Origin of the sequence: Novosphingobium sp., from assembly GCF_049240505.1 — a bacterium.
In the GTDB taxonomy this organism is placed as follows: Bacteria; Pseudomonadota; Alphaproteobacteria; order Sphingomonadales; family Sphingomonadaceae; genus Novosphingobium.
In genome coordinates, this window is record NZ_JBMLSM010000045.1 from 1 (window position 1) to 57,671 (window position 57,671).

Here is a 57,671-nt window from a genome sequence, read left to right on the forward strand (position 1 = left end):
ACACCTCGTAACACTGGGTGTCGCCTTAGCTCGTAAAACTGGGTGTCCATTGACACACGGTGCTGCCACACGCGCCGGGTCAGATCGGAGGTGACGCCAACATACATCCCGCCACGGTAGCGGTTTGCCATGATGTAGACCCAACCGCCCTTTTCCATTTGGCTGTTGTGCCAAACGTGGGGCGGAAAGAAAAGCCAAGCCCCGTGTCAAGCACGGGGCGACGGATGTTTGGTTTAAAGGGTAGTCTGCGATCCAACGAAAAAGGGCAGCCCGGCATCCCGGAACCGCCCCTGTCGCAATCCGAAACTGACCATCTTCGTCGCCCCGTGCTTGACACGGGGCTTGGCTACCTTGCGACGTGGCCTTTCCACACTACCGCCACCGGCATACTCTGGGCGAGGCAGTATAGCTGACGAGAGCACACCAAACCGGACTGGCGGTGAAATAGAAAGCCAAGGCACGGGGCGACGAGGGCAGCGCTTGCCTGCCCCCACTCAATCTCCAGTCAAAATCCGGTCCACCAACTGCTTCACCGATGGCGTGAAGTTGTTGGAATAAAACGGGTCCTGCTTGAACCGATAGGCCGCGTGGCCCGCGAACATCAGGTTCTTGTCGATGTCGCCGCCATGCGCGATGTCCTGCAGGGTCTTCTGGATGCAGAAGCTGCGCGGATCGGCCAGACGGCCGGTGGTGTAATCGTCGTGATCCTTCCACGAAGAGAACCCGCAGTGCGAAAGGCAGCCCATGCAGTCCTTCTGGTCCTGCTGGATTTCGTCGCGTTCCTCTGGCGTCACGAACACCATCGTATCATCCGGCGTGCGCAGCGCATGGACATAGCCTGCGGCGTGCCATTCGCGCGCGTGCGCCAGATCGTTGGGCGTCACCCAGAAATTCTTGCCGCGCACGCCCACATCAAGCTGCACGGTATGGTCGCCCGCCTCAACGCGCGAATAAGGAATCTGCCGTTCAGACCGCGCTTCCAGCGAACGCAGGAACGGATTGCGCACGGCTGACGAATAAAAGCCCGTGGGCGAGAACCGGTGCAGCAGCACATCGCCCGGTTCCAGCTTGCGAAGATGGTCCTTCCAACCCTGCGGAATCGGGCTTTCTTCGGTCAGCAACGGGCGCGTGCCGAACTGGAAGGCAATTGCGCCCAGTTCGGGATTGTCGATCCAGTCGTTCCATTCGCGCAGGAACCACACCCCGCCCGCCATCACGATCGGCACATCGTCCGAAATGCCTTCTGCGCGCATCACATCGCGCAGTGCCTTTACGCGCGGATAGGGATCTTCCGGCTTCTTCGGGTCTTCGGCGTTGGACAAGCCATTGTGCCCGCCCGCCAGCCACGGATCTTCATAGACCACCGCGCCCAGCAATTGCGGAACCTTGTGATAGGCACGCTTCCACAGTGCGCGAAACGCCCGGCCCGAAGACACGATGGGCAGATAGTGGACGTTATAGCGCTCCGCGATTTCCGAAAGCTTGTAGGGCATCCCTGCGCCGCAGGTAACGCCGGTCACCATCCCGCGCGTCTGGTCCAGCACCGCTTCCAGAATCGGCTGCGCGCCGCCCATTTCCCACAACACGTTGATGTTGATCGCTCCGCGTCCGCCCGCGATTTCGTGCGCGCGCTTCACCTGTTCCACCGCGCCATCGATGGCATAGCGCATCAGTTGTTCATGGCGTTCCTTGCGCGTCAGCGCATCATAAACCTGTGGAACAATCTTGCCTTCGGCGTCGTAGCTGTCGGCATTGACCGCGCTGACCGTGCCGATCCCGCCGGCAGCGGCCCATGCGCCGGAACTCATGTGGTTCGTCGCTGCAACACCCTTGCCGCCCTCGACCAGTGGCCAAACTTCACGGCCACCATAGAGAATCGGCTTCAACCCCTTGAACGCAGACATCAATTTCCTTTCAAGGCGCTTGTCGCGCCAGCACCCATCGCCGCCTTCAACCGGCACGGCTTGATTGCGCCCGGTTCGGGCCGCGTCTGCGCCGCCACGAACTGTGCGTAATACCCCGCAAGCTCCGGTTTACGGTGAAATTCATCCAAACGAAAGCCCACCGCCGCCATCTCGCAGATCAGCAGCGCCGGGGGAATGCCGTGGCTATCGGTCGCGCGGTCGATATCGACCACAACCACGCGCCCACCCGGCTTCAACGATGGCCACAACCGCCACAGGAACGCATATGGCTCAGCCACTTCGTGGTACATGTGAACCAGAAACACGCGATCAAAACTGCGTTCGGGCAGCTTTGGATCGTCCTCGCCCCCCGGCTTGATCGAAACATTATCCAGCCTGTCAGCTTCGACGCGCGAACCCAACCGACGCAGCGCATCGCCATCGATATCCTGCGCCAGCACGCGCCCACTGCGTGTCACGCGCTCTGCAAGGCGGACGGTATAATACCCTTCGCCCGCGCCGATATCGGCCACGCTCATGCCCGGTGCCACCCCGGCAAGGTTCATTACGGTATTGGCTTCGTTTCGGTCGTCTCGGTCGCTCTCGTTCGAAACGGAGTTGCTACCCAGTTCCGAAACTGGCCTGTCCGCCTTTGGAAAAGCGCGCGAGGTTTCCGCACGGTCATCCTTCGGCGTCGGCTCACACGCGCCGAGCAGCGCCAGAAGCGCAAGGGGTGCAAGGGCCGAAGCCCGCAGCATCAATCGTCGTCCTCGACGTTCACCTTCTCGCCGGTGACCTTCTGCGAAAGCGCAGCGGCCATGAACGGGTCGAGCGCACCATCGAGCACTTCGGTGGGATTGGTCGAGACGGCACCCGTGCGCAGGTCTTTCACTTGCTGATAGGGCTGCAGCACATAGGACCGGATCTGGTGGCCCCAACCGATTTCGGTCTTGGCCTGATATTCACCGCTGGCAGCCGCTTCGCGCTTGGCCAGTTCGGCTTCATAGATGCGCGCCTTCAACATGCCCATCGCCGTGGCGCGGTTCTTGTGCTGGCTGCGATCGTTCTGGCTGGCAACGATGATGCCGGTCGGCACGTGAGTGATGCGCACTGCCGAATCGGTGGTGTTGACGTGCTGACCGCCCGCGCCCGATGCGCGATAGGTGTCGATCTTCAGGTCAGCGGGGTTGATCTCGACCTCGATATTGTCGTCGATTTCGGGATAGACCCAGACCGAACTGAACGACGTGTGCCGCCGTGCCGAACTGTCATAGGGGCTGATGCGGACCAGACGATGCACGCCGCTTTCGGTCTTGGCATAGCCATAGGCGTTCTCGCCCTTGATCAGCAGGGTCGCACTCTTGATGCCCGCAGCTTCACCCGCGTGGTAATCGACCAGATCGACCTTGTAACCGTGGCGTTCGGCCCAGCGCGTGTACATGCGCTGCAGCATTTCCGCCCAGTCCTGGCTTTCGGTGCCGCCTGCGCCTGCGTGAACTTCAAGGAAGGCGTTGTTGGCATCAGCCTCACCGGCCAGCAGCGCCTGCACCTTGTCGTTGTCGGCACGCTCGGCCAGTGCGGCCAACGTTGCCAGACCTTCGTTCACCGTTGCTTCGTCGTCCTCCATCTCGCCAAGTTCGATGAACTCAACGGCGTCGGCCATTTCCTGACCGATCTGGTTGACGGTGCCAATGGCCGCTTCAAGCCTGCGCCGCTCGCGCATCACCTCTTCGGCCTTCTTGGGATCGTCCCACAGCTTCGGGTCTTCGACGCGGGCGTTCAACTCGTCGAGACGGCGCACGGCGCGGTCCCAGTCGAGGAACTTGCGCACCAGTGCCAGCGCGGCATTGATGCGGTCGATGTGGGCCTGCCCTTCGGCACGCATGGCGGGAAACTCCGGTCAAAAACGCAAAACGAACTGCGCCGCTTAGCGAAGCGGGCAGGCATGTAAAGCCCAAGCGTGAAATGCGTTTCGGTTTGGGCTAGTCCACTTGCGAACGCGGCCGTCGTACGCCCACCCCACCCCCTCCCTCAAGGGAGGGGCGCGAGACTTGGCGAACCGTAGGTGAGCCTAGTCGCAGCGGGGAGGGTTTCCGACCTGTCGTGCCGGAAACTAGTGCGCTCAGCCCTTGCCCTTCAGCTTGCGCACGGCGGCCAGCGTCATCTTCACGTGGTCACGATAATCCATGTCCGAATGCACCATCACCACCCTGCCGTTGCGGCCGATGACATAGCTGGTGCGCTTGGTCAGCCCGGTAGATACGCCATCGGGCTTTTTCAGATCGACGTCATAGGCCTTGATTACCGCAGGGCTGGCGGACGCAACGGCAAATTTGTCGCGGCAGGCCTCGGTCGAAAACTTCTGGAGCGTGGCGATGTCGTCGTTCGACATGCCCACCACAGTCGCGCCCGCAGCGCTGAAATCCGCACTGGCTTCGGCAAAGGCATGGGCTTCCAGCGTGCATCCTTGCGTGAACGCCTTGGGGTAGAAATAGAGAACGACCGGCCCCTTCTTCAACGCCTTGGCCAGCGAGAACGAGAACGGTTTGCCCGCAAGCGCGCCCTTCGCCTCGAAAGCAGGCGCTTTCACGCCATTGGCAAGTTCCGCCGATGCCGGAGCGGACACGAAAGCGAAGGCCGCGATGGCGGCGGGGATCAGGAGCTTGTTCATGGTGTACAAGCTATCAGAACCAGGCTGGCGGCGCCAATGCCTTTGAGGGCATTTGGAAAAATCCAACTCAGTAGATGCCGCCCTGCTCTTCCAGGAAGCCCTGCTCCGCCGGAGTCTCTTCCGCCCCGCCATCGGGAATGCCACGCGCCGCCCGCGCCCGGCGGAGGGCATCGATAACCGCTTGTTTTGCAGTCATTTCGCCCTCGCGCGCCGTCCGCCGAGGCTCGGTATCCGGCTTGAACGCCTCCCAGATCACCGAAGCCTTGGCCACCTCGTTCTCCGGCGTCCCGCCAAACACGCGCTTGCCCGAAACCCGGTCCACCTTCACCATCCGCACACCCTCAGGCACCCGGAACGGAATATCCTTCCACCGCGCACGTGTTTCCTGAACAAGCTGCTTGAACACCGGCGCCGCGATCCGCCCGCCCTGCGCGTAACCGCCGAGGCTGCGGGGTTGGTCGTAGCCGATGTAGACGCCCGCGATGATATCGGGCGAACCGCCGACGAACCAGACGTTGGTGGGGCCGGAGGTCGTGCCGGTCTTGCCGAACAGGGGCAGGCCGAGATCGCGAAGGGTGACCGCCGTGCCGCGCACCACCACGCCTTCGAGCATGTGAACGACCTGATAGGCCGTGCGAGGGTCCATGACCTGTTTGCCGCCGGGCTTGAAGCGCGGCATCGGCTTGCCGTCCCATTGCGGCATCGAGCAGCCATCGCAACGGCGATTGTCGGCACGCAGGATGACCTTGCCGTTGCGGTCCTGCACATAGTCGACCAGCGTCGGCGCGTGCTGTCGGCCCTGATCGGCCAGCGCCGCATAGGCATTGACCATCTTGAGGACCGTGGTGTCGCCCGCGCCCAGTGCCATCGAAAGGTAGGGTTCGTATTCCCCAATGCCTACGTTCTTGATCGTGCGGACCACTTTTTCCATGCCGACATCGTTGGCTACGCGCACGGTCATCAGGTTGCGCGACTGTTCAAGCCCCCAGCGCATGGTGTGGCTGCCCGAACCGCCTTCGTTGCCAAAGTTGCGGAAGCACTTTTCGCCGAGCGCTGCGCCCTGATAGACGCAGAAGGTGCCATCGACGACCATCGACGCAGGCGTCATTCCGTTGTCCAGCGCGGTGGCATAGACGAACGGCTTGATCGTGGAGCCGGGCTGACGATTGGCCTGTGTGGCGCGGTTGAACGAGCCGAGGCGGGAATCGAAGCCGCCCTGCATCGCCAGCACGCGACCGCTCTGCGGATCTTGCACGACCATACCGCCAGATACCTCTGGCACGGTCCGAACCGCATAAGTCCCCGCATTGACCGGAGCCACGGCGGTAATGTCACCGGGACGAATCTTGTCGGGAAGACCGATCAGATCGGCGGTATTGCCGTCCGAAAATCCAACCTTGCCAGTCGATCCGCTGCGGGACAGCAGCACCCCGACGCGCCAGTTCTGATAATTTATCGCAATATTGCTGGTAATCAGTTCCGTCTGCCAACGATCGCCATCAATATCGACACGGGCAATCGGTCCGTGCCATGCCCGCCCCCCGGAATAGCGCAACAACGCAGACCGCAGCGAATTTTGTGCCGCCGTCTGCAATTGCGTGTCGAGCGAGGTCCGCACCCACAGACCGCCGGCATAGACGCTGTTCGGCCCGTTCTCAGCCTTTTCGCCAAACTTTTCGATCAGCTGACGGCGCACTTCTTCAAGGAAATAGCCAGCATCCGCCGTGTAGTTTTCAGCCCGGCGCGGTTTCAGGCCAAGCGGCATGGCCTTGGCAGCATCCGCAGCCTGCTGTGTTGCCCAGCCATTGCGGACCATCTGATCGAGTACCCAGTTGCGGCGTTCAATGGCCATCGATTCATACTTGGCGCGGCCATAGCGTTCTGGTGCCTTCGGCAGAATCGCCAGAAACGCATCTTCGTGAAGCTGCAGTTCGCCCACGTCCTTGTCGAAATAGGCGCGCGCCGCCGCCTGCACACCGAAGCTCTGCCGACCCAGTGGAATTTCGTTGAGATAGAGTTCGAGGATCTGCTGCTTTTCCAGCACGCCTTCGATACGCCGAGCCAGGATCATTTCCTTGAGCTTGCGCGAGATCGAATATTCATCGCCGATCAAGATGTTCTTGGCGACCTGCTGCGTGATCGTGGAACCGCCACGCGCGCGTTCACCCGATCCGAACTTGAGCGCATAATCGGCCACAGCTCCGGCCAAACCGAAAAAGTCGATGCCACCGTGGGTCCAGAACGTCTTGTCCTCAGCCGCCAGGAAAGCGTTGATCATCGGTTCCGGGAAATCGACGAACCGCAACTGAACCCGGCGTTCGCGCGCATAGCTGGACACGATTTCACCATCAGTGCCGCGAACCATCGTGGGCAGTGGCGGCTGATAAGTGAGGAGACTGTCCGCCGATGGCAGGAGGCGAATGACCGCCACCCAAAGGACGAACCAACCGACCAGAACGGCGCCTGCAAGGTAGTTCGCCAGACGGAACCAGCGGCTTGCCCGCCATTTCGTGCGATACCAGTCTGCAAAGGTGTGCCACCGCGCAAGGCCATCCTCGCGCAGGAGCTTGAACCGGGACTGCTGGGACGTGTCTTCAGCCATTATGCAGCGCCTCTAGCATGGCCCTGCGCGTGCAAGCCAGTACCTTAGGATCAAATCGGGTTCAAAATCGGTTCAGGGCGTCTCGGAACCTTGATCCGAGGGTTCCGGCGCAGCCGCGCTTTCGGAAATGGAAGGTGCCTGGCGTTCTGCAAGAAAAATGCCGATCGCCTTTGCAACAGCCCCGGAAAAGCCTTTACGCCAAGCCGGGTCGCGCATGGCCTGAGCGTCTTCATCATTGCTGATATAGCCTGCTTCGATCAGTGCCGAGGGCAGATCAAGCGATTTCAGGACCACAAAAGCAGCCTCACGCTGGGGCGTGGCGTGGAAGCGCAATTTGCCCTCGGCCTCGCGCACGACCAGTTCACCGAAGCGCATGGAACTGCTGCGCATGTCTCGTCGCGCCAGATCAACGAGAATGGAAGAAACGACATCCCCCCTACCGTCCAGCGAAACACCGTTGATCGCATCCGCCGTATTTTCACGGTTCGCCATCGCTTCTGCAACGGCATCCGAAGCCTTATCGGATAACGTATAGACTGTGGCACCCCTTGCAGACGTACTTTGTGCAGCGTCAGCGTGGATTGAAACGAACAGTGCTGCACCCAACCGGCGCGCGATATCGGCACGTTCATCCAGCACAAGGAAACGGTCATCGTCGCGCGTCATGGCAACGCGGACCTGCCCTTCCGCGAGCAGACGGTCGCGCAGCGATCTGGCAAGTGCCAGCGTAAGATCCTTTTCGCGTTCCCCTTTCGCGCCGCTAGCACCCGGATCATGACCGCCATGCCCGGCATCGATCACCACCAATGGACGAGATGTATCGGCCGGCCCCTCAATCGGCGGGAGGCCGATCCTTATGCCGCCCTTCGGCAGATCGATACGCACGACATAGCGCGGTTCGATTGAAGCAATACCCGTGGAAAATGCAGCCCACATTGCGACCGCCGCCAAGACCGGCGCAGCAAATACCGCAACAATGAGCCCCCTGTCTTCCATCCGCCACCGCCTATGCTCTGCCGCCACCATCGCGGTCCAGCGCAAAATGATCGATATGGTTAATGGATTGGCATCACCATTGTTTTAATTGCTGGTTTGCAATTGCAGTGCTAGCACCCATCTACCGGGGCGAGCCAGCAACGGAGCGTTTCACGCCGAAACCGCCAGAAAGCGCAAGTCTGCGCCGCGGTGGGCGAGGAAAACCTTCTGGCGAAGATCCTGTAATCGTGGGAGAAAGAAGCGCAAGCGCTCCTCTGCCACGCCACAAGGTTGATGTAGTGATGATAAGCCGCGTTTCGTTCTTGCCAAGCTGCCCCACGGGGGCAGTTGCGGCTTGGACGATTGGTGGCACGCGCATTTCGCCGCGAATTATCTTTGCTGCAGACACAAACCAACCGCCGCCGGGCGGCGAGCGACAGGGCAAGGCAGCCAATATGCTGCGCGCCGAAACGCTCCGATCCGGCAAACCCGCATTCGCGATCGCCGCCGACACGGAACCATTCCGGTCGCCACGGTGCCGCGCATCCCAAACGATCCGCGCCAGACACGCAGGGGAAACCCGGCGGCGGCGCGGCTGGAGAATTTATAATGACCACGCGCATGTTAATCGATGCGCGCCACCAGGAAGAAACCCGGGTGGCGGTGCTGAAGGGCAATCGGATTGAAGAGTTCGACTTTGAATCTGCTGATCACAAGCAGATCAAGGGCAATATCTACCTCGCAAAGGTAACACGGGTAGAACCATCGTTGCAGGCGGCCTTCGTCGATTTCGGCGGTAACCGGCACGGGTTCCTTGCGTTCAGCGAAATCCATCCCGATTACTATCAGATCCCCAAGGAAGACCGCGAAGCGTTGCTGGCCGAAGAGGCCGCGCACGCTGAGGAAGAAGCAGCGCTGCGTGCTGCCGAAGATGCGGACGATGAAGATTACGCTGATGGCGAAAGCTACGATTCCGAAGATGGCGTGACCGAAGTCGACACGTCGGAAAAGGATCAGGTCGCCACGATCGAAGGCGGCGTTGTTGAAAACGGGTTCGACCATGACGCCGAGGAAGGCGAAGAGGGCGAAACCTCCGACGCTGCTGGCGAAGGTGACGAGGGCGGCGAAGAAGGCGGAGACAACCGCCGTCGCGGACGCCAGGGCCGTCGCCGCCAGGGTGGCCGTTCGCAGGGCAAGGAAGCCGATGAACTGCGCGCCAAGCGCATGGCACTGCGTCGCCGCTACAAGATTCAGGACGTGATCCAGCGCCGTCAGGTTCTGCTGGTCCAGGTCGTCAAGGAAGAACGTGGAAACAAGGGCGCTGCCCTCACCACCTATCTCAGCCTTGCCGGTCGTTATTGCGTGCTCATGCCCAATTCGAGCCACGGTGGCGGGATCAGCCGCAAGATCAGCTCTTCGGCAGATCGCAAGCGGTTGAAGACGATCATTTCCGAACTGGAACTGCCCCGTTCGATGTCGTGCATCGTGCGCACCGCCGGGTTGCAGCGCACCAAGACCGAGATCAAGCGCGACTTCGATTACCTCGCCCGTCTGTGGGACGAGATCCGCGAACGCACGATGCATTCGGTCGCGCCTGCGCTGATCCATTCGGATTCCGATCTGATCAAGCGCGCGATCCGCGACATCTACAATCGCGAGATCGAGGAAGTGGTGGTCGAGGGCGAGTACGGATATCGTGCCGCCAAGGACTTCATGAAGCTGCTGATGCCCAGCCACGCCAAGCGCGTGAAGGCCTATGCCGATCCAGTACCGCTGTTCCAGCGCTATGGTGCGGAAGACCAGCTTACAGCGATGTATGATCCGGTGGTCCAGCTCAAGAGCGGCGGCTATCTGGTGATCAACCCGACCGAAGCGCTTGTCTCGATCGACATCAACTCTGGCCGGTCCACCAAGGAACACGGTATCGAGCAGACCGCCGTTGCCACCAACCTTGAAGCTGCGCGCGAAATCGCCCGCCAGCTTCGTCTGCGCGACATGGCCGGGCTGGTCGTGATCGACTTCATCGACATGGAGTACGGCTCGAACGTCCGCAAGGTCGAGAAGGCGATGAAGGACGCGCTCAAGAACGATCGCGCGCGCATTCAGGTAGGCCGCATTTCGGGCTTTGGCCTGATGGAAATGAGCCGCCAGCGCCTGCGCACCGGCGTGCTTGAAGCCACGACGCGCGGTTGCCCGCACTGCGATGGCACGGGGCTTGTTCGCACGGCGTCTTCCGCTGGCCTTTCGGCGCTGCGTCTGATCGAAGACGAAGCTGCAAAGGGCAAGGGCAACGTCGTTTCGCTTTACGCTTCGCAGGAAGCGGCGATCTATGTGCTCAATGCCAAGCGTACCGATCTTGCCGAGATCGAGGAACGCTATGGCGTTTCGGTCGAAGTCATCCCCGAAGGCGAGAACGAAGGCGCGAAGATGCGCGTTGCCTCGCGCGGGCCGAAGCCGGAATTCGTGCCGCGCTTCGAACCGATCATCGAGCCTGAGGAAGAAGACGATATCGTCGAGGACAACTACGACGATGAAGATGAAGCCGAAGAGCAGACCACGCGCGGCGATGGCGATAGCGAAGAAGGCGATCGGGGCGACAACCGCCGCAAGCGCCGCAAGCGCCGTCGTGGGCGCAATCGCGATCGCCGTGAAGACGGTGGCGAAAGCGCTGCGGAAGCTGGAGCCGAAGGTGAAGCCGGTTCTGACCTCGAAGGCGACGACAGCGATGGCGACGATGCCGCCGCAGAAGGCGTTGAAAGCGGCAGCGAAAGCGCAGACGAGAACGAGCGTGGGCCGCGCAAGCGCCGTCGGCGTGGGCGTCGTCGGCGTGGCGGGCGCGAGAGCAGCGAAGATGCAGGTGAACAGGCCGATGCAGAAGACGGTGCTGAGGCACCGGTCGAAGCTGAGGTAGCAGCGGAACCGGCTCCGGTCGTCGAAGCTGAAGCTGTGGCTGAAGCTGCACCTGCCGAAACACCGGTAAAGCCCAAGCGGACGCGCAAGAAGAAGGTTGAGGCAGCATCTGAAGCCGTTGCCAAGCCTGCTGCTGCCGTTGAAGCAGCGGAACCCGTCGCCGAAGCTGCGGTAGAACCGGCGCCGGTGAAGCCCAAGCGCACACGCAAGAAGAAGGTCGAAACCGAGACCGTGGTTGCGGCTGAAGAAGCGTCGGCTGTTGAGGCCGAAGCTGTCGAAGTGGCTGCGGAACCCGCTCCGGCCAAGCCGAAGCGCACGCGCAAGAAGAAGGTCGACGCGGTGGCTGCAGATGCCGCACCGACCGAAGCTGTCACGGCCGAAGCGCCGACTGCAGATGAGGTTGCCGCACCGGTGGCAGTCGAGAACGCTGACGACGGGGCACCGCGCCGTGGCTGGTGGCAGCGCACCTTCGGGGCCTGATCGCCCTTGGAGTAATAACAAAAGGCCCCGCTTCACGGCGGGGCCTTTTTCGTTTCAGGCGCGTTTGGTGGCTGCGCCCCACTCCATCCATGCGGCCCATTTCGGCATACCAGGCATGTAGGTGTGCCCCGGCTGCGCCACATCGAACCCCGCCTGTTGCACCGGCGCGGTAACCGGGCGGCTGAGATGGCAACCGCCCATCAACGGCTTCCACACCGGCTCGATCCGGCGCTGCCAGCGCGAAACCTTGGCATCTGGGCTGAGACCGTGTTCGAGAAACAGCAATGTGCCGCCGGGCTTGAGGATGCGGCGCAGTTCCGACAGGACTTTTGCCGGATCGTGGACCGAACACAGCGTGTAGGTACACACGGCGGTGTCGAAGCTTTCGCTCTCGAAGGGTATATCCTCGCCCACGCCTTCGCGGATGTCGGCCTGCCAGCCCTTCGATGCGGCAGCTTCGCGTGCGTAGTCCAGCAGTTTGCCCGAAGGGTCAATGCCTGCGAAACCGGTGACGCGAGCGGTGTCGTAGAACTGCTGGTTCAGTCCGCCGCCGCAGCCGATCTCGAAGACGCGGCCCTGCGCCTTGGGCACGACGCCCGCGCGCAAGTCCATGATCGCGGGCGAGGCGCAGGCGCACTTTATCATCCGCGGCACAACGTGCGCTTCCCACAGCGACTTCAAGCTCATCCCCATTCCCCACAATTGTTATGGACGCTAAAGTGCATCGCGGCTGTTTGCAGCGCAAGAGGCCAGCGATGGCGTTTCATTCTGCGCGGAACTTTGTTGCGGACGAAACCATGTGGCCACTGGCATGGACAAGGCTTTCGGCTATGGTCCGCGCAAGGCGCAACATACGGAACCATGATGCACGGCCAAACCTCCCACGGCGACGAACACAAGCTGGACGCAGCACTTCATGCCCGCCATGTGGCGATGATTGCGATCGGAGGGATCATCGGCGCGGGGCTGTTCGTCGGATCATCGACTTCGATCAACCAGATCGGGCCGGCGGTGGTCGTCAGCTATGGCATGGCAGGCCTCGTGATCCTGATGATCATGCGGATGTTGAGCGAGATGGCGATGCTCAACCCCGGCGCGGGGTCGTTTACCGAGCATGTCCGCATCGGCTTCGGTGAGAAGTGGGGACCGCTGGCGGGGTTCGTAACAGGCTGGCTCTACTGGTATTTCTGGGTGATCGTGGTGGCCATCGAGGCGATTGCCGGGGCGGTCATTCTGGCTCTGTGGCTGCCATTCGAAGTATGGCAGATCGGCTGTGTGCTGCTGGCGCTGATGACGGTGGTGAACCTTTTCTCCGCGCGCTCCTACGGCGAGTTCGAGTTCTGGCTTTCGGCGGCGAAAGTGGCGGCAATTATCGGCTTTATCGCCATTGCAGGGCTGTGGGCCTTCGGCGTCACATCGCCCGACGGCCCGACCTTTGCCAATATCACCGGGCATGGCGGATTTGCTCCCAAAGGCTGGGGGGCGGTAATCGGTGGGGTAACCAGCGTGATATTCGCACTGTGCGGGGCTGAGATCGCCACGGTCGCCGCAGCGGAATCGCGTGCGCCTGCCAAAGTCATCGCCCGGATGACCGGATCGGTCGCGCTACGCATCCTTCTGTTCTACATCCTTTCACTGATCCTGATCGTGGCGGTGCAACCGTGGGACACGGTTGTTCCCGGCCAATCGCCTTTCGCCAGTTCGCTGGGCCTGATGGGCATCCCGGCGGCTGAGACGATCATGAACGCGGTGGTCCTCGTTGCGGTGCTGTCTTGCCTGAATTCCGGCCTTTACGTGACATCGCGCGCGTTGTTCGGTCTGGCGCGACATGGCGATGCGCCACAAAGCCTGATCAAGCTGAACAAGCGCAAGGTCCCTGCCCGCGCCACGGTAATCGCCAGCCTGTTCGGCTATGGTGCAATGGCGGCATCGGTGCTGTCTCCGGGCGGCGTGTTCAGTTTCCTCGTCAGCGCATCGGGGGCGCTGATGCTGGTGATCTATCTGATGGTCTGTCTAGCGCAGGTCAGAATGCGGCGCATCGTCGAAGCCACCGCGCCCGAACGGCTCGGCATCCGCATGTGGTTGTTCCCCTGGCTGTCCTATGCAACCATTGCTGCCATCGTGATCGTGCTCCTGGCGATGGGACTTGTGCCCGAATTGCGAGCGCAGTTTCTGGCGAGCGCGCTGACGGTAGCTCTGGCGGCAGGCGCATGGTGGATGTTGCGAAGCAAACACGCCTGACAGGCATCCCCTGCTAGCCCAACAGCACAACGGTGTGTTAGGCTGAATTTCTTTTGTTTGGAGCTGTTTAACATGTCCGCCTGCCTGATGATCGCTGCCATGACCACCGCTCCAGTGGCAGCACAGGCAGAAGCGGTCCTGCCCGATCAGGTTGCAGAACTGCCGGTCGCCATAGCCGCAATCATCGACGCGGCGATCGCTTCGGGCGATCGGGCTGAGATTGAAACGGTGGTCCGCACGACCAAACGAGCTTTGCCGGAAGTCACCGCCGCGATCGACCGGCATCTGGCAGGCCGGATCGATACAGCCATTGGCGCAAGGCCACCCAGTCCGGCGCTCCTGGCAAGCCAGAAAGCCAAAAATAGCTCCTCTCCTCTATCCACACTGCCACCTATCGATGGCGCTACGCTCAAGTGGTCTGGCGAAGGAGAAGCAGGCGCATTCGTGAACACCGGAAATGCGCCGGGGATCGGGCTTGTCGGCGGCTTCAAGATGCTGGTCGAGGGCCAAAACTGGCGCGTCGGCACGAATGCCCGTGCGGATTATCAGGAAACCAACAGCGTCATAACGCGCGAACAATACCGATTTTCGGCAGAGCCGAACTACAAGTTCGACGAACGGGGATATCTTTTCGGCCTTGGCCAGTATGAACAGGATCGGTTTCAGGGCTTTGCATCGCGATACAGCGTGTCTGGCGGCCTCGGTTACAGCGTACTGAAAAGCGAAGCAGCGCGCCTGAGCGTGAAGGCAGGACCAGCATGGCGCGTAACAGAGCCGGTCGCCGCAGCGCGTGAATCCGTGGTGGCGGGTCTCGCGTCGCTGGAAGCCAAAGTGAAGATCACGCCATCGCTGGAATACAGCCAGGACGCCAGCATCTATTCCGATGCAACAGGCAGCACATTCTACACGCTGGCCGCGCTCGATTCCAAGCTCATCGGCAAATTGAAAGCCCGCTTTTCATACATGATCCAGCACGAAACCGCGCCCGAACTGGGGCGGTTTGGAACCGATACGACGAGTCGGTTGAGCCTTGTCTACGGCTTCTAAGATCAGGAAGCCGTGGTGCCCGGTGCGTGCTTGTTCATCAGCTCGTAGGAGCGTTCATACCACTTGCTGCCCGGATAGTTCGCGCCGAGCACGGCAGCTGCCTTTTGCGCTTCCTGCGGCAAGCCGAGCGAAAGGTAGCTTTCGACCAGACGATAGAGCGCTTCGGGTGCGTGGCTGGTGGTCTGATATTTTTCAGCGACGGTGCGGAAACGCAGCGTGCCAGCCAGCCATTTGCCGCTGCTCTGGTACATGCGACCGATTTCCATCTCCTTGCCGGCAAGGTGATCGTTGATCAGGTCGATCTTGAGCCGTGCATCGGCAGCATAATCGGTGCTGGGGTAGCGGCGGACCAGCTCGTTCATGGCGGTCAGCGCCTGCTGGGTGATCTTCTGATCGCGCGTAACGTCGGAAATCTGTTCGTAATAGCAGAGCGCGACGAGATAGTACGCGTAAGGCGCGTCCTTGTTGCCCGGGTGGATCGACAGGAAGCGCTGCGCAGACTGGACCGACTTGGCATAATCGCGCGAGACATAGTAGCTGAACGCCGACATGAGCTGCGCACGGCGCGCCCAGGGTGAGTAAGGGTGCTGACGCTCAACTTCATCAAACAGGGCGGCCGCCTGCTTGGAATCGCCTTTATCCAGACGATCTTTCGCAGCGGTATAAAGCGTATCGACGTCACGCGCGACGTAAGCGACGTCCTTCTTCTTGTTTCCCCCACCGGCACAACCGGCGGTCAGCCCAATGGCCACAGTGGCAGCAGCGATAACGGCGAAGCGCAAGGGGCGGCGCGTGGCAGGATGCGTCATGCCGACCCTATAGCCAGCCGGTTCCTGAACGCCAAGTGAAGTTACCGAGTTTTGCGCGAAAGCGATGATGCAGTTCACGCTTCGGTGAACGGCGCTTCGACCGCGATCGGATCGGCAAGTGTCAGGCGATCAAGGATTGCCGCGGTTTCATCGCGCAGTTGCAGCATCAGGCCGCGCAGGCGGCAATCCGCCTCTGGCAAGCAATTGTTGCAATGTTCGTGTGCGTTGCGGCTGGCGCAAGGCACAAGCGCAATGCTGCCGCGCGTGAGGCGGATGATATCGCCGTAGCGGATATCAACGGGCGGCAAGGCCAGCTCATAGCCCCCATCCCTGCCCCGGTGTGAAACCACGATTCCTTCCCGCGCCATTTCCGAAAGGATCACGGTGAGGAATTTGCGCGGAATATTCTGTGCTTCGGCAATGTCATCAAGACGCACCGCTCCCTGACCAAATGTGTCGGCCAGATGTTGGAGGGCGCGGATAGTGTATCGCGTCTTTTGCGAAAGCATGAGAAACAGATGAACGCTAACGCCGGAATGTCAACGCCAGCGGTAGAATTAACTCATCAGGATTGGCGACAACCCACCGCTTTCTTGCAGAAAACGGTGGGTTACCCTGCTTGAACGACTATTTGCCCGCTGCCAATGCCTCGGCGAAATCGAGGCGAGCGCGATAAGGGTCTTCGACGTGTGACGCTCCCTTTTCGTCGATCAGCATGACCTTCGTGTCGTTGGTCGAGGCGGCGGGCCAGCTTGCCCCCGGATTGCCTGCGCGAGCAAATGCCACCCAGAGATCGTGTGTGCGCTTTGCCACGGCGGCTTCGGCAGGGACCATTTTCCACTGGGTGCGGGCGGCAACGGTATCAAAGACGTAGGGCAGTTCGCTGGCATGAGGAGCGCCTCCCATCGCTTTCTGGAAATCGGGGTGAGCATAGCCGAAGCGGAACAGATAAGCCTGCTGGCCGCGCGCTGCCAGCGCCCTTGCGACGGCTCTGGCGGGTTCGATGAACATCTTGTCGGCGCTGGTCATTGTGCCCACGACCAGCCCGGTTTCGGTTCCTGCAGGATCATAGAGCTTGCGCGCGTCTGCTGCTTTTGCGCCGTAGCTTGCGAAGATCGCGTCCTTGTCGGTCACCATCGGGAAGCCATCCGCCGAATTGGCCCCAACCATGACCGGCACGTTGGCATAAAGCCCTGCCGAAATCGCATCGATGCTGGAGCCGAAGATGGTCCGTCCATCCACCATCGGGCCTGAGTAACCTGGCTTGCCCATCGTCATCATCGAAAGGTCGGCCGTAACCTTTTCTTCGGGCAACGCGCGCAGGGCCGATGCGGTCAACCCCGGTGCAAACGCCTCGCCCGCTTTGGCTGCAGTTGCGATTGTGGGCATGGGCAAGGTGCGATCGCGCCCGCCGCCACTTTCGATAATGGCCTTGTGGAACAGCCCCCGTGCTTCGGGTGCCTGAAGCAGCATGTGCATCGACATGCCGCCAGCACTTTCGCCGAAGATGGTGACGTTGGCCGGATCGCCCCCGAATGCCGCGACATTCGCCTGAACCCACTTCAGCGCAGCAATCTGATCAAGGAAGCCAAAGTTCCCGCCGAACCCTTCTGCGGCAAGTGCGGGATGCGCGAAGAAGCCGTAGCGGCCCAGACGATAGTTGAGACTGACCAGCACCACGCCATCGCGCGCGAAGTTGCTGCCCGAATAGACAGCCGGAGAGCTGCCGCCGTTGACGAAGCCGCCACCATGCACCCAAACCATGACGGGAAGCTTGGCCCCAGCCTTGGCTGAAGCGGGCTTCCAGACATTGAGATAGAGGCAATCTTCCGAAGGTTTGGTCTGGATCGGTGCGGCATCGGGCGGGAACGGGGCCTGCGCGCAGTCGGCAGCGTACTTGCTGGCATCACGCTCTCCACTCCACGATTTGACGGGCTGGGGCGCACGCCAGCGGTTTTCACCTACGGGCGGCGCGGCATAGGGAATGCCGAGAAACGCCGCGACACCGGAGCCGGTTTCAGCCCCTTTAACAGCGCCGGAAGATGTTTGAACCGTCTGCGCATGGGCGGCGCCAGCGATCAGGCCCGCGCCGATTGTGAGTGCCGCGATAGTCTTGTGCATTTCCTGTCCAACCTCTCCACAACGAGTCTCGAAGCGCTCGCGAACCAAGACTTGCAGTTTGGTGACAGGGCTGTCAAGTTCAGGTCCAGAGGGGAATGCGCACCTTCTGTCACCGCTTTGGCAACCGCTCCGGTCGATTGCTTACACCGTTGCGAATAGGATGATGACGGGGCCGAACTATCGGCTAAAAGGCGGCGCACGAAAGGATCGGGTTCAAGGAATGAGTCTCGCAACGACTGGTCTTGCAAAGGCGGGCCAAGGCACCGGCCATACGACGATGGAAGACGTGGCCAAACTGGCCGGAGTTTCACTGAAGAGCGTATCGCGGGTCATCAATTCCGAACCACACGTTTCGGCCAAGTTGCGCGCCAAGGTTGAGGCAGCGATTGCCGAGTTGAACTATGTACCCGATACGGCGGCGCGGTCTTTGGCGGGATCGCGGACATTCATCATCGGCCTGCTGTTCGACAATCCCAGCCCCAACTACACGATGGACATCCAGAAGGGCGTGTATGAGGCCTGCCGCGCCAACCAGTATCATCTGCGCATCGACAATGTGGATTCCACGGTGCCAAGGGAAGAACTGGAGGCGCAACTCCTAGCGCTGGTGCGCAACAGCCGGTGCGATGGCTTCGTGCTGACGCCGCCCCTGACGGATGATCTGGTTTTGCTCGATTTTCTGGAGCGATCGGGCATCCGTTATGTGCGCATCGCGCCTGCTAATGAACCGGATCGATCGCCGGGAATCGGCATAGATGATCGCGCGGCGGCAGCCGCAATGGCGCATCATCTGTGGGATCTCGGCCATCGCCGGATCGCGGTTTTGCGGGGACCGAAATCCCACAGCGCTGCGGCACTGCGGCTTGACGGCTTTATCGAGACGCTGGGCGAGCTTGGCATGGAGCATTCGCTGATCGAGGCTGATGGCAGTTTCAGTTTCGATGGCGGCATTCGTGCAGGCAATGAGGTGTTGGCGATGGACCCGCGCCCTACGGCAATCTTTGCCACCAACGATGACTCGGCTGCCGGGGTGATGGCCGCCTGTTCGCAGGCAGGGCTGAAGGTGCCGGAAGATGTTTCCGTTTGTGGATTTGACGATAGCTGGATCGCTCGTTCGGTCTGGCCGTATCTGACAACCGTTCACCAACCGGTTGAGGACATGGGCCGCGCCGCCGCGTCGCTACTGCTGCGACGCGACGAGCCGGCAGACGGCTTGCGCCTGCTAGACTTCCATCTGGTTGTACGCGATTCCACCGCCCCGCCGAAGGCAGGGTAAAGCAGAGGATCAGCGCGCGGACTGTTCGAGAAACGCGATCAGGTCAGCCCGGTCCTTGGCGTTGGCCATCGGGGGGAACGCCATGCGGTTGCCGGGGGCATACTTGGCTGGCGCCGCCAGAAACTGGTCCAGCGAAGCGGCGTTCCAGACGACGGCCTTGTCCTTCAACGCTTGCGAATAATTGAAACTGGGCGATGTGCCTGAGGTGCGGCCCATCACGCCTTTGAGCGAAGGGCCAAGCCGGGTCGCGCCGGTATTGAGATCGTGACAGGCTGCGCAGCGCGCATAAACCGTCTTGCCGCGCGCAGCATCGCCTTCAGCGCTTTGGGCAAAAGCATTGGTGAAGCCCGCGAACGTGGCGCCCGCAAGGGCCAGCACCGCCGCACCTGAAAGAACGATACGCTTCATCGGCTTGGTTTCCTTGGTCATCACATACCAATGCAGCATAACGGATGCACGATTCCTGAACGGATCGGTCAGTCCTTTGCTGGCGCCAGAAGATAAAGCTTCATCAGGATACGGAACAGTTCCGACTTTTCACGCGCGGTAAGGCTGGAAGTGAGTTCGTCTTCGTGGGCGGCGATCACATCGCGTGCCTTGGTCAACACTTCACGGCCCGCATCGGTAAGCCGCAGCCCCCCTGCCCGGCGATCCAGCTTCGACGGTTCGTTGACGATAAATTCGTTCTTGAGCAATTGCCGGACGAACTGGTGAACGGTGGGGCGCTCGATCTGGAAGAACTTGGACAGGTCTGTCTGCTTCACGCCGGGATTGGCATTGACCAGCCAGAGGATCGCCACCTGTTTTGGCGTCACATTGAGAAGATCGAGCCGCTTTTCGGTGCGGGTGACGAACAGCGTGTTCACGGTGCCGATGTGCAGCCCCAGAACGGAATCCAGTCCATCGAGATCAAGCTCGGGTACGGCAGCCTGCCTTGTAATTTCCGCCGTTACCAAGGGCCGCTCCTTCAAACCTCTGTATCACCCGTGATCGCAAAGGCTGCCGTGCAGGCAGCGAGTGCGAAGTCTCTGCATTTTCCATTAGTGAAACATACAAAATTCTGCAAATCCTGCCGCAGTGCAAAATGCACCGATTTCACGAATAGACTGCAAAAGGAGAGGCAAAGTGTTGATTGGAAAGCTGACGGTGGCATTCGCAGCAATGATCATGGCGACTCCGGCATTCGCTCAAGATGGTCCTGCTGCACCTGCTCCCTCGCTGACCTATGCCTTTTCCGTGCGCGCAACGCTCGATCCGGTGGTTGAACAGGGCGAGGTCGATAACGGCCGTCGCCGCTTCATTCCCATCACCGGCGGCACGGTAAGCGGCCCGGCACTTTCCGGCACAGTCCTTCCTGAAGGCGGCGACTGGCAGGTCATTATGCCCGGTGGCCTGACCAGCATCGAAGCGCGCTATTTCATCAAGGCAGCAGACGGCACGGTGATCGAGGTGACGAACCCCGGCGTTCGCACCGCCGCCCCTGACGTGATCGAGAAGCTTGCCAAGGGAGAACCGGTCGATCCTTCGGCCTACTACTTCCGCACGACGCCGCGCTTCATGGTGAAGGACGGCTCCCATGCGTGGATGCGCCGCAAGGTCTTCGTTGCGCGCGGCATCCGCAAACCCGACAGCGTTGTGATCGACTTCTATACCGTGGAGTAATTGCCAGCGTCAGGCTTCGACCGGCGCTGTGGTCAACCCCAGCGCCGGAATACCGACGGAGCGTCTGCCGCCATAATCAGTGCGCACCACGATAAGATTGCTCTTCTCAAGATGTTCGAGCAGTCGGCGGATACGGCCGGCAGAGCGCGTGCCATAGATTTCGGCAAGGCGTTCGTCATCGGGGCACGGCGCACCCTCCGCTGCAGCGCGGGCAAGCGTGAGAAAGGGTGCGAGAAGATCGTCAGGCACGTCCTTGCCGATACGCAGCAGGTCTTGCCACTCCGGCATCTTGTCATCCGCGATACCTGCCACCGCCATCGCAAAGCGGCGACGGAACGCGGTAAGGTCCATGCCCGGCAAAATGCGCAACATCCGGCACCGCACCGTGAAATCCTGATAAAGCTGGGCTGCAGGCTGGAACGTGCAGTCCGGCTCCAGCGCCATCTCGGCAAGGATCGACGCAATGCTGGCAGCAGTTTCCTCAGCCTCGAACAGGCTGGGCGCGACCGGGGGTTCGACCTGTTCCGCCGCAGGCACATAGCCTTCGATCTGTTCGAGCAGGTCCTCGCTCTCGACCGGCAGCGGTTCCGTTTCGGGCACACGGGGCTGCGGCTCCATCGCCAGCGGTTCTGACAGGAGCAGCGATTCCATCTCTGCTCCGCCAGCATTCGGCAATGGCATGAGGCCCTGCACGACATTGCGCGCGCGGGTCTGCACATCGGCAATGCGCACGCCCACGGGACGGCGGGCAATGGCCGGGCCTAAACCAAGGAAATGCCCGCGTTCCAGATCGCGGATCGTTTCCGCCTGCTTGCGCTCCATGCCGAGCAAATCGGCAGCGCGCGCCATGTCGATATCGAGAAACGTGCGACCCATCAGGAAGTTGGACGCTTCTGCGGCAACGTTCTTGGCCAGCTTGGCAAGGCGCTGTGTGGCAATCACGCCAGCAAGCCCGCGCTTTCGGCCACGGCACATCAGATTGGTCATCGCAGAAAGGCTGAGACGGCGCACTTCATCAGATACGTCGCCAGCAGCGGCAGGCGCGAACATCTGCGCTTCATCGACAACGACCAGCGCAGGATACCATTCCTCGCGCGGGGCATCGAACAGGGTGTTCAGAAACACCGCTGCGCAACGCATTTGCGCTTCAAGTTCCAGTCCATCGAGCGCGAGGATAACCGACGCCCGATGCTTGCGAATGCGGGCCGCAAGCTTGCCGATCTCTGACGCATCGTAGGCAGAGCCATCGACCACGACATGACCGAAAGGTTCGGCCAGAGTCACGAAATCGCCTTCAGGGTCGATCACCACCTGCTGAACGATGCTGGCGCTTTCTTCCAGCAACCGGCGCAACAGGTGCGACTTGCCGGACCCGCTGTTGCCCTGCACGAGCAGGCGGGTGGCAAGAAGTTCTTCGACGTCGATCCTGACAGGGGCGCCAGACCGGTCGGCACCGATGACGATAGTGGCGCTCACGAAGGTCGCTCTGGCCCAGCGCGGAAGAGTCGGCAAGGCCGGGAAGAGGCGATTTCCCCGGCCTTATCCAATTCAGGGCAGGACGATGCCATCCCCGCGCTTGTAAAGCGGATCGGCGCTGTCATCAGGGCGTCCGGGATGCTGCTCTTCAACCGCCTTGGCCGAAGAAGGCAGTTCGAACGGCAATTTGCCCTTCGACTTTGCCTTTCCGGTCACCAGATCAAGAAACACCGCATCGCTGGCGCCGAACAGCCCATAAAGCGCGGAAGCCTTGTCTTTGAGAAGTGTCAGCACGGCGGGACGATCCAGATCCACTGCCACGATCGTCGGCACCTTGGCTGCTGCTGCGTTCACCGTTTTCGTGGCATCGTCATCGGCGCGGAAATCCAGACGGCCTTCGTGCTGGCGCGAACCGAAGAAATGATTGGGATGCAAGGTTTCATGCGGCGTAGCGACGCGCACGATAGCCACATCAGCCTGTTCGGGCGCATCGACCACGACCAATCCCGCAGCCTTTGCCGCGTCGGCTGAAACACCAGAAAGCCAGACTTTTTTGCCGACCGAAAGCGGCAGCAACCCGTTCTTGTTCTCCAGCAGCACCTGCGCCGCGCGTTGCGCAGTATCCGCTTCGGCCTGGGTAGCCTTGCTACCGACAATGCGCGCGGCGGCATCGGCATCGACATAAGGATTGTCGAACAGGCCAAGGTCGAACTTGAGGCGCAGCACGCGCCGCGCAGCTTCGTTAACGCGACTGGCCGAAACCTTGCCGGCCTTTACCGCAGCCAGCAAAGGCGCGGGATCATCAACACCACCGAACTGATCGATGCCAGCGTTGGCGCCCATCGCATAACGGTCTTCCTCGGCCAGCTTTTCGACACCCCACGGCATGGCGATGGCGAAGCCCTGCGGCTTTTCAGCGGTGGGTGCCATGCACTGTTCCGGGCAGGTGTTGGTGATCGCCCAATCCGAAATGACAATGCCGCCGAACTTCTTGGTGCCGCGCAACAGGCCTTCGATCATCGGCTTGCTGAAACCAGCCCCCACCTGCGGCACCGGCTTGCCATCGATCGTCACGCCTTCGGCAATAACATAAGTCGGCATGACGCCCGCCGATTTTGCCGCCAGAGAGCCGTCGAACGCCGCAACGTGTTGCGCGAAGCTCTCGTTATCGAGCTTTGCGGTACGGCCATAATAGTTATGACCGTCAAAGCCTTCCGGCTCTGCGCCATAGCCCACCCAGTGCTTTACGATCGTGGCCACGCCGGACTTGACCAAGCCCCCTGCGCTCCCCTGAAAGCCGCGCACATAGGCACCGGCAAGGCGCGATACGGTTGCTGGATCAGCGCCAAAAGTGGCGACACCGCGCGGCCAGCGCGGTTCGGTGTAAAGATCGGCCTGCGGGCTGAGCGCCATCTGGATGCCGACCGCGCGATATTCGGCGGCTACCAGTTTGCCGAACCGTTCAACCAGCGCTTCATCGCCGATGGCGGCCATGCCCAGCGTTTCGGGCCATTGTGAAAAGCCGCCCGTTTCGGAACTGGCCCCTGCCGTCACGGCAAAGTGATTGCGCGGATCGGTGGAAATCGTTGCAGGAATGCCAAGGCGGGTTGCTTCGGCCAGTTTCTGGATCGCGTTGTTTTCCTGCGCAAACGTGCGCGGATCGGGACCGATGCGCGTAATGAAGCTGTTGACCCCGCGCGCCAGCAGTTCTTGCGCGGACGCCTTGTCATAGGCCTTGCCCATGCCGATGCCGCGCCCGCCTTCGGCCTGCAGGGAACCGTGGAGCATCAGCGCGACCTTTTCCTCCAGCGTCATGCGGCGCATCAGGTCTTCGACACGCTTGTCCAGGGCAAGTGCCGGGTTTTCATAAGCGTCGCGCTTCCCGTTGTGGTTGAGATCGCGGAACGGCGCTTTGGCGGCAGCGGGCAGCGCGGTTGCGACCATGCCTGATACCGAGGCAAGCAGAAGGGCTCCACGAAGGATCGAGCGGGCGGACCGAGGCATTGTTTTTCTCTCCCATTGCGGCTGACAGCGCAAGACACGCCAAACGCTAACCGCGTGCATTCTTCAAGGCAACCGTGAATACGAAAGCGGCGACAAGACCAAGTCTTGCCGCCGCTCCTGCGACCCGATGAGCTGCGCGTGCAACCCTTTTCGGGAACTCAACCGTGACGGATCAGGTGATCGAACGCCGAAAGCGCTGCCTTCGATCCCTCACCCATCGCGATGATGATCTGCTTGTAAGGGACGGTCGTCACGTCACCCGCAGCGAACACGCCCTGCACGCTCGTTGCACCGCGCGCATCGATTTCGATCTCACCGCGCGGCGAGAGCGCAATCGTGCCTTTAAGCCATTCAGTGTTGGGAACGAGGCCGATCTGCACAAAAATACCTTCGAGTTCGACGGTGTGCAGTTCTTCAGTTTCGCGGTTCTTGTAGACAAGGCCCGTTACTTTTGCGCCATCGCCCAGCACTTCGGTCGTCAGGGCCGAGGTGATGATGGTGACGTTGGGCAACGAGCGCAACTTGGACTGCAACACCGCGTCGGCGCGAAGCTGATCGTCGAACTCGATCAACGTGACATGCGCAACGATGCCCGCGAGATCGATCGCCGCCTCAACGCCGGAGTTGCCCCCGCCGATCACAGCCGTGCGCTTGCCCTTGAACAGCGGACCATCGCAGTGCGGGCAGTAGGCGACACCCTTGTTGCGATACTCGTCCTCGCCGGGCACGCCCATCTGCCGCCAGCGCGCTCCAGTGGAAAGGATCACGGTTTTCGCCTTGAGGCTCGCCCCGTTCTCAAGCCGGATTTCGTGCAGACCGCCCTCTTCCGCCGGAACCAGCGCGGTAGCCTGTTGCAGGTTCATAACGTCAACGTCGTATTCCTTGACGTGGTTCTCAAGCTGCGCGGCCAGCTTCGGCCCTTCGGTGTGCTGGACCGAGATGAAGTTTTCGATGCCCATTGTATCGAGCACCTGACCGCCGAAACGTTCAGCCACCACACCGGTGCGGATGCCCTTGCGCGCAGCATAGATCGCCGCTGCCGCACCAGCAGGACCACCGCCGACCACCAGCACGTCGAACGCATCCTTGGCGGCGATCTTCTCTGCCGCGCGTGACGAAGCATTGGTGTCGAGTTTTGCGACGACCTGCGCCAGGTCCATACGGCCCGAACCGAATGGCTGGCCGTTGAGGAATACGGTCGGCACGGCCATGATCTGGCGACGCTCGACCTCATCCTTGAACAGCGCGCCATCGATAGCAACGTGCGTGATGTTCGGGTTAAGCGCTGCCATGATGTTCAGCGCCTGCACCACGTCGGGGCAGTTCTGGCAGGTCAGCGAGAAGAACGTCTCGAAGTGCAGCGGACCATCGAGGCCCTGGACCTGATCGAGCAGGTCCGCATCTTCCTTGGGCGGGTGGCCGCCAACGTGGAGCAGCGCGAGGACCAGCGAGGTGAACTCGTGCCCCATCGGCAGGCCTGCAAACACGGCCTGCGCCCGCCCTTCGTCGGCGCGGATGGCGAAGCTGGGGGCGCGTTCATCAGTGCCATCGAAGCGCGCGGTCACCTTGTCAGACTGCGCGGCGATCTCTTCGACCAGTCCACGCATTTCAGCCGATTTTGCGCTGTCATCAAGCGTAGCGACCAGTTCAACAGGGCGGCGCAGGTTGCCTAGGTAGGCCTTGAGCTGGGCGGTGGTGGCGGCGTCGAGAACGGACATCTTACAAACCTTTCGGACAAACGGAGCCGCGCGTCACCGTCTGGTCGGCGCACGGGGGATCACACGGAATTTCGGGATCGGTGGCGTGGAACCGGCGGGCCGCCCGTCATCGGCACGGCCCGTCCGGCGATTATGGCAGAACGATCAACCCCACGCGGTGATCTTTCCGCCGCGTGTTATCAGATCTTGCCGACGAGATCGAACGAGGGAGCCAGCGTTTCAGCGCCTTCTTCCCACTTCGCAGGGCAAACCTGGCCGGGGTTCTCGCGCCAGTACTTGGCAGCCTTGATCTTGCGCAGCAGTTCGGCAGCGTTGCGGCCCACGCCTTCGGGCGTGATTTCGACGAGCTGGATCGTGCCATCGGGGTCGGTCACGAAGGTGCCGCGATCGGCAAGGCCGACGCCTTCGCGCAGGATGCCGAAGTTGTTCGAGATCGTGTGGTTCTGATCACCCAGCATGTAGTAGTTGATCTTGCCCACGGCCGGCGAGCTGTCGTGCCATGCCTTGTGGCTGAAGTGCGTGTCAGTCGACACCGAGTAGACTTCCACGCCGAGGCCCTGCAGTTCGCCATAGATGTTGGCGAGGTCTTCCAGTTCGGTCGGGCAGACGAAGGTGAAGTCGGCGGGGTAGAAGAAGAACACGCCCCACTTGCCGAGCACGTCCGCATCGCTCACGTCCACGAACTTGCCCTGATGGTAGGCGGTTGCCTGGAACGGCAGCAGCTTGGTTCCGACGATCGACATAAGACTCAAATCCTTCTGTTGGTGGATTGGTGAACTCGGTTACGGGAGCCGAGGTAGTGCATGGCAGGCGGTTTTTCCAATGAGCAATTCCGCCCTGTTTGATTGATTGCATCGATCAATAGCGCATTTTTCAGTTTTGTTTCAGCAAACGCCTGATCCACAAAATTTTTGCCCAAAGGTGAAAACTCGGCATCAAAGCGGCCAAACTCCGGCATTTTCGCGCGCCAAATGCATTTTCTGCACAATGCATACCAATTTCCGCACTTGAAAACCTCTCGCGATTAAACCAAGTGGCAAATCGCAACGGAACGATTTCGTTCTATTTTTCGTAAATGGACATCAGATGGCCGCCACAGACGACATTTCCCCCGCCGCTCCCGCACAGACCGGTCGGGACGATCAGCGCAAGAAGACCATCGGCCGCGTTGCCCTTGGCGTGCTGGGCGCTGGCGCGCTCTATGGCGCTTGGGCGCTGTACGATTACCAGACGGTCGGCCGCTATCTGCAGAACACGAATGACGCCTATGTGAAAGCTGATGGCGTGACGATCAGTTCAAAGCTCGGTGGTTATGTGCGCAACGTCGCCGTGCAGGAAAACCAGTCGGTTGCAGACGGGGCGCTGTTGATCCAGATCGACCCGACAGATTACAACACCCGCCTTGCGCAAAGCACCGCACAAGTCGATGTTGCCCGCGCCACCGAGGCTGCATCCCGCGCTGCGATTGCCGAGGCCCGGTCGGCCGTTGGTCAGGCCGGGGCCGCGCTTGATGCAGCCATGCGCGAACTTTCCTACCTCAACGGTGAAGTTGCCCGAATGCGCCCCCTTGTGGCTTCTGGCGCAGAGCCGAAGCAGGCTTTCGACCAGCTCGTCGCCAACCGCGACAAGGCCGTGTCCGATGTTGCGGCCAAGCGTGCCGCCGTTGCCGCCGCGAACGACCGGGTTGCCAGCGCGCAGGCCCAGACCGGGCAGTCCACCGCACAGATCAAGGCCGCACAGGCTCAGCGCGATGCTGCCAGCACGGATCTTGCCACAACCCGCATAATTGCACCGATTGGCGGGAAGGTGGGCAATTCCACGGTTCGCGTGGGTCAGTTCGTACAGCCTGGCCAACGCCTGATGACCATCGTTCCCACCGAAGCGATCTATGTCGAGGCGAACTTCAAGGAAACCCAGATCGGTTTGATGCGCGCCGGCCAACCGGTCAAGGTCCACGTCGACGCCCTGCCCGATGTCGATTTCCGTGGGGTGGTGGAAAGCATCACGCCCGGCACCGGCGCCAACTTCTCGTTGATTCCGCCGCAGAACGCCACCGGCAACTTCACCAAGATCGTGCAGCGCGTACCCGTGCGCATCCGCATCAACGCGGGGCCTGAATCGCGCAAGGTGCTGGTGCCCGGCCTGTCGCTGACGGTTGAGGTCGATACACGCGCTGCCAAGTCTTCGATCGACGCGATCCGCAAGGAACAGGAACGGACTTCGGCCAAGTGAGCAGTTCCGCCACTCTCGACGAAAGCCTTCCCGACGAGCCACCCGCGCCCGCCGCAAAGGCCGATATCACCGCCTGGATGGGCGTTGCAGCCGGTGCCATCGGTTCGCTGATGGCCACGCTCGACATTTCGATCGTCAACGCATCGCTGCCGACGATTCAGGGCGAAATCGGTGCGTCGTCAAGCGAAGGCACATGGATCGCCACCGCCTATCTGGTGGCGGAAATCATCATCATCCCGCTCACCGGATGGCTTGAGCGTGTGTTCGGTTTGCGCCGTTTTCTGATGATCGCGACTGTCCTGTTCACCGCGTTTTCGGTGATGTGCGGGCTTTCGACATCGTTGACCATGATGATTCTGGGTCGCGTCGGCCAGGGCTTTACCGCAGGCGCGATGATTCCCACGGCACTAACGATTATCGCCACCCGCCTGCCACCAAACCAGCAACCCATCGGCACCGCACTTTTCGGGCTGACGGTGATCATGGGACCGGTCCTTGGCCCGCTTGTGGGCGGCTGGCTGACCGAAAACTTCAGCTGGCACTACGCCTTCTTCGTCAACGTGCCGATCAGCGTGATCCTGATGACGCTGCTCTATATCGGTCTGCCCAAGGGCAAGATGCAGCTTGGCGAATTGATCAACGCCGATTGGCTGGGCGTGATCGGCATGGTTCTGGGCCTTGGTGGCATCACCGTGGTTCTGGAAGAAGGCCACCGCGAACAGTGGTTTGAATCTGCGCTGATCTGGCAGTTGAGCGCGGTGACGCTGCTGGGCTTCGTGATGATCGGTCTTGGCCAGTTCTATGCACGCCGCCCGGTGATCAAGCTTTCACTGCTCCGCAATCGCGCGTTTGCCGCAGTATTCGTGCTGGCATTCGTGTTGGGCGCGGTGATGTTTGGCACGGCCTATGTCATTCCGCAGTTCCTTGCCGCGATTGCTGATTACAACGCAATGCAGGCGGGCAAGATCGTCTTCTTGTCGGGCATCCCGGCGATGATGATGATGCCGCTGTTCCCCATCCTGATTTCACGCGTCGATCTTCGTCTGATTGTCGGCACCGGCATCGTCCTGCTTGGGCTGTCGTGCTACATGGACGTTGCACTCACAGCCCAATCGCGCGGCGACGATTTTGTCGTTACCCAGCTTATGCGCGGGCTTGGCACCGTGTTCTGCATGATGTTCCTCAATCAGGCTGCGATCAGTTCCGTTTCGCGCGATGAGGCTGGCGACGCGGCAGGCCTTTTCAACGCTGGTCGCAACCTTGGCGGCTCCATCGGACTTGCCGCTCTTGCCACGTTGCAGGACGAACGCTGGGAGTTCCACCGCTGGTCGCTACACAGCGCTTTGGGCGCAAACGACCTCGACGTGCAGGCTTGGATCAGCCAGCAGGCGATGACCTATGGCGGCGGCCCCGATGGGCTTGCCGGGGCGATGCGTTCGCTCGATGGCATGGTCATGCGCGATGCACTGGTCATGGCCTTCAACGATGATTTCATGGCGCTTACGATTGGCATTCTGCTGGTCGCACCGCTTGTTCTGCTCCTTCGCCCGCTTCCCAAGGGCTACCATGCAAAGGCTGGTCACTGATGCCTCGCTCGCTCCCTTATCGCCGCGCCGCCGCAGCGACGCTGATGGCCGCCCTGCTTGCTGGTTGCGCCACGGTTGGCCCGAACTATGCAGGCGCCCCGGATGCGGCTCCGCAATCGGCAGCACGCGGGACATTCCTCCGCGCCGATGGCCTTGCAACTGCAACGGCCCCGTCTGCTCGCTGGTGGGAAAGCCTTGGCGATCCCGTGCTCAACCAACTGGTTGACGCAGCCCTGACCGACGCCCCTAGCATCGCCGCCGCTAACGCCCGCGTCGCCCAATCGCGCGCAACGCTCGCCGCCAATCGCACGGCAGCGCTTCCCACAATCAGCACGTCATTCGCCGCGCCATACATCAATGTGCCGGGCAACCTGCTGGGCGAAGGCAGCGGGCGGGACGAGATCAACGCCTATAACCTGGGCTTCGACGCATCGTGGGAAATCGATCTGTTCGGCGGCACGCGCCGCAAGATCGAGGCTTCATCCGCACGTGCGCAATCCTTGGAAGCCGCTGCTGCCGATGCGCGCGTTACGCTTTCGGCAGAAGTTGCCCGCGCTTACGTCGGCCTGCGCGCCCGCCAATCGATGAAGGCGCTTCAGCAGCGTCAGGTGGAAATCGATCAGAACCTCGTGGCATTGGCCAAGCAGCGTTTTGCCGCAGGCACGATTCCGCGCCAGCCTCTCAACGCGGCAGAAGCGCAGGCGTCGGCCAGCGAGGCTGACCTCGCCCGCAGCGAAGCCGAAATCGCCGTTATGATGGATCAGATTGCCGTGCTGACGGGCAAGGAACCGGGCGCGCTGGACAGCCTGCTCGGCGCGCCGGTCGCCGTGCCACTGCCCCCTGCGCAAGTAGCCGTTGGTGACCCCGCCACGCTTCTGCGCAGCCGCCCTGACATCCGCGTGGCCGAACGCCAACTGGCCGCAGCCAATGCCGATATCGGCGCACGCATTGCCGACAAGTTCCCCAAGATCTCGTTCCTCGGCCTGCTTGGCCTTGGCGGGCAGGACATTGGCGATGTGTTCGATCCCGGCAATCTCGTTGGCATTGCGTTGCCGCAGATCAAATGGAACCTGTTCGACGGAGGCCGGGCAGAACGTCAGGTCGAAGTGGCCAAAGGTACCTATGCCGAGGCGGAGGCCAACTATCGCAATGCGGTTCTGCGAGCATTGCAGGATGCCGAAGGTTCGCTCGCGCGCTTTGGCGGGCAGCGTATCGCGTTGGGCAAGGCTCTCGACGCGGAAACCAGTGCGCGCCGTAATGTCGATCTGCAGCGCCAGCGGTTGGCAGCGGGCAGCATCGGCAAGTCAGATGCACTGGACGCAGAACGTCAGGCACTGCAACTGGCAATGGCGTCGTCCGCCGCACGCGCCGAATTGACCACCAGCTTTATCGCCGTCGAGAAGGCGCTGGGCCTTGGGTGGCAAAGCGCGGATGCCGATAAATGAAACGGTTTCGCCCATTTTATAGTATATTGACTCTGCTGTCGGCTGAGGCACTCTCTTCGCATAAGAACTCGTCTGAACGAGGATATGGGAAAGATGCGCTGGATAACCGATGCGGGCCTACGCCTCTGGCAGGCCTATCGCGAAGGATTGGAAATGTCGTGCCCGGTTCGCAACCGGTTGGCCGATACGCTCGCAGAACGTTTGTGCGAGCGGGATCGCCATCATGACGCTTCCGCACGACTGCCCGGATCGGCAGGAACAACCCTGCACTGATATCGTGCCTGCTGCCGGCCACGCGGCGTGCGATGGCTCGGCAATTGCCGGATCATCGCAGGCAGGCACCCCCGGGGCGACCACGATCAGCCGTCGTGGTCGCCCTTCGCTTGAAGAAGCGCAGCGCCTTCCTACCCGCATCCTTGAAGCCGGATGGGATGTTCTCCTTGAACATGGCTTCGAAGCGTTCACGTTTGATCGCGTTGCCCGCCATGCCCGAATCGGCAAGGCCACGATCTACACGCGCTTTTCCGGCAAGCGTGAATTCCTCGAAGCCCTGCTCGCGCTGAAAACGAGCGAACGCAGGCTGAAATTCATGGCCATCGGTGCCGGTTTGCCTGCCGAAGAAGCCTTCTGCCTGCGCGCTGCCGAGATCATGGAAACGCTGCAATCCACCGACGGCCTGATGATGGAACGTCTGGTGGATTGGTGCGATCAGGAGTTCGGCGACAACACATATGCCTATCGCTCTGCGATGTATGCCGAAGCCATCGAAGGCGTGGGCGAAGAACTGGCACAGCTTGCAAGCGAACGGCAGATTGCCTTGGGCAACCCCGAACTGGCGGCACGTTTCTGGATCGAGGGAATTCTTGGTCACGTCCGCATGGCCGGTGCCGCTCCGCCGCCTTCACGTGAAGAAACAGAGCGTTGGGCGCGGGCTTATTCGGAATTCTTCTTTGCAGGCCTGCGCAACACGGGCAGCCTCACTCTCCCTGCCGTGTCGCCCGAAAGCTGAAGTCCACGCCAACCGCGTCCTTCAACTGGTCGGCGGCAGACCACTCCGCCTCACCGACGCCAAATGACAGACGCTGCAATGCCGCGCTGCCCGTGGCAGTCGCCTTGTCGCCATCGATCTTGAGGTTGAACCGCAGTGCCACCGGTTTGCGCTGGCCATGCAAGGTCAGCGTGCCGTTGGCCACATAGCGGCCCGCGCCCGTTTCGCGGATCGATGTCGATACATATTGCGCCGAAGGATTGCTCCCTACGCCAAAGAAGCTGTCACTGCGCAGCATATCGTCGCGCTGGCTGTCTCCGCTCTCGACCGAAGCCAGATCGATCGTTGCGCGGATTGACGATCCCGGCAGATCTTCAGGATCGAACACGATCTTCGCGTCCCAGCGTCCGAACGATCCCTTGATCGCCTCGCCATTGTAGTCCGCCGTGAAGCCAAGTCGCCCGCCCTTGTCCAGTTTCCAAGGCAGAGCCTTGGCGCTTGCCGCCGCTTCAGAGGCAACCTCCGACGGCGAAACCACGGCTTCGCTTTCGCTGACTTCAGGGGCAATTTCCTCAACCGCTTCCGAAGCGGATGCCTGAACCGAGGGCGCAGCAGCGGGTGCCCCAAAAGTCATCCCTCTGCCCCCGCTCAGCGCGAAAAACCCGGCGATCACAGCCACTGCTGCCGCAAAGCCCATCCCGCGCCAGCTTGTGATCGCAGCGGGCAACATCCGCCCGATCACATCCTCACGCTTGAAGTGATGGTGGAGCGCGCCAGCCACGTGCAACAGCACAAGCCCCAGCGTCATCGGCCCCAGCAGGCCATGCAGCGCCTCGGCGGGTTCGTGCAGCGCCTGCCCGACCGGCAAATCGGGCCAGGGCACCACGCCGAACAGCATGGTCTGCAAGCGCACCTTTGCCGTCGAAACGATGATCCACCCGGTGATCGGCCCGCCGATCATGATCGCATAGAGCAGCACATGCACCGCGCTCGCCAGCATCATCTGCGCTTTGCCATCGGGAACCGGTGCCGGGCGCGGTTTGACCAGTCGCACACCCAGTCGCAAAAGGCTCAGCAGCAGGATCAGGATGCCGACCGACTTGTGGAACTGATACCCGGCAAACTGCGCCACGCCCTTGGGCAAATGCTCCAGCCCTCCACCAAGGCCAACCTGAAACAACAGCAACAGAGCCAATATCCAGTGCAACGCGATGGCAGCGGTAGAATAGCGTGTCGGCGAAATGGCGGTCATCGGCGGCCTTCTCGAAAAAGTGAGGCGCCAATGCGCCCTGCCATGACGAGTGGCATATCTGCATCGACCAACGCAAGGTATCCTCACTTCACTTGCCACATCCGATTGCTACATCAGCGTCAGTCCATCCGAACGGAGATCACAATGTCGAACAGTCCCTGGTCCCACCACCGCAGCGCTTCGATCGCAGATGACATCGATTTCGAGATCAAGGGGCAGGAACTGCAGTTCCTCGAAATCGAACTCGATCCCGGTGAAAGCGCCGTCGCCGAAGCGGGCGCTTTGGTGTGGAAAGATGGTTCGGTCGGCATGACCACCGTGTTCGGTGATGGCAGCGGCGCGGAACAGGGCGGCTTCATGGGCAAACTGCTCGGCGCTGGCAAGCGGCTCGTCACCGGGGAAAGCCTGTTCACCACGGTCTTCACACATAACGGCCACGGCAAGGCTCGCGTGGCCTTCGCCTCACCCACCCCCGGCGCCATCCTGCCGATGAAACTGTCGGACGTCGGGGGCACGCTGATCTGTCAGAAGGACAGCTTCCTTGCCGCCGCACGCGGCGTTTCGATCGGCGTGGCTTTCCAGCGCAAGGTGATGACCGGGCTGTTCGGCGGCGAAGGCTTCATCATGCAAAAGCTCGAAGGCGATGGCTGGGTCTTCGTCCAGATGGGCGGCACCATCGTGGAGCGGGAACTTCGCGCGGGCGAGGAACTTCACGTCGATACCGGCTGCCTTGCCGCCTACACGCCTTCGATCGATTTCGATCTGGTCACCGCAGGCGGCGTGAAGTCGGTCCTGTTTGGCGGTGAAGGCCTGTTCTTCGCCCGCCTGCGCGGCCCCGGAAAGGTCTGGATCCAATCATTGCCCTTCTCGCGCCTTGCCGGGCGGATGCTTGCTGCCGCCGGTTCACGCGGAGGCCAGAACCGGGGCGAAGGTTCGGTTCTGGGCGGACTGGGCGATTTCATTGGTGGCAACAACTGATGACAAAGAAGGGCCGACGGCTTTCACCGTCGGCCCTGAAGTTCCGCAGGTCCTGCGGGGTGGGAAGGATCAGAAAGCCTTGCGCAGGGTAAAGCCCCAAGTGCGCGGATCGCCCGGCAGCCCGGCGATCAGCCCGGTATTGCCCGGCCCGACGAAAAGCTGTTCGAAGTAGTTCTGGTCAAACGCATTGCGCACCCAACCATAGATATCGAACCCGTCATCGGTGCGGAATCCCGCGCGGAAGTTCGACAGCGAATAGCCATCGACATTGGTGTAGATCGACGGACTGGGGTTCGACGAGAAATCTGACCGATAGCTGCCATCATAGCCGAAGTAGATCTGCCCATCCTGCGCCAGCAGCGAAACGGGTGCATTCGCCTCGAACCCGAACGAGAACGACCACTTCGATACACCCGGCAGGCGCTGCCCCGAAATGTCGCAGTTCGCAGGGCTGAGCGCACCCGGCGTCCCTGCGGCTCCTGGCACCTGGCTCCCGGTTGCCACAGTCCCGCCCGAAAGCTCCGGCGGGCACGGCGCATCGGTGAACTTGCGATAGGTGGCATCGGTATAAGCCGCATTGGTATAGGCGTTGAAGCGCTCGCTCGGCCGGATCGAAAAGTCCGCTTCGAAACCCTGTGACCGCACCGCCGAAGCATTGGCCAGATAGCCGCGCAACACCCCGAACTGGCCGTTGTTCACGTTGGCCTGATAGTCCTTGATGTCGGTGCGGAAGGCCGAAAGATTGAAGATCGCACCAATGTCGCGAAACTCGGTCTTGATGCCCAGTTCATAGTGATTGACGGATTCCGGCTTGACCGTTGCGGTGCCCAGCAACGGGTTGTTCTGAGCATCGGTCGGCACGCCGTTCTGGTTGATCCCGCCTGATTTGAACGACTTGGCATAAGTCGCATAGGCCAGCACGCCTTCGGCCACCTTGTAGCTGGCGGTAAAGTCATAGCTGAAGTTCCAGTCACTGAACTCCGGCGAAATCTCCTGCGGGGTAAAAATGGCAAGCTGCGCCGTCTTTGTCGCGCTGGTTGTTCCATCGAGCAGGATCTCGGTCCCCGCGCCGTTGAATACGCGGCGTTGATAGAACCCATCCTTCTTGTCGTAGTTCACGCGAATGCCCGGCTGCAGCGTCAGTTCAGGTGTCACCTTCCAGCTCGCCTGACCATAGACCGCAACGCTGGTATTCTTGAGGAACTGCGTGTTGCGCGCGGTCAGCCCGTCCAGCACATTGGAATTGTAGAGCGCATTGTTGGGAGCGAGATTCCACTTGGTCGATGCCGATCCGTGCGATTCCGTGCCCTGTGTGTCGATCCGCTGGTAGAAGCCGAACGCCCCCACCACAAAATCCACTGCATCACCGCTATAGTTATAGCGCAATTCCTGCGTGTACTGGTCCTGCTGCGATGGGTTCTGCGATCGGGTGACGATGGGCAACCCGGTAAAGTCGCGGTCGTTCTGGGGTTGCCAATCCCAGAAGCGCCATGCCGTGACGGACGTCAGCGTGCCCGGCCCCACATCCCACTTCAGCTTGATCGATGCGCCGCCGATCTTGTTGCCCGCCTGCAATGCCGCATCGAGATCGGTCACGCGGTCAAACGGATTGGTGCTTACCGGGGTATAGCCCTGCGCCGCTGCCAGAGCCGCGAACTGCCGGTTCAGCGCCCGCTGCGTGGTCCCGGTTCCGACATAGACCGAACCGCAGCACACAGCGTCCTGCTCGCTGTAATCGCCTGCCAGCGTGATGCTGAAAGCGTCGTTGGGCTGGAACAGCAGTTGCCCGCGAAGGCCAAGGTTGTCCTGGCTCTGTATCCACTGCCGCGATGTGGCATTGTAGATCGTGCCGCGCCGATTGGTCGAAGAAACCGCCAGACGCGCCGCCAGCGTATCGGTGATCGGGCCTGAAACCGCTGCCTTGGCCTGAACGTAATTCAGGTTGCCGACACTTGCTTCAGCCCGCGCTTCGAAATCGAAAGTCGGCTGATTGGTGGTGATGTTGATCGCGCCTGCCGTGGTGTTCTTGCCATAAAGCGTACCCTGCGGCCCGCGCAGCACTTCGATCTGCTTCACGTCAAGGAAGTCAAACGTGGCCGATGCCACGCGCGAATTGTAAACGTCATCGATATAGATACCGACGCCCTGCTCGATACCGTCGTTGGTCAGGCCGAACGGCACGCCAAGGCCACGGATGTTCACCGCAGTGTTGCGCGGGTTGGAGGAATAGAACTGCAGTGTGGGTGTTATCTGTTGCAGACGGCCCACGTTGAAGCTGCCGGTGCTGTCGATCTGGTCGCCACCGACAACCGAGATTGCCAGCGGCACATCCTGCGCGGTTTCTGCGCGGCGGCGCGCGGTGACGACAATCGTCCCGCTCTCATTGGCGCCGGTGCCGACCGAGGATTCCTGCGGCGGCTCTGCTGCCACACCGGCTGTTGAAGTGGCGGTTTCAGGAACCGCTGCCGAAGCAGGAACGGTTTCTTCAGCAAGCGCGCTGGACGAAACACCAAACGAAAGAAGGGCAAAGGGCGCAGCCCCCGCCAGAAGCAGGACACGGAAATTCATCGCAAGGACCTCATGGTTTCCCGAACGATGCTTCCGGTGGTCCGGTCAGCGGCGCGGATATTGGATTGTTTTGTTATTCTCGGGGAATTTGACGGAACGATCAGTTCGGCTTGAGCCGTCTCTTCTCGGTCACGTCGATCTGGACAACCCGGCCCTCGTGGACCGTCAGTTGAACCGCGCCATAGCGCAGCCCGGTAAGGGCTTCGCGCACACTGGCGAGGCTTTCTTCAAGATGGCGCTCGGCATCACCGGGGAGGTGTCTGCCGGACGGTGCTGGTTCGCTCATCGCTCTGTTCATCCTGTATCCTCGCAAGCCAATCGTTTGCCCGATGTGCGCCGCCGATCCGGCGGTGTCCGATCTCCTTCCGAATTTTTCGGCGATTCGACCGGCCGTTACGGACCATGTATACTCAATTATTTCAGTAGACATTAAATTTCGACTATGGCGTTCAGTAGGCAAACTTCTCTCTCATTCGCGGGAGTAGAGCGGCAGGCACGGGTACATGCGCATACCCGCCCTGCCTGCGTCAGGACATAACTCTACCAATGATGTAGACAATATACCTGCGATAAAGCGCGCCTTGCGCCGGACGAACCGCTGGCTCTTGATGAATTCGTCCGGGTTAGCCGCTGATGCGGTAACCTTGAATTGTCAGGATGAGGCCACCAACCGCAACTTCGGGCGTTGCCGCCTTTGCCTGCGATCGTCGTTCGGCGCATCAAGACAGGCGCGCAGGCAATCCACCGCCATCGCCAGGTGCAGCGCCGCCATAGCCTCGCCATGCTGATCGAGCGCATCCAGTGCGCCCGACAGGGTAACGAATACTTCCTCCAATGGCTTGGCTGCTACTTGCATGGCGACGCCCCATCCTGTTCCTTGACGGTATGTGGCAGACGAACCGTTCAGGCTCCGTCTTGCCCCCGCAATCATGCTGGAATTGGTAGCCGAGTGGCGCTCGAGCGAAAGCAAAGAATGCACCGCTTAAGAGGAAACGCCCGGGCCGCTGGATGAGGCATTCATCATCGCTATCGTATATTTACTTACTCTCCTGACAGTTAGCGATCGCTTGCAGGAAACCCAGCGGATGATCTCGGCCTGATGCTCCTGCCTACAACTTGTGCGGAAATGGAGTCAGCAGCATTTCTGCAGGATTCACGGCGCAATTCCCCGCCGTTGCGATGGAGAGTGTGATTCGAATCACATTATTCACACGCCGTTTTTGGATACCGATCACGGGAGCATTTGACCGCTTTCGAAGTCGGGCAGATGGCGTTGCCGACCCCAGCATTAATCTTCCAAAGCGGAATATATCCGCAACGGCTCTTGTCAGCGCGGGCGGTAAAAATCCCTGAAGGCTTCGGGCGCGCCGCACTTGCGGATCGCGGTATCAACATGGCGCTGCCGCTCCGCCACCAGTGAGGCCGATGTCAGCGCAAAGCGCCGCTCGTGCGCCACTTCATCCGCCGTGAACGGACGCGTGCCGGGGATCACGCTCTCTCCGCCCAGCCCGAACACCATGAAGTTCAGCATATCTGCCAATTGCTGATTGTCCGTGATCCGGCTCTTGGCGATGTTCGGCAGGCGCAACAGGTAGGCGCGCGTATCTTCCGTACACATCATGTAGCCCACGCGCCCGCGCAGTTCGGGTAGCTTGGCCGGAGCCGAAAGGCCCTGCACCCCGTGGCACCCGGCGCAATGCTCCACATAATCGCCGCGTGCCAGTTCGGGATCACTGATCGCAGCCAGCCCATGCGCCACCGTCTCTGCACGCGGATCGCCGCGCGCTGCCAGCTGCGGAGCGACAAGAAGGGCCAAAGCCGCCAGACCCAGCGCGCGCATTGCCCCGCCCTCAGGCCGCGCCAATCATCATCGCGGTGGAACAGTGGTATTCCATGCTGCTCGTCCCGAAGCACCAGATCACGTTATTGTTGAGCTGCGGCAGATAGAGCTGCGTTTCGCGGTCCGTATTGTCGCAACCGCACTGGCCGCACGTCGGCTTGCCGCAGCAATCGCGGTAGGCGATCATATAGGCCTTGCCGTCATCAGGATTGATGCACGATCCCACCCACGAAACCGGCGAAGGTTCAGATCCTGCCGGACATGTGTGAATCCCGCCACCGCAGCACGTGCAAAGCGATCCATCGATAGCGCAATAGCGCCAGTAATTGCACTTGGTGTCGTCCTTGGTTTGCGCGCTGCGCGCAAACGCGGTCTTGGCCTCGGGCGAACGGTCGGGCTTTGCCGCTTCCGCCCTGCTCACCGGCAGTAGCGGGAACACCGGTGCCGCAACCAGCGCTGCGCCCAACCGCGAAAGAATGCCCCGCCGCGACGTGCCTCCAGCCAGTCTCCGCAGCAGTTTTTCGCCCGCCGCATCGGGATTGAACCTGATCATCTCATGCCCCCTTCGTTCGTCCCGTTCACGCCGCAACCGGCTGTTTCAGCCCCGAAATATAGTCCTGCACCGTCGCGATGCCCAGTTCATGCGCCACGACCAGGCTCTCCAGATGCTCGCGGCTGTTGACCAGGCCTTTCGACAGGATCACGCCTTCTGCATCCAGCAGCACCGCATAGGGCAGCTTGCCCACCTCGAACGCCTGCCCCACTTCCGGCCCATTGATAAAGCGATAGCCTTCCAGCCCCTGCGCCGCGATCAACCCCTGCTGCGCCGCCGCGTCATCATCACCTACAAAAGTCAGTTCCACCCGCTCATCCTTCGCAAAGGACCGCGCCGCCGGGATCAGGCCCTTGCACAGCGGGCACGTGGCAGAAACGAACATCAGCAACCGCAGCGGCACGCCCTTGGCCGGACCGCCCACGATCACGTCCTGCCCCTCCAGCGTATGCGCGGGAACCGCCGGAGCCTTGCCGCCCACGGCCGGGCCGCCGCTCGTCTGCAAGGCTCCTGCAGGCGCCACACGCATGTGCAGCACGCCCACCTGCCGCGCCAGCGCCAGCAGCGCCACCACCAGCGCGATGATCACCACCCACGAAAGCACTTGCCCCACGATCAGCGCGGTTATCATCGCGAATTCCTTTCACCAGCCAGCGGCCCTGCCGCCAGCGCTGCCAATGCGTTCACCAGCAATGTCATCAGATAAAGCGCCAGCCCCCCGGCCAGCGACAGCCCCCACGCCACCGAACCAAACGCTGGCATTGCCATCAGCGCCGGGACCAGCAGAACCGCCAGCATCACGTTGCGCACGACCAGCACCCGGCTCAGCGGCTGACGCAGGTCCGAACGCCCGCACCCGCAATCGATATGCGCGCGCCCTCGCCCGATATTCACCGCCATCGCCACTGCGAAGGTCAGCAGCAGAGCCGCAGCAGGCGCCGCCGCCAAAGCGATTCCGCCCAGCAGAGCCGCGCCAATCACGACTTCAGCCCAAGGCAGCACCCAAGCGACCGGCCCGACAAGCGCTTGCGGCAGCAGCCGATAGTTCGCCACCACCCCGGGAAACACCCGGCGATTACGCAGCTTGGCCACGCCCGCCGTCAGGAAAACCAGCCCGTTCCCCACGGCTGCCACGCCGCCACAGATCGCCAGCGTGGTGTCGAGCGCCTCGCTCACTTCGGTTCGACCACCGTGATCAGCCCGCCGCCCGCGTTCTCGATCTCGTGCTTTACCTCGCCGGTTTTTGAATCGATGATCACCGCATTGTTGTCCATACCGTTGACCATGATCATCGCGGCATCGTCCTGCGTGATCTCGATGTTGCGCGGGTGGCCTTCCACCGGGATGCGCTTGACCAGCTTCTTCGTAGCCAGATCGAGGCCCCAGATTTCCTCGGCACCTTCCTTGTGGCTCCAGTATTCGCCCTTGTGCATCAGCACCCACACCGTGCCGCTGGGCCGGTGCAGCGCCATCGGCTGCATCCCGCCCGGATACCACGCCACGTCCAGCGGCTTCACATCGGCCGCGCGCATCCCGCCCGCTTCCTGCATCGAGAGCGGCGCGCTCACCACCGGAGCCGTGCCCATCGCCACCGTGCGCACCTGCCCGGTGTAGCTGAGCATCACCGCCAGCTTCTTTTTGCGATCATAGGCCACGTTGGAAAAGATCGGGTCCACCGCTGCATCGAAGAACTCGGCGGACCGCGTGATTTCCTGCGAAGCCCCCTTCACCGCCACTGTCGCCAGCGTGCCATCGGCGCAGAGGGCAGAAAAGCCCACGCCCGGGTTGGGGATCAGGCTGGCACAACCCGGCAGTTCGATGGCGCGCACGAACTTGCGCTTTACCATGTCGATCACGTTGACCGACGATGCCGGATCGAAGTTGTAATCATAGGCGGTCTTGCCATCATCGCTCAGCACGAAATTGGTGTTGAACCCGCCGATGATCAGCCGCCCCGGCGTGGGGATTTCGCCCACCAGCTTCAACGAAGTGCTGTCATAGACCGAAATGAAATCCATCCGCGTGCCACGGTTGACCTTGGTCCACATCGTTTCGGCCACGTAATAGAATTTGCCGTCAGGATCGATCGCCAGATCGGAATCGCGGCTGGTGGAAACCATGCCCACCATCTTGCCCGTGCCGGCATCGAAAATGCTCGATCCCGCACTGCCCCAACCGCCACGCACATAGAACCAGTTCGCCTTGGGCTGCGCGATAGTGCTGACCGCCGCCTCTTCAGCCTCGGCAATCACGTTTTCCGCCATGACCGGCCCGGTAAAGGCCCCGGCAGCCGCCACGACCAACGCAACCCGCGCCACCATGCTCAAACCTGTCATCACGGCCCCCTGATTCAACCCGCAGGCCCAAGGCTTGACGATTGTCCAGATTCGGTCAAGCGCCTTGTTGCACTTGCGAAAGAAAGCTGCGGCGCGCCTTTACGGGCGCCGGTTATCAAGGCCCGCAATCTGCGCCGGTGTAATGGTCTTGGCAAGCTGCACCAATCCATGCGCGGCAATCGCCGTGAACGCCGACATGCGCTCCGCCCAAGGCTTTTCATAGCCAAGGAAAGGCGTCGCCCCTTCCATCGAGGCGCTGATGAACAAAGCCATGTCGCGCACCTGCTGCTCGTTCAGCGCAGGGTTCAGCAGCGCCACATATTCCGCGATGATATCGTGGACCCGCTGGTAAAACACCCGCACGCGATCGGCCACGAATTCGTTGTGATTGGCCAGCGCCCACAGTTCCGGGAACAGCCGCGTGGTCCGCTTTCCGGCAATATCGTCAAGGCACATCACCACAACCAGTCGCAGCCGCTCTTCGGCATCAAGCCCCGGCTGGCGCACCGTGCGTTCAAGCAGTTTGTCGTAATTGCCGATGATATCGTCCAGCAACGTCTGGATCAGCAGTTCCTTCTTGGGGAAGTGGTAGCTGACATTGCCCACCTTCATCCCGCATTCCGCCGCGATCCGCCGGATGGTGAACGCCCCCGAACCTTCATCGATCAGCACGCGCAGCGCCGCCTTGATGATCGCATCCACCGTCTCCGTCCCGCGCGCATAGGTGCCGGGGCGCGGGGCAGAGGGCAGATCGGTTTCCAGATTGTCGGGGCGGGCAGCCATAAGACCCGCGCATAACACCAAGGTCGCGCCCGCGCCAAGGACATTGACGCCCATCCCCTAGGGTCAGGACCTATTACTCGCACCTTCGAGGTTTGAGGCAAAATGGCCCAGCGCAAGGCGGATGGGCGCAGGAATAGTGGTTCTATTTCAAGGCCATCCAACGCAGTGATGGGCCATTTTGATCAAATCCCTACGGGACGCTGGAATGGCTTCCATCTCGAACGGAAATCCGCTTGGAAAGGCAACCAGCCCTTCCGGCGCGAATTTCCGCCCGATATGTTCGCCATTCCAGCGCCTCGAAGGCGTGAGTAATAGGTCCTGACCCTAACCACAGAACAAGGCGCTTGACCCGAAACCATCACCTGTCCAGATTCCGGCCCAATCGGAAAAGCGCCAGCAGCAATGCTTCGACGCGCGTCTGAAACATCTGCCGGAGATTCAACAGCATGAGCGTCACTCTCACCGTCAATGGCCGCAAGCGCGCTGTGGATGCAGAGGCCGACAAGCCGCTGCTCTGGGTCTTGCGCGAAGACCTCGACATGCCCGGCACAAAGTTCGGCTGCGGCGCTGGATTGTGCGGTGCCTGTACCGTCCACCTCGATGGCGAAGCTGTCCGTTCGTGCCAGACACCAATCGCCGACGCGGCCGGAAAGCAGGTCACCACGATCGAAGGCGTGGCAACAAACGATCTGGGCAAGCGCGTGGTCGAAGCGTGGACCGCGCTGGACGTGCCGCAGTGCGGCTATTGTCAGGCCGGACAGATCATGTCCGCCACCGCCCTGCTCAAACAGAATCCCAAACCCACCCCCGATGATATCGACGGCTGGATGAGCGGCAATATCTGCCGCTGCGCCACCTACCTGCGCATCCGCGCCGCCATCCGCAAGGCAGCGGGCCTTCCCGCCGAAATGGCCGATGCCTCAGCCTTCCCCGCTGGGGAGCAACTGGCATGACCGAAGCGACCACCCTCTCCCGCCGCTCGTTCCTTGTCGCCTCGATAGCAGGCGGTGCAGCGCTCACGCTTGATGCCTCGGTCGTCCTTGCCGCCGCCAGCGCCACTGCGCCCGCAGACGTGCTCAACGCTTTCGTCCGCATCAATGCCGACAACACCGTCACCATCGGCGCAAAGAACCCCGAAATCGGTCAGGGCATCAAGGTCATGCTGCCCATGCTCATCGCCGATGAGATGGACCTTGCGTGGGAACAGGTCCGCATCGAACAGACCGATGCGAACGAAAAGCTCTATGGCGTGCAGACAGCGGGCGGCAGCACCGCCACCCCGCGCAACTGGATTCCGATGCGGCAGGTCGGCGCCGCCGCGCGCGAAATGCTCGTTCTTGCCGCCGCCAGGAAATGGGGCGTCGATCCCGCCACCCTCTCCACGGCCAAGGGTACGGTCATCCAGACGACATCGGACAAAAGCGCGACATACGCCTCTCTGGCAAAGGATGCCGCCGCGCAAACCCCGCCCGATCTCGCCAAAGTCACACTGAAAGACCCCGAAGGCTTCCACATCATCGGCACGTCAAAGCCCGGCGTCGATGTGCCGAAGATCGTCAAGGGCGATCCGCTTTTCGGCATAGACACGCGCGTTCCCGGCATGGTCCACGGCGCGGTCGTCAAATGCCCCGCCCACGGCGGCACGCTGGCCTCTTTCGACGATGCAGCCGTAAAGGCCATTCCCGGTGTTCTGGGCGTCGTCGCCGTCAACAGCGGCTTTGTGCCTGAAGGCAAGGCCGATACGCTCGTCATCGTTGCCGATAGCTGGTGGAAAGCCAGCAAGGCGCGGGAAAAGCTGTCGGTGAAGTGGGACGATGCTGCCGTCACCGGCTTCACCACCGCAAAGTATGAAGCAGACGCTGCAAAGCTGGTCGCTGGCCCCGCGCAGACCAGCGCCTTCAAGGCAGGCGATGCCGATGCCGCGCTGGCCAAAGCGGCAAAGGTCGTCACGGCGGACTACGAATACCCCTTCCTCGCCCATGCCACGCTGGAGCCGCAGAATTGCACCGGTCTGTTCAAGGACGGTAAACTGGAGCTTTGGGCACCAAGCCAGGCCCCTGCCGGTGGCCGCGCCGAAACGGCAAAGCTGTGCGGCCTTGCCCCCGATGATCTCACGATCCACATGACCCGCATCGGCGGCGGCTTCGGTCGCCGATTGGTGAACGATTACATGGTGATTGCGGGGCAAGTGGCAAAGGCGATGCCGGGCAAACCGGTGAAAGTCCTGTTTGATCGCACGGACGATTTCCGCCACGATTTCTATCGCCCCGCAGGCTGGCACCGTCTGACAGCAGGGCTTGGCGCCGATGGCTCGCTGACCGCGTTCAAGGACCACTTCGCCACATTCGGCAGCGATGGAAAGCCGGTGCGGGCCGCGCAGATGAACCCGGCGGAATATCCGGCGCAGGTCGTGCCCAATGTCGATCTCGGCGTCAGCTACATGGCCACAAACCTCGCAACTGGCTGGCTGCGCGCACCGTCGTCAAACGCGATGGCCTTCGTGTTCCAGTCGTTCCTTGATGAAGTGGCTGAGGCTGCCGGGCTGGACCTGCCCGAATTCATGCGCCGCACGCTGGGCGATGCGCGCGAACTTCCGGGCGAACGCGCGAAGTTCCACACCGGTCGTGCGCGCGGCGTCATCGATGCCGTGTGCAAGTCTGCGGGCTGGAACGGTCGTCAGAAAGGGCGCGGTTTCGGGTTCTACTTCTGCCATCTGGGCTACTTTGCCGAGGTGGTCGATATCTCGATGACCGACGGCGCACTGAAAGTGGACAAGGTGTGGGTCGCCGGAGACATCGGCGCACACGTCATCAACCCGCTCAACGCGATGAATCAGGCCCACGGTTGCGTGATCGAAGGATTGGGGCAGGCGATGATAGGCCAGAAGATCGTGCAGGAAGCAGGCGCGATCACGGCGGAGAACTTCGGCGATTTCGGCCTGATGCGCATCGACGCCGCCCCGCGCGAAATCACGGTGGAGTTCGTGAAAACCGATTTCCCGCCCACCGGCCTTGGCGAACCCGCACTGCCGCCCGTCATTCCGGCGCTTGCCAATGCGATCTACACTCTCACCGGAAAACGCCATCGCCGTCTGCCGCTGGAGTTGGTATAGCGCGCAGCCTATGATCGCTGCGACGCCCATCGACATCTTGCGCTTCCTCGCTGCCCGCGCCGAGGAAGGCGTTGAATGCGTGCTGGTTACACTCGTCGGGATCGAGGGCGGCTCATCCCGCGCAGTCGGCGCGCAGATGGCGGTCGCGGCGGACGGGCGGCGGGTTGGTTCGTTCTCGGGCGGTTGTGTGGAAGATGCTGTCGCCACCGAAGCACTGGAAACGCTGCGTGATGGTTGGGGGCACGTCGTCCGCTATGGCGTCGGCTCGCCCTATATCGATATACGCCTGCCTTGTGGCGGCGGGATTGACCTGCTGTTCACGCCGCGCCCGGCACCCGACGCGATTGCCTCTGTTCTTCAACAGCTTGATCGCCGTCAGCTAGTAGCATTACGGCTCGATTGCGATGGCGCGACCCAGGCTGATCCCATGTCGCAGACAGCGTGGAACGGGCAGGAACTGACGCTGACCTACCAGCCCCCCTTGCGCGTAATCGCGCTGGGTCAGGGCGAGGATCTTACCGCGTTCAGCCTGCTTGCCACCGCATTCGGCACGCAAGTTATTGCTTTGACGCCAGATTCCGGCGCACAACATGCCCTCTCCCAAGCGGGCGTTGCCAGCCTCGCCCTGCCCACGCGCAACGCCCTGCCCTCGGTCGAAAGCGATGCCTGGACCGCCATCGTCTTTCTGTTTCACGGGCGCGATTGGGAAGAGTTCCTTCTACCACAAGCACTTGCCCTGCCCGCGTTCTACCACGGCGCCATCGGCAGCCGCCGCACCCACGCCGCCCGCCTCGCAAACTTGCGCGCCAGCGGCCTTGGCGAAGATGTGATCGGCAGGGTGCGCGGCCACATCGGCCTGATCCCCGCCACGCGCGATCCGGCCACGCTGGCGCTGTCGATCCTTGGCGAAATTGTATCTGAATACAATGCCTTGGCGAATTGGACTTACTGGACGGGCGAACCGCTGAGCGCAGCTACCTTTCGGTGAACGGCCTTCGTATCGCGCTGATCCTGCTCGCCGCAGGGCGCGCCACGCGCTTTGGCGGCGGCAAGCTGGGGGCCGAACTGGCGGGAAAGCCCCTCGCCTGCCACGCTGCCGACAACCTGAACAGCCTGCCACTATTCAGAAGGTTTGTGATATATTCTCCACAAACACCTGAATTACCTGACTTTATAAAAATACCCCTCGATCCCCCGGACGCCCCGCTTTCGCGCTCCATCGCCACCGGCGTTGCTGCCCTGACTGACGAAGACGCCGCGCTCTTCGCCCTCGCCGACATGCCGCTTGTCCCTACAGCGCATTTCGCGGCCCTCATCGCCCGCTTTGATGGAGACAGGATCGCGACGCGGGTCGATGGCCGCAACATGGTCCCGGCGATCTTCGGCAGGCAGCATTTCGCCACGCTCGCATCGCTTGTTGGAGACAGGGGGGCAGGCGTGCTTTTGCAGGATGCCCCCTCGATCGACCTGGCCCCCGCGCAGGCCCTCGATGTGGACACGCAGGACGATCTTGAACGCGCGCAGGTGCTGCTAGGTGCGCCTAGGTGCATCTAGGTGCATCTAGGTGCACTTCAGGCGATGGTCCTCACCGCAAACGCTGCTGCCGCTGCGCGCGTCTCAACACCGAGCTTTTCGAAGACTTGCTCAAGATGTTTGTTCACCGTGCGCGGGCTGATCCCCAAAATCTCGCCAATCACGCCGTTCGGCTTGCCATAGCTGATCCACAGCAAAACTTCGGCTTCACGCAGGGTCAGCCCATAGCGTTCACGCAGCAGTTCCACTTCCGCACCTTCGCGGATCACGTTGAGGCGCACCAACACTTCCTCGCCGCGCATCGGCCCCACCAGCACGAGTTCGATGGTATGCCCGCCAGCGTCGAAGCGCAGCGAGGTTCCGGGGTGTTCGCCGGGCGTCAACAGGCGGCCCAGCGGGGCCTGAAACGCATCGGGCAGAACATCGACATTGCCCAGCGAATCCAGCAACCGCTCCACCTGCGGCGTCGCCCACAGCAGATCGCCGCCGGGCGTAACCGCAAAGAGATGCCGCCCGGTGGCATCGAGCGCGCTGCGCCCGCCGTGCGAAACCCGCGCCGCCGCAAGATGGACCCGCATCCGCGCCAGCAGTTCCTCAATCGCGATGGGTTTGCGCACATAATCCACGCCGCCCGCCTCCAGCGCACGGACAGCGTGTTCTGTTTCGGTCAGGCCGGTCATGAAAATCACTGGAATATCGGCAAGGCGCGGCTGCTTCTTGATCGCCCGGGTGGTATCGAACCCATCAAGCCGGGGCATGATCGCATCGATCAGGATCAGGTCCGGTGCGACATGTTCGAGCAGTTCCAGCGCGTCCTGCCCATTGGTGGCAATCAGCACGGTCATGCCCGCCCGCTCGATCGTGTCGATCAGGAAGTGCAGCGATTCAGGGTTGTCGTCCACCACCAGCACGGTATCGCGCCCGGCAGCGGCAATGGCTCCGCCTTCCGCAATGGCTGCACTAGCCGACATCGACGACGCCGCGCTGGAGGGATTCCCGAAGGCTTTTGAAATCGAAGCATTCGAGACAGGTGCGAAGATGGGCGACGAAACGGGCTGCATCGGGAACGGATTCCTCCAGTTCTGACAGGCGGTTCTGAATCGCGCGGACATTGCCGATCCGCGCGAGGCTTTCGAGTTCGGAAACGAACGGAAGTGCAGCAGCAGGCAGATGGATCTGGATTGCCGAACGCGGCTGCGCCTCGCGCAGGGGCGTTCCATCCGCCACGGTCCACGTCAGGTCCAGTTGCCAAGCCAGAGCATCGAGCAGATTGTCGAGCTGGATCGGCTTGGTCAGGAACATGTCGTGCGCCTCGTGCCCATCTCCGCCGCGCCGGAACTGGTGCGCGTCGGCAGAAACCATGACGATCCGCAAACCATCGCCATGCGCAGCGCGCAGCGCGGCGGCGGTTTCCCATCCGTTCTTGCCGGGCATCGAGATATCGAGCAGCGCGATGTCCGGTTTTGCCGCTGCGGCCAGCACCACCGCCGTTTCGCCATCGCGTGCGCCGGTTACGTTGAAGCCCAGCGGGCGGAGCAGGTTCTCGATCACGGCTGCCTGTGCCGCATCGTCATCGGCGATCAGCACGCTGCGGCGCGGACCTTCGTAGCCGGTGATCACATCGGCGCGATGGCTTTGCACCGGTTGCGTAACCGGCCGCGCCAGCATGAGCCGAAGTGCAAAGCGCGTGCCCTCGCCCGGCGTGCTTTCAACGTTCAGTTCGCCGCCCATGACGTGAACCAGCGTAGAGGTGATTGCCAGGCCAAGGCCAATGCCCGGCTGACCCGCCGCCGATTTGCTGCTGCCGCGCTCGAACGCCACGAAGATGCGGTCCATATCCTCGGGCGCGATGCCGATGCCGGTGTCGATCACCTCGAACGTGGCGATCTCTCCGCGCCAACCGATGCGGAATGTGACCGAACCAGAAGGGGTGAACTTGATGGCGTTGGACAGCAGGTTGATCAGCACCTGCCGCAAACGCTTTTGATCGCCGCGCACGAATTCGGGCAATTGCCGGGGCACTTCGAGCGTGAACTTGATGCCCTTTGCGCCGGCCTGCGGACGGAACATGTTGGCGATCTGTTCGACGAAGGCCGGCAGGCGGATCGTATCGCGCGAGAGACGCAGCACGCCTGCTTCCACCTGCGCGATGTCCAGTAATCCGTCGACGAGGTTCGAAAGATGCTCGCTGGACCGGCAGATAACCTTGCCCGCCTCTTCGGGCTTCAAATCGCTGCCGCGTTCGAGCAACTGCGCGTAGCCATAGATCGAATTGAGCGGCGAGCGGATTTCATGGCTGACCGAGACGAGGTAGCGGCTCTTGGCGGCATTGGCCGCTTCGGCCACTTCGCGCGCCTTTTGCAGGGCGGCGTCGGTTTCTTCATGCGCGGCCACTTCATGTTCGAGTTCGGCAAGGTGGCGGCGGGTTTCGTCCTGCGCGGCACGCCGGCTTTGATGCGCCAGCACGATGATCCAGCTGCCAAGGCCGGACATGAAGAAGAACACGATGAACACTGCCAGCAGGATCGCCCATACATGCGATGACAGCGCGGGATGGTTGCGCGAATATTCGCGGCCGATCACCCCGATGACCAGCGCATTGGCAAGGGTGAATGCGCCGATTACCCCGATGAAATGGCCGGTAGCGGTGTGGACATAGCGCGCAAGACGACGGGGAAGCAGGCGTTCGGCCAGATTGGTGAACTGCTGCGTGGCACGGCTGCCCTGCTTGCACAGATCATGGCAGCGCGTTTCCAGCGTGCAGCACATGGAACAGATCGGCCCGGCATAGAGCGGGCAATGCGCCGTATCGAAGGCCTGATAGGTGCATTCACAAACCGCACAGGTCTTGTCCACGCTATCACCCGCAGCGCGCTGGCGGGCAATATAGAAGCGCCCTTTGGTGATCGCGGCGATAAGGGGGGCAGCCACGAAAGCGACACCAAGCCCGATCAGCGGCGCAAAAGCCTGTGCCGTCTCTCCGAACAGGTGCAACTGGCACAATCCCGACGCAGTGATCGCCAGCAGCATTGCCCCGACACCAACCGGGTTCACATCATAAAGATAGGCGCGCTGAAATTCGATATGGGGCGGCGCCAGGCCGAGGGGCCGTGAAACCAGCAGGTCTGCGGCCAGCGCCCCGATCCAGCCTGCGGCAAGGCTGGAATAGAACAGCAGCACCGCCTCAAGCGAGCGCGTGAAGCCGAACAGCAGCAGGATCGTGGCAATCCCGACATTGAACAGCAGCCAGACCACGCGGCCCGAATGGCTTTGCGTCAGCCGCGAAAAGAAGTTCGACCATGCCACCGACCCGGCATAGGCGTTGGTAACATTGGCCTTCGTCTGACACACCACGATCAGCAGCGCAGTGGCGATCAGCGCCGCGCGCGGCCCGCCAAGCACAGGTTCGAAGGCGTGGCGGAACATCCCGGTGGGGGATTCCGAAAGCGCGGGCGATACGCCGGATGATACCGCCCATACGGCCAGCACCGAACCCAGCAGCATCTTGGCCCCCCCGATGATGGTCCACCCCGGCCCGCCGAACACGACCGCCGTCCACCATCGGCGCGCACCGATCACTTCGCGTCGGGGCAGGAAGCGCAGATACTCCACCTGCTCTCCGATCTGCGGCAACAGGCAAAGCAGTAGCGATAGTGCAAGGCCGAATGCGATCAGCGGCGGGCGGGAAGCGTAGATGCCGGTAAAATCGCTCCACGATGCCAGCACGTCTCCGCCCTGCGCCAGCAGATAGGCTACAGGCAGAAGTTGCAGCACGATCCAAAGCGGCTGCGTCCACACCTGAAATCGGGCGATGGCACCCACGCCATATTGCGCCAGCGGCAGCACCACGAGCGCGCAGATGATATAGCCATATTGCGTGGGCAGGCCGATCAACGCGCGCAGCGCCACGGCCATGATGCTTGCCTCTGCGGCAAACAGCAGAAAGGTGAAGGCCGCATAGATCAGCGAGGTGATGGTCGAGCCGAGATAGCCGAAGCCCGCCCCGCGCGTGAGCAGATCGATATCCACCCCGCGCCGCGCCGCATGGATGGCGATGGGCAGGCCGGTGACGAACATCAGCAGGCAGGCAGTGAGGATTGCAGCAACACTGACGGACACGCCATGCAACAGTGTGATCGACGCGCCGATAGCTTCGCAGGCAAGAAAGGCCGTGCCACCCAGTGCCGTTTGCAGCAGCACCCCGGGAGACCACTTCCGCGCCGCATCGGGTGTGAAACGCAAGGCCGGATCTTCGCGCGTCTGTCCGGCAACCCACTGGTTGTAGGAGCGCCGTTCGGGAACGACAGTTGCAGATCGCGCCACGCTCAGCCGCGCCCTTGCAAAAGGTGCGAAACGCTTTTCGCGATGGCGCGGTACCGGTTCATGCCGCCGATAGTGCAGCCCGCCGCCTCCGCCGGGCATGGGCCGATTTACGTATGCCGGATCGGGCCATCCGGGGCGGTTTCGCCGGAAACTACGTCAAATGGCGAATGTGCCACTTTTTGCAACCGCCTAACTTTGGCTCACGGGCCTTGCCCCGTTCTGGATGAAACACCGGACCGATGTGGGGAGAAGCCAATCGGGGATTACCGGTCGGGTCGAAACGGCTCCAGCGCACAAGAGAGCCGTAGGCGGGGATGACTGAAACCAGAAGACAAGAAACAACAAAGTGAGGGTTTCAATGAACTTTTCCCTGAAGCGAGCGGCGCTGCTTTCCGCAAGTGCGATCATCAGCGTAACCGCCCTTCCCGCATTCGCGCAGGAAGCACCTGAAGCCCCGGAAGCTGCCGATGCAGGCACCGAAATCATCGTGACGGCCACGCGCCGCGCGGTTTCGCTTCAGAATGCCCCGATCAACATTTCAGCGATCACTTCGGAAAGCCTCAAGGACCAGCGGGTAGACGATGTGCGCTCGCTCGCCGCGTTCACGCCGGGCGTCACCATTCAGGACACCGGCCCGCGTTCAAGCGGTTCCATCGTGATGCGCGGCCTTTCGGCCAGCGACACCAGCGCGTTCGGCGCGAACAGCGACAATACGCTGGCCACCTACCTTGGTGAAATTCCGCTCTATCAGGACTTCAAGTTCATCGACATGAACCGTGTCGAAGTGCAGCTTGGCCCGCAAGGCACGCTCTATGGCCTTGGCACGCTGGCAGGCGCGATCCGCTACATCCCCAACCGCCCAGATCCCGATCGCTGGGAAGGCGCATTCCACGCCCGCGTCTATGACGTTGCCCACGCAAAAGACCCCGGCTTCGTGGTCGACGGCATGATCAACGTGCCGCTGATCCCCGGCAAGGTCGCGTTCCGGTCTGCCACTGGTTACTTCAACGATCCGGGCTTTATCGATTACAATTACCTGCTCAACACGCCGGGCGTATCGAACCCGCAGCCCAACCGCCCCGGCACGTTCTTCGGGTCCATCGGCACGGCGGACCAGATCGCGCAGAATTTCCACACCTATGAAGACGCGAACTTCGAACACACCTTCACCACGCGCAACCAGCTTGGCCTCTATCCGTTCGAAGGGCTGACCGTAACGCTCAGCTATGTGCGCCAGCAGACCGACACCAACGGGCGTCAGGCCAACGGCGGCGGCGTGTTCGGCACGGGCAAGTACGAAGCGCCGTGGCGCTACCTCGAGCCGGCAAAGCGCGTGGCCGATCTTTATGCTGCCGAAGTCGAAGCGGAACTGGGCGATATCGCCACGCTGGTTTCGGCCACTGCGTTCACGCGCCAGAAGTTCAAGAGCTCGGCAGACGTGACCGATCTGCTGCTTGATCTGGACTACGACTACGAACTGTTCCCAGCCTTCTCAGGGTATACCCGGTCGAATGGCGAGAACGAGCAGTTCAACCAGGAAGTGCGCCTTGTTTCCACCCACGGCGGGCCGTTCAGCTGGGTGTTGGGCGGGTTCTACAACCAGCTCAAGACCAAATCGGACTACCGCGAAATCGTGCCCGGATACCCTGCATGGGCGGGGATCAACCGGCCCGACGAAGTGGAATACGCATCCTATGTGAACACCAAGACCACCGAAAAGGCGGTGTTCGGTGAACTGACCTTCCAACCGATTGACGCGCTGACCCTGACAGCCGGTGGTCGCTACTTCAAATACGATGCCTATGTGATCGGCGGGCAGGCGCTGCCGCTGTTCCAGCCCTTCCCGGCCATCAACTTCCGTTCGCGTGAAGGCGATACGAGCGATGACGGCAACGTGTGGAAGCTCAACGCATCGTACAAGTTTTCGCCCAACGTGATGGTCTATGGCACGTTCAGCAAGGGCTACCGCATCGGCGGCGTGAACCGCGTTGCCCCCTGCGCACTGCCACTGCCGCCGGGCCAGAACCTTTGTGCCTTGCCGGATGAACTCTCGTTCGCGCCGGATACCACCAAGAACAAGGAAATCGGCATCCGCGCCAGCCTGTTCGATGGCAAGCTGCGCACGACGCTGGCGTTCTTCCACATCGACTGGGATGGCATCCAGCTTGATGGCCTGACCGAAAACGGGGCCATCGGCATTACCGTGAACGGCGGCAAGGCCGTGTCGAAGGGTGTCGAATTCTCGTTCAACGCAAGGCCGTTCGAGGGTTTCAGCGTACAGGGCAACTGGTCCTACACAGATGCCTATCTGACCGAGGCCGTGCCGGGACTGCTGAAGACGCGGACCAACGAATTCGACGCGCTGCCGGGTGACCGTCTGCCCGGATCGACCAAGGTTTCCGGCTCGCTGGGTATGAACTACGAATTCCCGGTCGGCGAAGACACCATGACGCTGAGCTGGACCTCGACCTATACCGGCGACATCTTCACCCGCGTGGGTGCACGGGGCGGCGGCGAAATCCTGCCTGCCTACACCACGCATCGTGCATCGATTGCCTATGCGCTGGACGATACGCTGGAATTCCGGGTCTATGCGGATAACCTGACCAACAAGTTTGCGGTGATCGCGGTGTCCAACGACCTATCGCGCCGCATCGTCAACGATGGCGTCGTTTCGCGCTACTATGCAAACTCAGTGCTCAGCCCGCGCAAGGTGGGTTTTGAGATGACCAAGAAGTTCTGACGCCTCAACCCCGGCCTGCCACGTGCGCAGGCCGGGGAAGATGCTGCGAACACGTTCCTGCGAAGGACTGGGCCGCTGCTCCCCCAAGGACAGCGGCCCCTTTTTTGGCAATCAGTCCAGCGGAATGCCGTTGGCGGTGAAGAACGCCATCACCTCGCCAAGATGCGCTTCATAGGCACGCCACCGACCGATGGCGCGCGCGTTCATCGGTTCGCGCACCTGTTGGGCACTGGGAGTCGCCACGGCAGCGGCGTTCTGGTGGAAATCGAGGCAGGCCGCGTCCCATTCCAGCCCGCAATGGGCCAGCATCTTGCGCGTGTTCGCCTCCTGATCGGCAACCAGCCATTCGTAAGTGACTTCATGAATCCGGCCCGGAAAACGCTGCCGCCAGAAGGCCATCAGCCGCTGGAACAGCAGGACATAACGCGCCGTGTCCATCAGGTCATAGGACCAGCGGTAATAGGGTGATCCGGTGGCGAAGAGATGCTTGTAGTTCGACCACACGCTGTCCATCGCCCCACGCCGCAGGCACAGCACCCTGGCATTCGGAAACGCCTGCAGAATCCATCCTATATACAGGAAATTCAAAGGGAACTTGTCCGTAAACCGTGAACTTTGCGCACCGGCGTTCTGCCGTGCGCGGGAAAGATAGAGTTCACCCAGAACCTGGGCCGACGCGCCTTGCAACGCGCCGATGGTTTCAGGATCGAGAACCATGCGCGATCCGGTTTGCGCAAGCTGCTTTACCGCAAGCGGCATCGCCTGCAGTTCCCCGGCAGAGGTCACCGCAGGGTGCGATGACAGGATGCGATCCACCAGCGTGGTGCCGGTGCGCGGCAGGCCGACGACGAACAACGGCGCGTCTTCCAGCGTGCTGTCTGACCGCAGGGGCAGATCGGTCACAAAGCTCCGACGCACCGCATCGAACACCGCCTCATCATCTGCAAAGGCATAGCCCAACCGGGCACGGTGGATGGCGTTGCCCTTTGCCAGATGGTCGAAAGCGCGGTCGTGATCTTGCAATCCCTCAAACCCGGCAGCAGCGGCATAATGCAGCCGCACCTGCTCAAGCGGATCACTTGCAGCGGTCAGAGCGGACTCGATCCGCGCGACGCCTTCGGCATTCGGTCTACGCTTCAACCCGGCAAGGCCAAGGTGCGCGCGGCCATGTGCCGGTTCGCGCGCGATGATGGCTTCATATTGCAGGGCCGCATCGTCCACGCGCCCGAAAAAGCCAAGTGTGCTGGCCAGATTGAAGCGATATTCCGACAGGTCAGGCTGGGCAGCGACCGCCTGTTCAAACAGCGGCAGTGCCTCCTCATGCGCGCCGAGCCGGGCAAAGACGCAACCGATAGTATCAAGCACGAGCGGATCGCATGGCGCCTTCTCCACCGCCAAGCGTGCTGCTGCCAGCGCCTCACCCTCACGCCGCGCCAAGAGCAGGATGCGCGCGTGTTGCGCAAGGTATTCGGAATTGCCGGGAGCAGCGCGGACGACAGCGCCGATGGCTTTCAGCGCATCGGAAATACGACCCGTTTCGGCCAGAGCCACGGCGGCGATGAAGCCGGCATCGGCGTCCGCCGGGTCGCGCGCCAGCGCAGCACCTGCGGCGGCCAGCGCCTTGGCCGGATCGCCAGCCGCAAGCAGAGCGCGCAAAGGCGAATGCGCCGACCTGTTTGATACCGCCCCTGTCACGTCGCATCTCCTTATGGAGGCCCCCCGATGACCTTTCCCCCACCCTACCTGCGGTGCAAGGCTTCATTCCTACGCCGAATGACGCATCGCGCGATGCGTAGCCCGGAACGGCGATTTGGCCGCAGCGTTATGCGCATTGGACGGAAATGAGGAGCCACACGATGCCTGCAAAATCTGCCGCCCAGCAGAAGGCCGCCGGAGCAGCCCTTTCCGCCAAGCGTGGCGACACTCCCAAAAGCAAGCTCAAGGGAGCGTCGCGCGAAATGGAGAAATCCATGACGGAGAGGGAACTTGAGGATATGGCTTCGACCAGCCGGAAAGACAAACCGGAACACGTCAGCCAGAAGTGAGGCCTATGGACGAGATCTTTACCCGTATCGCCAACCGCGTCTCGCTTTGGGCGGGTCAGGCCGGAACGTTCATCCTTGCGCTGACCATCATCATCGTGTGGGGCGTGAGCGGGCCGTTGTTCCAGTGGAGTGATACCTGGCAACTGGTGATCAATACCGGCACGACCATCGTGACCTTCCTGATGGTGTTCCTGATCCAGAACAGCCAGAATCGCGATGCGGCGGCGATGCAGGCCAAGCTGGATGAACTGATCCGTGCCGTCGACAAAGCGCGCGTTGGTTTCGTCGGTATCGAACATCTGACCGAGGACCAGATCGAAAAGCTGCGCGATGCGCTGGAACGCGAGGTAAAGGCGACCGGTGACCGGCAAGCCACCGCCGACGAAACCGTCGAAAGGCTATTGGACAGGACATGATCCAGTTCCGCACCGAGAGCGACAGCATCGGCACCGTTCACGTCCCGGCCGATGCCTATTGGGGGGCGCAGACGCAGCGCAGTATCGAAAATTTTCCGTTCGGCGCGATGGAGCGGATGCCCATCGGCATCGTGCGCGCACTGGCGATGGTGAAGCAGGCCGCAGCGCGCGTGAACCGCAAGCACGGTCTTCCGTCCGAACTGGCCGACGCGATAGAAACCGCAGCTGCAGAAGTGGTGGCGGGAAAACTGGACGATCAGTTTCCATTGGTTATCTGGCAAACGGGCAGCGGCACCCAATCGAACATGAACGTCAACGAGGTGATTGCGGGCCGCGCGAACGAGATGTTGACCGGCGCGCGTGGCGGGAAAAGCCCGGTGCATCCCAACGATCACGTGAACATGGGTCAGTCTTCCAACGATACGTTCCCCACGGCGTTACACGTTGCCTCCGTCGCCGCCCTGCATAGCGATCTCTATCCTGCGCTGGGCCGATTGCGTGGAAGTTTGGCGGGTGCGGCGCTGGCCTGGAAGGATCTGGTGAAGATCGGGCGCACGCATTTGCAGGATGCCACGCCGCTGACGCTGGGTCAGGAATTTTCCGGCTACGCCCAGCAATTGGCCAATATCGATGCGTTTCTGAAGTGCACAGAGATGCACCTACACGCACTTGCGCAGGGCGGAACCGCCGTTGGCACCGGTCTGAACGCGCCAGAAGGCTTTGCGGAAGATGTCGCTGCGGAGATTGCGGGGTTGACTGGCCTGCCGTTTACAACTGCGCCCAACAAGTTCGAAGCGCTCGCCTCCAACGATCCGCTCGTGCAACTTTCGGGCACGCTATCGACGCTGGCAGTGGCGCTGACCAAGATCGCCAACGACATTCGCCTGATGGGTTCCGGCCCGCGTTCCGGCCTTGGCGAACTGGAGCTTCCGGCAAACGAGCCGGGAAGTTCGATCATGCCGGGCAAGGTCAATCCGACGCAGGCCGAAATGCTGACGATGGTGGCCGCGCAGGTGATCGGCAATCATCAGGCGGTGACTGT

Annotated in this window: 49 protein-coding genes (1 of these 49 running past the window's edge); 18 read left to right on the plus strand and 31 right to left on the minus strand. The window is 61.7% G+C overall.

From position 1 onward, the window contains the following. The 7 genes from ACOVQ0_RS04040 to ACOVQ0_RS04070 all read right to left on the minus strand — a co-directional run. Positions 1-158: GIY-YIG nuclease family protein (locus ACOVQ0_RS04040; RefSeq protein WP_421880574.1), on the minus strand; the 158-nt coding region annotated here is incomplete at its 3' end. Positions 159-494: 336 nt separating this feature from the next. Beyond that, positions 495-1,904, minus strand: a complete 1,410-nt coding sequence (locus ACOVQ0_RS04045) for an NAD(P)H-dependent flavin oxidoreductase (protein ID WP_421880435.1) — start codon at positions 1,902-1,904, stop codon at positions 495-497. Further along, on the minus strand, positions 1,904-2,662 hold the full coding sequence (locus ACOVQ0_RS04050; RefSeq protein WP_421880438.1) for a class I SAM-dependent methyltransferase: 759 nt from the start codon (positions 2,660-2,662) through the stop codon (positions 1,904-1,906). Before ACOVQ0_RS04050 ends, ACOVQ0_RS04045 begins: the two co-directional genes overlap by 1 nt. Continuing rightward, on the minus strand, positions 2,662-3,789 hold the full coding sequence (gene prfB, locus ACOVQ0_RS04055) for a peptide chain release factor 2 (protein WP_421880441.1): 1,128 nt from the start codon (positions 3,787-3,789) through the stop codon (positions 2,662-2,664). The genes ACOVQ0_RS04050 and prfB overlap by 1 nt, the downstream gene beginning before the upstream one ends. 237 nt (positions 3,790-4,026) lie before the next feature. Then, on the minus strand, positions 4,027-4,575 hold the full coding sequence (locus ACOVQ0_RS04060; RefSeq protein WP_421880444.1) for a peroxiredoxin: 549 nt from the start codon (positions 4,573-4,575) through the stop codon (positions 4,027-4,029). 67 nt (positions 4,576-4,642) lie between these two features. Then, complete coding sequence (locus ACOVQ0_RS04065; protein ID WP_421880447.1) at positions 4,643-7,177, minus strand: penicillin-binding protein 1A; 2,535 nt, start codon at positions 7,175-7,177, stop codon at positions 4,643-4,645. 72 nt (positions 7,178-7,249) lie between these two features. Beyond that, complete coding sequence (locus tag ACOVQ0_RS04070; protein ID WP_421880449.1) at positions 7,250-8,113, minus strand: N-acetylmuramoyl-L-alanine amidase family protein; 864 nt, start codon at positions 8,111-8,113, stop codon at positions 7,250-7,252. A 648-nt stretch (positions 8,114-8,761) separates the two neighbouring features. Here ACOVQ0_RS04070 and ACOVQ0_RS04075 point away from each other — a divergent pair. Then, positions 8,762-11,542 (plus strand): Rne/Rng family ribonuclease, encoded by a 2,781-nt coding sequence (locus ACOVQ0_RS04075; RefSeq protein WP_421880452.1) that lies wholly within the window; start codon positions 8,762-8,764, stop codon positions 11,540-11,542. Positions 11,543-11,596: 54 nt separating this feature from the next. On the opposite strand, the gene ACOVQ0_RS04080 is transcribed toward ACOVQ0_RS04075, so the two are convergent. After that, the gene (locus ACOVQ0_RS04080) at positions 11,597-12,229 is read right to left on the minus strand and encodes a class I SAM-dependent methyltransferase (RefSeq protein WP_421880455.1); all 633 of its coding nucleotides are present in this window, start codon (positions 12,227-12,229) and stop codon (positions 11,597-11,599) included. A 174-nt stretch (positions 12,230-12,403) separates the two neighbouring features. Between ACOVQ0_RS04080 and ACOVQ0_RS04085 the strand changes: the two genes are divergently transcribed. Together ACOVQ0_RS04085 and ACOVQ0_RS04090 are read left to right on the plus strand one after the other, a co-directional pair. After that, positions 12,404-13,783, plus strand: coding sequence for an amino acid permease (locus ACOVQ0_RS04085; protein ID WP_421880458.1), 1,380 nt, complete (start codon positions 12,404-12,406; stop codon positions 13,781-13,783). 72 nt (positions 13,784-13,855) lie between these two features. Next, entirely contained in the window at positions 13,856-14,830 is a 975-nt protein-coding gene (locus ACOVQ0_RS04090) for a DUF481 domain-containing protein (protein WP_421880461.1), read from the plus strand. A gap of 2 nt (positions 14,831-14,832) precedes the next feature. On the opposite strand, the gene ACOVQ0_RS04095 is transcribed toward ACOVQ0_RS04090, so the two are convergent. The 3 genes from ACOVQ0_RS04095 to ACOVQ0_RS04105 all read right to left on the minus strand — a co-directional run bounded on the left by ACOVQ0_RS04095 (position 14,833) and on the right by ACOVQ0_RS04105 (position 17,760). After that, entirely contained in the window at positions 14,833-15,639 is an 807-nt protein-coding gene (locus ACOVQ0_RS04095; protein ID WP_421880464.1) for an outer membrane protein assembly factor BamD, read from the minus strand. Between the two features lie 74 nt (positions 15,640-15,713). After that, a complete protein-coding gene (locus ACOVQ0_RS04100; protein WP_421880467.1) occupies positions 15,714-16,148 on the minus strand; it encodes an RrF2 family transcriptional regulator in 435 nt (144 codons plus the stop codon). 118 nt (positions 16,149-16,266) lie between these two features. Continuing rightward, positions 16,267-17,760: a carboxylesterase/lipase family protein gene (locus ACOVQ0_RS04105; protein ID WP_421880470.1), complete on the minus strand. Its 1,494-nt coding sequence runs from the start codon at positions 17,758-17,760 to the stop codon at positions 16,267-16,269. Between the two features lie 220 nt (positions 17,761-17,980). On the opposite strand from ACOVQ0_RS04105, the gene ACOVQ0_RS04110 reads away from it, so the two are divergent. Further along, on the plus strand, positions 17,981-19,036 hold the full coding sequence (locus ACOVQ0_RS04110) for a LacI family DNA-binding transcriptional regulator (protein WP_421880473.1): 1,056 nt from the start codon (positions 17,981-17,983) through the stop codon (positions 19,034-19,036). A 9-nt stretch (positions 19,037-19,045) separates the two neighbouring features. Here ACOVQ0_RS04110 and ACOVQ0_RS04115 read toward each other — a convergent pair whose 3' ends face one another. Both ACOVQ0_RS04115 and ACOVQ0_RS04120 read right to left on the minus strand, forming a co-directional pair. After that, on the minus strand, positions 19,046-19,465 hold the full coding sequence (locus ACOVQ0_RS04115) for a c-type cytochrome (protein ID WP_421880476.1): 420 nt from the start codon (positions 19,463-19,465) through the stop codon (positions 19,046-19,048). Between the two features lie 47 nt (positions 19,466-19,512). Further along, the gene (locus ACOVQ0_RS04120; RefSeq protein ID WP_421880480.1) at positions 19,513-19,992 is read right to left on the minus strand and encodes a MarR family winged helix-turn-helix transcriptional regulator; all 480 of its coding nucleotides are present in this window, start codon (positions 19,990-19,992) and stop codon (positions 19,513-19,515) included. Between the two features lie 169 nt (positions 19,993-20,161). Here ACOVQ0_RS04120 and ACOVQ0_RS04125 point away from each other — a divergent pair, with 169 nt between their 5' ends. Further along, the gene (locus ACOVQ0_RS04125) at positions 20,162-20,698 is read left to right on the plus strand and encodes a DUF3237 domain-containing protein (RefSeq protein WP_421880483.1); all 537 of its coding nucleotides are present in this window, start codon (positions 20,162-20,164) and stop codon (positions 20,696-20,698) included. Between the two features lie 9 nt (positions 20,699-20,707). Here ACOVQ0_RS04125 and ACOVQ0_RS04130 read toward each other — a convergent pair whose 3' ends face one another. From ACOVQ0_RS04130 to ACOVQ0_RS04150, 5 genes are all read right to left on the minus strand, one after another. Beyond that, entirely contained in the window at positions 20,708-22,174 is a 1,467-nt protein-coding gene (locus ACOVQ0_RS04130) for a helicase HerA domain-containing protein (RefSeq protein ID WP_421880486.1), read from the minus strand. Positions 22,175-22,246: 72 nt separating this feature from the next. After that, on the minus strand, positions 22,247-24,178 hold the full coding sequence (locus ACOVQ0_RS04135) for a glycoside hydrolase family 3 protein (RefSeq protein WP_421880489.1): 1,932 nt from the start codon (positions 24,176-24,178) through the stop codon (positions 22,247-22,249). Positions 24,179-24,336: 158 nt separating this feature from the next. After that, positions 24,337-25,896 carry an alkyl hydroperoxide reductase subunit F gene (ahpF, locus tag ACOVQ0_RS04140; protein ID WP_421880493.1) on the minus strand — a complete coding sequence of 520 codons (1,560 nt, stop codon included), beginning with the start codon at positions 25,894-25,896 and terminating at the stop codon, positions 24,337-24,339. 179 nt (positions 25,897-26,075) lie between these two features. Beyond that, the gene (gene ahpC / locus ACOVQ0_RS04145) at positions 26,076-26,639 is read right to left on the minus strand and encodes an alkyl hydroperoxide reductase subunit C (protein ID WP_421880496.1); all 564 of its coding nucleotides are present in this window, start codon (positions 26,637-26,639) and stop codon (positions 26,076-26,078) included. Positions 26,640-26,644: 5 nt separating this feature from the next. Continuing rightward, positions 26,645-26,854 carry a hypothetical protein gene (locus ACOVQ0_RS04150; protein ID WP_421880499.1) on the minus strand — a complete coding sequence of 70 codons (210 nt, stop codon included), beginning with the start codon at positions 26,852-26,854 and terminating at the stop codon, positions 26,645-26,647. A 128-nt stretch (positions 26,855-26,982) separates the two neighbouring features. Between ACOVQ0_RS04150 and ACOVQ0_RS04155 the strand changes: the two genes are divergently transcribed. The 4 genes from ACOVQ0_RS04155 to ACOVQ0_RS04170 all read left to right on the plus strand — a co-directional run bounded on the left by ACOVQ0_RS04155 (position 26,983) and on the right by ACOVQ0_RS04170 (position 32,168). Continuing rightward, positions 26,983-28,128, plus strand: a complete 1,146-nt coding sequence (locus ACOVQ0_RS04155) for an HlyD family secretion protein (RefSeq protein WP_421880501.1) — start codon at positions 26,983-26,985, stop codon at positions 28,126-28,128. Positions 28,129-28,205: 77 nt separating this feature from the next. Next, positions 28,206-29,714 (plus strand): DHA2 family efflux MFS transporter permease subunit, encoded by a 1,509-nt coding sequence (locus tag ACOVQ0_RS04160; RefSeq protein ID WP_421880577.1) that lies wholly within the window; start codon positions 28,206-28,208, stop codon positions 29,712-29,714. Beyond that, positions 29,714-31,159: an efflux transporter outer membrane subunit gene (locus tag ACOVQ0_RS04165; RefSeq protein WP_421880504.1), complete on the plus strand. Its 1,446-nt coding sequence runs from the start codon at positions 29,714-29,716 to the stop codon at positions 31,157-31,159. Before ACOVQ0_RS04160 ends, ACOVQ0_RS04165 begins: the two co-directional genes overlap by 1 nt. Positions 31,160-31,382: 223 nt before the next feature. After that, positions 31,383-32,168 carry a TetR/AcrR family transcriptional regulator gene (locus ACOVQ0_RS04170; protein ID WP_421880507.1) on the plus strand — a complete coding sequence of 262 codons (786 nt, stop codon included), beginning with the start codon at positions 31,383-31,385 and terminating at the stop codon, positions 32,166-32,168. On the opposite strand, the gene ACOVQ0_RS04175 is transcribed toward ACOVQ0_RS04170, so the two are convergent. Further along, positions 32,137-33,399 (minus strand): YceI family protein, encoded by a 1,263-nt coding sequence (locus ACOVQ0_RS04175; RefSeq protein ID WP_421880510.1) that lies wholly within the window; start codon positions 33,397-33,399, stop codon positions 32,137-32,139. The genes ACOVQ0_RS04170 and ACOVQ0_RS04175 overlap by 32 nt on opposite strands. Before the next feature lie 144 nt (positions 33,400-33,543). On the opposite strand from ACOVQ0_RS04175, the gene ACOVQ0_RS04180 reads away from it, so the two are divergent. Continuing rightward, a complete protein-coding gene (locus ACOVQ0_RS04180; protein ID WP_421880513.1) occupies positions 33,544-34,377 on the plus strand; it encodes a TIGR00266 family protein in 834 nt (277 codons plus the stop codon). 69 nt (positions 34,378-34,446) lie between these two features. Here ACOVQ0_RS04180 and ACOVQ0_RS04185 read toward each other — a convergent pair whose 3' ends face one another. The 9 genes from ACOVQ0_RS04185 to ACOVQ0_RS04225 form a co-directional block, all read right to left on the minus strand. Next, on the minus strand, positions 34,447-36,945 hold the full coding sequence (locus tag ACOVQ0_RS04185) for a TonB-dependent receptor (protein ID WP_421880515.1): 2,499 nt from the start codon (positions 36,943-36,945) through the stop codon (positions 34,447-34,449). 100 nt (positions 36,946-37,045) lie between these two features. Next, positions 37,046-37,231, minus strand: a complete 186-nt coding sequence (locus tag ACOVQ0_RS04190) for a YezD family protein (RefSeq protein WP_421880518.1) — start codon at positions 37,229-37,231, stop codon at positions 37,046-37,048. A gap of 366 nt (positions 37,232-37,597) precedes the next feature. After that, complete coding sequence (locus tag ACOVQ0_RS04195; RefSeq protein WP_421880521.1) at positions 37,598-37,801, minus strand: hypothetical protein; 204 nt, start codon at positions 37,799-37,801, stop codon at positions 37,598-37,600. Between the two features lie 471 nt (positions 37,802-38,272). Beyond that, positions 38,273-38,785 (minus strand): cytochrome C, encoded by a 513-nt coding sequence (locus ACOVQ0_RS04200; protein WP_421880524.1) that lies wholly within the window; start codon positions 38,783-38,785, stop codon positions 38,273-38,275. Between the two features lie 10 nt (positions 38,786-38,795). Next, a complete protein-coding gene (locus tag ACOVQ0_RS04205; protein WP_421880527.1) occupies positions 38,796-39,338 on the minus strand; it encodes a methylamine dehydrogenase light chain in 543 nt (180 codons plus the stop codon). 25 nt (positions 39,339-39,363) lie between these two features. Next, complete coding sequence (locus ACOVQ0_RS04210) at positions 39,364-39,969, minus strand: methylamine utilization protein MauD (RefSeq protein WP_421880530.1); 606 nt, start codon at positions 39,967-39,969, stop codon at positions 39,364-39,366. Further along, a complete protein-coding gene (locus ACOVQ0_RS04215; protein ID WP_421880533.1) occupies positions 39,966-40,514 on the minus strand; it encodes a MauE/DoxX family redox-associated membrane protein in 549 nt (182 codons plus the stop codon). The genes ACOVQ0_RS04210 and ACOVQ0_RS04215 overlap by 4 nt, the downstream gene beginning before the upstream one ends. Beyond that, positions 40,511-41,674: an amine dehydrogenase large subunit gene (locus tag ACOVQ0_RS04220; RefSeq protein ID WP_421880535.1), complete on the minus strand. Its 1,164-nt coding sequence runs from the start codon at positions 41,672-41,674 to the stop codon at positions 40,511-40,513. The genes ACOVQ0_RS04215 and ACOVQ0_RS04220 overlap by 4 nt, the downstream gene beginning before the upstream one ends. A gap of 99 nt (positions 41,675-41,773) precedes the next feature. Then, on the minus strand, positions 41,774-42,457 hold the full coding sequence (locus tag ACOVQ0_RS04225) for a TetR/AcrR family transcriptional regulator (RefSeq protein ID WP_421880539.1): 684 nt from the start codon (positions 42,455-42,457) through the stop codon (positions 41,774-41,776). Positions 42,458-42,903: 446 nt separating this feature from the next. Between ACOVQ0_RS04225 and ACOVQ0_RS04230 the strand changes: the two genes are divergently transcribed. From ACOVQ0_RS04230 to ACOVQ0_RS04245, 4 genes are read left to right on the plus strand one after another with little or no spacing between them, the layout of a single operon-like run. After that, the gene (locus ACOVQ0_RS04230; RefSeq protein ID WP_421880542.1) at positions 42,904-43,410 is read left to right on the plus strand and encodes a (2Fe-2S)-binding protein; all 507 of its coding nucleotides are present in this window, start codon (positions 42,904-42,906) and stop codon (positions 43,408-43,410) included. Further along, positions 43,407-45,569, plus strand: coding sequence for a molybdopterin cofactor-binding domain-containing protein (locus tag ACOVQ0_RS04235; RefSeq protein WP_421880545.1), 2,163 nt, complete (start codon positions 43,407-43,409; stop codon positions 45,567-45,569). The genes ACOVQ0_RS04230 and ACOVQ0_RS04235 overlap by 4 nt, the downstream gene beginning before the upstream one ends. Before the next feature lie 10 nt (positions 45,570-45,579). Further along, positions 45,580-46,557, plus strand: a complete 978-nt coding sequence (locus ACOVQ0_RS04240) for an XdhC family protein (protein ID WP_421880549.1) — start codon at positions 45,580-45,582, stop codon at positions 46,555-46,557. After that, the gene (locus ACOVQ0_RS04245; protein WP_421880551.1) at positions 46,554-47,123 is read left to right on the plus strand and encodes a nucleotidyltransferase family protein; all 570 of its coding nucleotides are present in this window, start codon (positions 46,554-46,556) and stop codon (positions 47,121-47,123) included. Before ACOVQ0_RS04240 ends, ACOVQ0_RS04245 begins: the two co-directional genes overlap by 4 nt. A gap of 17 nt (positions 47,124-47,140) precedes the next feature. Here the strand turns inward: ACOVQ0_RS04245 and ACOVQ0_RS04250 are convergent, their stop codons facing one another. Both ACOVQ0_RS04250 and ACOVQ0_RS04255 read right to left on the minus strand, forming a co-directional pair. Continuing rightward, positions 47,141-48,073 carry a response regulator gene (locus ACOVQ0_RS04250; RefSeq protein ID WP_421880554.1) on the minus strand — a complete coding sequence of 311 codons (933 nt, stop codon included), beginning with the start codon at positions 48,071-48,073 and terminating at the stop codon, positions 47,141-47,143. Continuing rightward, a complete protein-coding gene (locus tag ACOVQ0_RS04255; RefSeq protein WP_421880557.1) occupies positions 48,063-51,524 on the minus strand; it encodes an ATP-binding protein in 3,462 nt (1,153 codons plus the stop codon). The genes ACOVQ0_RS04250 and ACOVQ0_RS04255 overlap by 11 nt, the downstream gene beginning before the upstream one ends. A 259-nt stretch (positions 51,525-51,783) precedes the next feature. Between ACOVQ0_RS04255 and ACOVQ0_RS04260 the strand changes: the two genes are divergently transcribed. Next, positions 51,784-54,168, plus strand: a complete 2,385-nt coding sequence (locus ACOVQ0_RS04260; RefSeq protein WP_421880559.1) for a TonB-dependent receptor — start codon at positions 51,784-51,786, stop codon at positions 54,166-54,168. Between the two features lie 111 nt (positions 54,169-54,279). Here ACOVQ0_RS04260 and ACOVQ0_RS04265 read toward each other — a convergent pair whose 3' ends face one another. Continuing rightward, positions 54,280-55,863, minus strand: a complete 1,584-nt coding sequence (locus ACOVQ0_RS04265) for a sulfotransferase (protein WP_421880562.1) — start codon at positions 55,861-55,863, stop codon at positions 54,280-54,282. A gap of 161 nt (positions 55,864-56,024) precedes the next feature. On the opposite strand from ACOVQ0_RS04265, the gene ACOVQ0_RS04270 reads away from it, so the two are divergent. The 3 genes in view from ACOVQ0_RS04270 to fumC are tightly spaced (at most 5 nt apart) and all read left to right on the plus strand, a layout consistent with a single transcriptional unit that may run on beyond the window. Beyond that, positions 56,025-56,213, plus strand: coding sequence for a DUF3008 family protein (locus tag ACOVQ0_RS04270; RefSeq protein ID WP_421880565.1), 189 nt, complete (start codon positions 56,025-56,027; stop codon positions 56,211-56,213). Positions 56,214-56,218: 5 nt separating this feature from the next. Next, positions 56,219-56,629: a low affinity iron permease family protein gene (locus ACOVQ0_RS04275; RefSeq protein ID WP_421880568.1), complete on the plus strand. Its 411-nt coding sequence runs from the start codon at positions 56,219-56,221 to the stop codon at positions 56,627-56,629. Continuing rightward, positions 56,626-57,671, plus strand: the 5' portion of a protein-coding gene (gene fumC / locus ACOVQ0_RS04280) for a class II fumarate hydratase (protein ID WP_421880570.1). Its footprint extends 337 nt past the window's final position; the window shows 1,046 of its 1,383 coding nt (coding positions 1-1,046); it begins with the start codon at positions 56,626-56,628; its stop codon lies beyond the right edge, outside the window. The genes ACOVQ0_RS04275 and fumC overlap by 4 nt, the downstream gene beginning before the upstream one ends.

Bases quoted from the DNA above. Each gene is read 5' to 3' on its own strand.
- ACOVQ0_RS04045 (WP_421880435.1), bottom strand. From the start codon at position 1,904: ATGTCTGCGTTCAAGGGGTTGAAGCCGATTCTCTATGGTGGCCGTGAA.
- ACOVQ0_RS04050 (WP_421880438.1), bottom strand. From the start codon at position 2,662: ATGCTGCGGGCTTCGGCCCTTGCACCCCTTGCGCTTCTGGCGCTGCTC.
- prfB (WP_421880441.1), bottom strand. From the start codon at position 3,789: ATGCGTGCCGAAGGGCAGGCCCACATCGACCGCATCAATGCCGCGCTG.
- ACOVQ0_RS04060 (WP_421880444.1), bottom strand. From the start codon at position 4,575: ATGAACAAGCTCCTGATCCCCGCCGCCATCGCGGCCTTCGCTTTCGTG.
- ACOVQ0_RS04065 (WP_421880447.1), bottom strand. From the start codon at position 7,177: ATGGCTGAAGACACGTCCCAGCAGTCCCGGTTCAAGCTCCTGCGCGAG.
- ACOVQ0_RS04070 (WP_421880449.1), bottom strand. From the start codon at position 8,113: ATGTGGGCTGCATTTTCCACGGGTATTGCTTCAATCGAACCGCGCTAT.
- ACOVQ0_RS04075 (WP_421880452.1), top strand. From the start codon at position 8,762: ATGACCACGCGCATGTTAATCGATGCGCGCCACCAGGAAGAAACCCGG.
- ACOVQ0_RS04080 (WP_421880455.1), bottom strand. From the start codon at position 12,229: ATGAGCTTGAAGTCGCTGTGGGAAGCGCACGTTGTGCCGCGGATGATA.
- ACOVQ0_RS04085 (WP_421880458.1), top strand. From the start codon at position 12,404: ATGATGCACGGCCAAACCTCCCACGGCGACGAACACAAGCTGGACGCA.
- ACOVQ0_RS04090 (WP_421880461.1), top strand. From the start codon at position 13,856: ATGTCCGCCTGCCTGATGATCGCTGCCATGACCACCGCTCCAGTGGCA.
- ACOVQ0_RS04095 (WP_421880464.1), bottom strand. From the start codon at position 15,639: ATGACGCATCCTGCCACGCGCCGCCCCTTGCGCTTCGCCGTTATCGCT.
- ACOVQ0_RS04100 (WP_421880467.1), bottom strand. From the start codon at position 16,148: ATGCTTTCGCAAAAGACGCGATACACTATCCGCGCCCTCCAACATCTG.
- ACOVQ0_RS04105 (WP_421880470.1), bottom strand. From the start codon at position 17,760: ATGCACAAGACTATCGCGGCACTCACAATCGGCGCGGGCCTGATCGCT.
- ACOVQ0_RS04110 (WP_421880473.1), top strand. From the start codon at position 17,981: ATGAGTCTCGCAACGACTGGTCTTGCAAAGGCGGGCCAAGGCACCGGC.
- ACOVQ0_RS04115 (WP_421880476.1), bottom strand. From the start codon at position 19,465: ATGACCAAGGAAACCAAGCCGATGAAGCGTATCGTTCTTTCAGGTGCG.
- ACOVQ0_RS04135 (WP_421880489.1), bottom strand. From the start codon at position 24,178: ATGCCTCGGTCCGCCCGCTCGATCCTTCGTGGAGCCCTTCTGCTTGCC.
- ahpF (WP_421880493.1), bottom strand. From the start codon at position 25,896: ATGTCCGTTCTCGACGCCGCCACCACCGCCCAGCTCAAGGCCTACCTA.
- ahpC (WP_421880496.1), bottom strand. From the start codon at position 26,639: ATGTCGATCGTCGGAACCAAGCTGCTGCCGTTCCAGGCAACCGCCTAC.
- ACOVQ0_RS04150 (WP_421880499.1), bottom strand. From the start codon at position 26,854: ATGCCGGAGTTTGGCCGCTTTGATGCCGAGTTTTCACCTTTGGGCAAA.
- ACOVQ0_RS04155 (WP_421880501.1), top strand. From the start codon at position 26,983: ATGGCCGCCACAGACGACATTTCCCCCGCCGCTCCCGCACAGACCGGT.
- ACOVQ0_RS04160 (WP_421880577.1), top strand. From the start codon at position 28,206: ATGGGCGTTGCAGCCGGTGCCATCGGTTCGCTGATGGCCACGCTCGAC.
- ACOVQ0_RS04165 (WP_421880504.1), top strand. From the start codon at position 29,714: ATGCCTCGCTCGCTCCCTTATCGCCGCGCCGCCGCAGCGACGCTGATG.
- ACOVQ0_RS04170 (WP_421880507.1), top strand. From the start codon at position 31,383: ATGACGCTTCCGCACGACTGCCCGGATCGGCAGGAACAACCCTGCACT.
- ACOVQ0_RS04175 (WP_421880510.1), bottom strand. From the start codon at position 33,399: ATGACCGCCATTTCGCCGACACGCTATTCTACCGCTGCCATCGCGTTG.
- ACOVQ0_RS04180 (WP_421880513.1), top strand. From the start codon at position 33,544: ATGTCGAACAGTCCCTGGTCCCACCACCGCAGCGCTTCGATCGCAGAT.
- ACOVQ0_RS04185 (WP_421880515.1), bottom strand. From the start codon at position 36,945: ATGAATTTCCGTGTCCTGCTTCTGGCGGGGGCTGCGCCCTTTGCCCTT.
- ACOVQ0_RS04190 (WP_421880518.1), bottom strand. From the start codon at position 37,231: ATGAGCGAACCAGCACCGTCCGGCAGACACCTCCCCGGTGATGCCGAG.
- ACOVQ0_RS04195 (WP_421880521.1), bottom strand. From the start codon at position 37,801: ATGCAAGTAGCAGCCAAGCCATTGGAGGAAGTATTCGTTACCCTGTCG.
- ACOVQ0_RS04200 (WP_421880524.1), bottom strand. From the start codon at position 38,785: ATGCGCGCGCTGGGTCTGGCGGCTTTGGCCCTTCTTGTCGCTCCGCAG.
- ACOVQ0_RS04205 (WP_421880527.1), bottom strand. From the start codon at position 39,338: ATGATCAGGTTCAATCCCGATGCGGCGGGCGAAAAACTGCTGCGGAGA.
- ACOVQ0_RS04210 (WP_421880530.1), bottom strand. From the start codon at position 39,969: ATGATAACCGCGCTGATCGTGGGGCAAGTGCTTTCGTGGGTGGTGATC.
- ACOVQ0_RS04220 (WP_421880535.1), bottom strand. From the start codon at position 41,674: ATGACAGGTTTGAGCATGGTGGCGCGGGTTGCGTTGGTCGTGGCGGCT.
- ACOVQ0_RS04225 (WP_421880539.1), bottom strand. From the start codon at position 42,457: ATGGCTGCCCGCCCCGACAATCTGGAAACCGATCTGCCCTCTGCCCCG.
- ACOVQ0_RS04230 (WP_421880542.1), top strand. From the start codon at position 42,904: ATGAGCGTCACTCTCACCGTCAATGGCCGCAAGCGCGCTGTGGATGCA.
- ACOVQ0_RS04235 (WP_421880545.1), top strand. From the start codon at position 43,407: ATGACCGAAGCGACCACCCTCTCCCGCCGCTCGTTCCTTGTCGCCTCG.
- ACOVQ0_RS04240 (WP_421880549.1), top strand. From the start codon at position 45,580: ATGATCGCTGCGACGCCCATCGACATCTTGCGCTTCCTCGCTGCCCGC.
- ACOVQ0_RS04250 (WP_421880554.1), bottom strand. From the start codon at position 48,073: ATGTCGGCTAGTGCAGCCATTGCGGAAGGCGGAGCCATTGCCGCTGCC.
- ACOVQ0_RS04255 (WP_421880557.1), bottom strand. From the start codon at position 51,524: ATGCCCGGCGGAGGCGGCGGGCTGCACTATCGGCGGCATGAACCGGTA.
- ACOVQ0_RS04260 (WP_421880559.1), top strand. From the start codon at position 51,784: ATGAACTTTTCCCTGAAGCGAGCGGCGCTGCTTTCCGCAAGTGCGATC.
- ACOVQ0_RS04270 (WP_421880565.1), top strand. From the start codon at position 56,025: ATGCCTGCAAAATCTGCCGCCCAGCAGAAGGCCGCCGGAGCAGCCCTT.
- ACOVQ0_RS04275 (WP_421880568.1), top strand. From the start codon at position 56,219: ATGGACGAGATCTTTACCCGTATCGCCAACCGCGTCTCGCTTTGGGCG.